Below are 57671 nucleotides of genomic sequence, written 5' to 3'. Positions count from 1 at the left end.
TCTAATTATATTGCTCACCCTCTTGAATATACAAAATGGTTGAAATGAGAGTTGGTGTCGTTAATGTTTTGGCCAGAGAGTGAGTATTGATGACGCTTTATTATTTGATTTTGCTCATTGAGTTAACTTGTTTTCGGTTTGATTTCAACATTTTTATTCCTATCAATTGACATTAACACTATGAATTACATCGTTATTCTTATTAATAAATATAGTCAAAAACTACAAATTGAAATTTCTGGCATAAGCTTTGCATAAGTTTTGCATAAGTTCGGTTATCCACCCTATTAATGAGGAGCAATTGATGAAATTAGTGACTGTTGTTATTAAACCTTTCAAATTAGAAGAAGTGAGAGAATCATTATCCAATATTGGCATTACGGGATTAACCGTAACTGAAGTTAAAGGATTCGGGCGTCAAAAAGGGCATGCCGAACTTTATCGTGGTGCTGAATATAATGTTAACTTCTTACCTAAAGTAAAAATTGATTTAGCAATCAGTGACGAACAGCTTGATGAAGTGATTAATACTATTACTAAAGCGGCTTATACCGGCAAAATAGGCGATGGCAAAATCTTTGTGACGCCACTTGAACATGTGGTTCGGATTCGTACCGGTGAAACGGATGAGTCAGCATTATAATTATAAAAGGATATCATTATGTTGAAAAAATTTATTTTACCTTTGGGCTTAGCGCTTTCAAGCTCAGCAATTGCTCAAGAAGCAACCGTCGCCGATAATGCTGATAACGGTTTTATGATGATTTGTACAGCCCTAGTTCTTTTTATGTCGGTGCCTGGAATTGCTTTGTTCTATGGTGGATTATTACGTGCTAAAAATGTCTTATCAATGTTATCGCAGATATTAGTCACCTTTTCACTTATTGCGGTATTATGGATAATTTATGGTTATACACTGGCATTTGGTGAAGGAAACTGGTTTTTTGGTAACTTTGAACACTTTTTATTAATTGGTATTAATATTACAGATGTATCAGGATCGATTTATGAATTGATTTGGGTTGCGTTTCAGGGATCTTTTGCCTGTATTACTTGTTGTTTAATTCCAGGTGCATTTGCCGAACGTACGCGTTTTTCAGCGGTATTAATTTTTATGGTGTTATGGTTTACCTTCTCTTATATTCCAATGGCCCATATGGTATGGGGTGGAGGCATCTTAGGTGATGAAGGTGCGTTAGATTTTGCCGGAGGAACTGTTGTTCACATCAATGCAGCCGTTGCAGGTTTAATGGGGGCGTATTTACTAAAAAATCGGATAGGCTTTAATCGTGAACCGTTAAAACCTTTCAATCTGCCTTATGTTTATATCGGTGCTGCTATTTTATATATTGGGTGGTTTGGCTTTAATGCTGGGTCTTCAACTCACGCTGACCAAATTGCTGGGCTTGCTTTTATTAATACCGTGGCAGCAACGGCAGCAGCAGTTTTAGCATGGTCTATTGCTGAGTGGGTTTTACGAGGTAAACCATCATGTTTAGGTGCCGCATCAGGCATCATCGCGGGATTAGTTGGAATAACACCGGCAGCGGGTTTTGTTGGTGTTGGTGGTGCTCTGTTGATTGGTTTGATTTGTGGCTTTGCAGGGGTTTGGGGCGTATCTTCGCTAAAAAGAATTCTTAAAATAGACGATACTTGTGATGTATTTGGTGTACATGGTGTTTGTGGTATTGTTGGTTGTCTATTGACTGGTATTTTTGCGTCAGAATCACTCGGTGGCATTGGTTATACAGAAGGTACCAGCATGGCAAGTCAAATTGGTATACAGTTAATGAGTGTAATAACCTGCATTATTTGGACGGCTGTTGTTGCTTTTATCTCGTATAAGATTGCAGATATTTGTGTTGGCTTACGTGTGTCAGAAGAACATGAACGTGAAGGTCTAGATATTAATAGCCACGGTGAAAGCGCATTTAACAATTAATTCTTAAACAAATATAACTAATTTAATTATAAAAAAAATCTACAGTGAAATTAACACTGTAGATTTTTTGCTTATATTAATTATGATAAATGTCTTTTAGTCATCCCAAAGCATAATTGCATTATCTTGCGTAAGGATTAACGGTGGTGAAAACAGATATTCTTTAATGGTATCTGGTAATGCATTTAAGTCATTCAAATCAAGCTTAAGATCAGGATTTGATTGGCTAAGTTCTGCTATTCTGCTTGATAATATTTGATTGATCCTCTCACATTCTAAATCTTGTTGATTTTTTAACGTTTCTAAATCAGGTTCATTGAATGCTTCACGATAAATAAACTGGAAAGCATCGATATCCTTAAAAACATCTTCTAAAACATACTTTTGATATTTTGAATGACGTTGTTTCAATGCTTCAAAACGTAACGCAATAATTTCATCTTTTTGATCCGGATAATCTAAAACTGAATCTTTATCTGTTAATTGCTTTTTTTCAGGAATTGACTCATTAAAAGATGCTAAAGTAAATAACGGTTTTTTATTCGATGTCATTTATTAATTCACAACCTATATTCTTGAATAATAAAAATTATTGTTTTTATTCTAAAAATAGTTTTACTCAATGTCATCAATTCTTTTGCAAAAATTGATGACATATTTCTATTATTGATTCATTTATCAATACTTTTAATCAGAGTAATTCCCATCTTCCCAAAGCATAATTGCATTATCTTGTGTTAAGATTAACGGTGGCGCGAATAGGTATTTTTTAATTTTATTAGGCATAACAGTAATATCATTTAAATCCAATTGCACGTGTGGATAAATTTTTGCCATTTGTTTTAACCGCATGCTTAATAATTCTTTAACTTTATTCGATTCTTTAGCAAAGGCTAATTCCTCTTTCAAAAGGCTTATTTGTCTTTTATGATGCTCTGATTCGAACATCTCAGGAAATATAAAACGCATTTCTCGATTATTTTCGATCTTAGCTTTACTATTGTATTCATTATCTTTATATTCGCCATGGTGTAACTTAAGCTCCTTAACATGTAATGCAATAATTTTATTTATGTTTTCAGGATAATTTAATTTAGAATCTAAATCACTTAAGGTATTTTTTTGAGGTAATAATTTATCACTTTGTACTAAGGTAAATAATGGTTTTTTATGTGTCTTCATTTCTATAACTTCCTTTTTTTAGGACAATAAGATAACGATCTGTAGAACATTAAAAAACGACTGTTACTCTATCGTAAAAAAACTTGAGGTAAACATAACGTTTTAGTATAAAAAACAACTAAAAGCGCTGATTATTACTTTTATCTCCTTTTAATGTTTCATGTTTTATGCTTTTTGATATTTCGATTTAGACTAAAATTTTGTTTTCTCTTTTTATTCTCACTAGTAAATTAATGTTGTATAGAATGTAAAATAGTATTCTTTTACAGAATGTTAATTTAATGTGGTTGTTCCATTTTTCTATATCAAGTAGAACTATGAATAAATACCAATTGAATTGAGATAGCATGATAAGATCAAAAAAATTCATTTTATAATCGTCATCAAGCAAGAGAAAATTACATTCTGTAAATTTAACAAGTTGTTTTTTAAATAAACTATTTATGATGTTAGATTGGTGTTGATTACTATATAAATCTTTGACTTTATGTTTTTCAACAAATTTGGGGTAAATATTAAGCTTAACTTTAATAGTAATTCTTAATACATTAATTAAGAGATGGTTAATTAATCCTTTATATTTAATAAGTCGATTCCTAATCGAAGTTTCACTATTATAACTTAAAATTTGTTTTATGCTAGTAATATTTTTCTGAAACCACTTTTTTACTTGGAATTTTACAATTTTAATCAGTAAAAAAATGTATTGCAATGTATTTGTGAGACTTTTAGCAATCATAAATCCAATCCATGTTGTTGTATATTAAACAATATACGATAATAAAAATGTACATCCTAAAGCGACTAATGAAGCAATAAAAGAGCTGGATGTATAATATTTGAACATTTCAGTTAATGTAGCGCCACAATATTGCTTTACAAGCCAAAAAAGTGAATCTGTTACAATTGTACAACCAATAGCGCCCGAACCGATCGCTAACGTTATGATTTCAGGACTAATATCAGGATAAAGTGGCAACATAGGTGATACAATGGCTGTTGCTCCCATCATGGCAACCGTTGCAGAGCCCACTGCAGCATGTAATATAATGGCAACTAACCACGCTAATAAAATAGGGTGCATATTTAGCTGTGATAAAATACCCGCTAATCCATCACTCAAACCACTACTTTTTAACACGCCATTAAATGCGCCACCCGCACCAATAATCAACAAGATATTAGCGATTGAAGAAAAGCCACATTCTGTTTTTATTAATAAATCTGACATTCGCATTTTTTGGCGAATACCTAAGACATAATAGGCGACAAAAATACCTATAAGCATAGCTGTAATTGGGGTGCCAATAAATTCGAACACGGCATAAAAAATTGAATTTTTATCGATTGTTAATTCTGTGGCTGTTTTTATTAACATTAAAATGATAGGTAACAAAATAATAGTCAAAGTGGGCAATAATGACGGTAATTCATTTTCATTCTTATTGTTTGGTTGGGAAAATGTTTCAGGTACAGGCTTAAATGGAATATTATTTTTAATGATTTTTAAAAAAAGAGGCCCACTAACTAGTGATGCTAATAGAGCAACTACTAAACCATAAAAAATTATACTGCCAATATCTGCACCAAGCGCATTGGTCACAAACAATGCTGCCGGATGAGGGGGAACAATACAATGAACGGCCATCAATGCAGAGCATAGTGGTATAACAATTGTTAAAAGTGATGAATTTGTTTTTTTAGCAATGGAAAAGGCAAATGGAATGAATAATACTACACCGACTTCAACAAATAAGGTAATGCCACAAATTAGTCCAATTAACACTATCATTATTTGTGGCGGAAGTAACCGGCATTTGTGTAACATCAACCCTATAGTTTCAGATGCACCAGAAATTTCCATCATTTTACCTAAAATGGATCCTAATCCAATTACTATAGCTAAAAAACCTAAGGTACTACCCATTCCAGCTTCAATTGCACTAAGTATTTCAAGTGGAGGCATAGCCATTAATACCCCTACATAAAAACTTGCAAGTAACAAGGCTAAAAATGGATGTAGTTTAACTTTTACAATTGATATCACAATGACAATTAAACTACTCATTAATACTGCCATAACCCAAAGCTGTGAGTTCATGTTTTGATTTTTAAGTTAGTTAAAATTTAACCTATTAAATGTTTTTATTAGGTATTTGACAAATGATAAAAAAACAACTTAACATGAATTAAATTCATTCAAAAATGTGATTTAAATCGAAGTTTAACATTAAAGTTAGTTTTGCTATAAAGCTGCAAAGTTTGATTTTATAAAATAGATATTTACGTTGTTTAAAACAAGGTGAAGGAGAATCGCTGATGTATGATAATTTTCTAACAAAAAATCGCTTGATTAATCGTTATCAGTTAGCGAAATTATATACTTTTGAATCGGCTGCTCGTCATCTTTCCTTTTCTTTATCTGCTGAAGAGCTGTGTATCAGTCCAAGCGCGGTGAGTCATCAAATTCAAAAATTAGAGCAAGAACTTGGTTTTAAGCTATTTAAACGGTTTCACCGAAGAATTGAACTTACTCATGATGGTAAACATTTATTTGATGTGGTTCGAAAATCACTAAGAAATTTGAATCAAGAAATTTTAGAAATTTCAAATCAAGAAATTTCTGGAATATTGACAATTTATGCTAGACCGTCATTTGCACAAGGTTGGCTAGTACCAAAATTACCTGACTTTGCACGTCACTATCCCTATATTACTTTAAATATTTTATCTGGAAATGAAGTTACAAATTTTAGTCGTCATCGAATCGATCTTGCTATTTATTATGATGCATTACTGTACGAAGAGCTCAATTACGATTTTTTAATGTCCGAAACAATCATTCCTGTTTGTAGTGACTTTTATGCAAAAAAACATAACTTATATAATAACGTTGAAAGACTATCTAACTGTACAATATTGCACGATAGTCAAGCATGGGAATATGATTCTAATTGTGATGAATGGATGGGGTGGGCTAATCATTATTCTTTACCCTTTGATTTTAATGATATACCCAAAATCGATTTTGATCGTTCTGATCTTGCAACTACTGCTGCTATTTATCATGGTGGTGTTGCTATGGGGCGAAGACGATTAATCGGCAAGTTACTTGAATCGGGTGAGCTTATTACACCTTTTCCTGAAATGGAAATGTTATGTAAACAGCGCTATTACATCTTACGAGCGCAAGCCAAATACAATCCCAAAGCAGATATTTTTATAAAATGGCTAAAAAGCCTAGTTTAATAAAGTAATGCTAAGCTAAAGGTCAGCGTTTAGGCTTCCCTTTAGTCTAAGCATATTATTTATTCCGTTTTAAATGTTTCAAATTGGATAATGCGATAGATAGTAGAATAATAATGACCCCAATCCATTGATTAAAATAGACCGATTCTTTTAAATAAAAATATGAACAGGTGACAGCAACAGGTAGTTCAGCTGCGGATAAGATTGCACTTAATGAAATACCAATTTTGGGAATGCCAACAGAAAACAAAAACGGAGGTAATACGGTGCCCAGTAGTGCTAATAAAAATCCTAATTGATAGAGTTGATCATTCAAATTTAATTTAAAGAAGAATAAAGGTGGAAATATAATAAAAGTTATTATGCACGCTCCGGTTATCATCAAGGCACTTTTTTCAAGTTTTGGTAATGCATTACCAACATTACTGCTTGTACTAATAAATAGTGAATACATTAAGGCCGCTAAAAAACCAAAAAAACAGCCCGTTAAATTCAAACGAATATCTTGATTAAATAGTCCAGCGGCTAGGCAGCTACCGGCTATGATGGTAATCACCGTTAAAATTTGAGTCGTAGTCGGTCTATTTTTGAAAATAACATAATCGATAATAATACTAATCCACAAATACTGCATTAATAGTATGATAGCAATTGATGCGGGAACGAGTTGAACACATTGATAATAGCAAATGCCAACTAACCCAGGGAAGATACCCACAGCACATACCTTCCATTTGTTCGTTTTGGGATTATGCGTTGTCGTTGCTGTACTTTTGGGTTTTATGAATGTTTTAACTATCAAGTGAATAATCCATAATATTAGCATACCCAAAAAACATTGTACGCCCGTAACTTCACCAAGTGAGTAGCCAGCTTTATAAGCGGTTTTCACAATAGAGGAGAGCACGCCAAAGCTGCACGCTCCTAAAAAAACTAATAAACCACCTAAAAATTTTTCTTTCATAGTTAAATCTCATAATTTATATAAATTAATTTTGTAGCTAACAATAAAGCAAACACAATAAGAGACCACAGGGTGAAGACCCTGTGTCACTCTTCATTTTTTAACATATTAGAATAACGAATACTAAGTGAATCAGAACAGAATGTAAGCTTGTGATTTTAGCCCATTAGTTTGATTGTGGTAAGTTATTGCTTAACTGTTTCGCTTCTATTATGGTCATAGTTAAAGGTAAAGTAAAAAATAATTCCCAACACCAGTGCATAAGATGCAAATATTAACCATATTGTTTGCCAATCTCGACCAGTTGTGTAAGTAAATTTATCAACCACCATACCACTTAAGATTGAACCCAAATATGCACCAATTCCATTTACCATTGTCATAAAGAGCCCTTGTGCACTTGCTCGAATATTGGCATTAACTTCTTTTTCTATAAAAATTGATCCCGAAATATTAAAGAAATCAAAAGCACAACCATAAACTATCATGGATAACAACAGTAAGACAAAACCAAATGGTGTTGGATCACCAAATGCAAATAGGCCAAATCGGAGCGTCCAAGCTATTAGGCTTATCATGATCACTTTTTTTATTCCAAACTTTTTAAGAAAAAACGGAATAGTTAAAATAAATGCCACTTCTGCCATTTGTGATACGGATAATAAAATTGCTGGATGCTGTACAATTAAACTGTCAGAAAATTCGGGAATTTTACCAAAGTCTTTTAAAAATGCCCCGCCGAAAGTATTGGTGATTTGTAATATTGCGCCAAGTAACATCGCAAATAAAAAGAATACTGCCATGACGGGTTTTTTAAATAACACAAATGCATCAAGCCCTAAACGAGAAGCCCAAGATTGTTGTTGGTTTTGTTTGATTTCAATATTTGGTAACGTTGCGCTGTAGATCACTAATACGACCGAAGCCGCACATGCCACATAAAGTTGTCCATTACTGGAATCTAACTTCAGTAAACTTATCATCCACATAGCAATAATAAAACCTACTGTACCAAACACCCGTATTTTAGGGAACACTTCGACAGTATTTAAGTTATTTTTATCTAAACACGCGTAACTAATTGAGTTAGATAAAGCAATAGTTGGCATGAAAGCCATTGCATTAGCAAACATCAACCAAAATAGTAAACTTGATGTTGTCACTGATGCAGCATAAAAAAGCGCAACAGCACAAATCGAGTGGCACAGCATGTACAAATATTTTGCTTGTATAAATTTGTCAGCAATAATCCCTATAATACAAGGCATAATTAATGCGGCTAAGCCTTTAGTACTAAAGATCATACCTATCTCGGCACCAGAAAATTTTAGTGTATTAAAAAGATAAATACCTAAAGTCGTTAGCCAGCTTCCCCAAATAAAATATTGGAAAAACATCATTATTTTTAATCTATTTTTTATGTTCATTATTTAAATCCTAAATAAATTGAACTGCTTATATAAAATTAAAAACTATGAACTAAAAACGTGCAATGGTTTTAGTAATAAGTTGTAAAAAAGTGGATTTTACACGTTCAGCGGTTTCAATCACTTCTTCATGACCGAGTGGTTGATCTAAAATGCCACAAGCCATATTAGTTAAACATGAAATGCCGATAGTTTTAATGCCAGAGTGATGAGCAATAATTGCTTCAGGAACGGTAGACATACCCACTGCATCAGCACCTAATGTACGGATCATTCTAATCTCTGCTGGAGTTTCGTAGGTTGGTCCTGTCCACCAAGCATAAACACCTTGTTGTAAAGTGATATTCAGCTCTTTAGCTACTTCGCTAACTGTTGCTCTTAATTGCTTGTTATACACTTCGCTTACATCCAAAAAGCGAACCCCTAATTCAGGATTATTTGGCCCCATTAATGGATTGTTAGCAGTTAAGTTAATGTGGTCAGTAATTATCATTAAATCACCAGGTTTAAAGCTAGTGTTGACTGCACCACAGGCATTGGTAATGATCAGTTTTTCAACGCCTAGCATTTTCATTACACGCACAGGGAAGGTAACTTGATCTAATGAAAAACCTTCATAATAATGAAAACGACCTTTCATCGCGACAACAGTCTTATCACCACATTTACCAATCACTAATTCATTCGCATGCCCCACAGCTGCTGATTTAGCAAAGTGAGGAATAGTGTCATAAGGAATATGAACGGCATCTTCAAGAGTATCGGCAAAAGGACCTAAACCCGATCCAAGTATAATTCCGATTGTTGGTTTTTTGTCGGTTTGCTGTTGAATATAATTAACTGCTTGTTGAATATCTGCTGTTTGATGCATGAGTGTATCCTTTCAAATTGAAGTAGTTTTTTGATAAATAAAACGCAGTGATATTAAATAATCACTTAAAACATGTTTATATTTTTATCATGAATAAAAATACGTATCGCAATTGTTCACATCGATCTAGTATGTCATAGAAAAGGATGTGAATAATTGACTTTTTCTCAAAACGAGAAAACGATCACATAAAAAGAATATATAATAAAAACAACGTAGTTGTCATTTTTCAGGGTATATTATGATGATGTTCTGACAATAATGAAAGGGACTTTTTAGGTTTGGTTTAGTTTTAAAAATTAAATTGCTATATTTAACTTTATTAATCAATTAATTATCTTAAAAATTAATTTAAAAAATTAAAATATAAACATTATTTATGATACATTAAGCTTCAATTTGACAACCGTGTTTATCTTATAAAATTATTATTACTCAATGATCCGATTGCTATCGGTATAAATTACCCCTTTATCACCTCTAAAAAATCCAATCAAAGTCAAGTTATTTGTTCTGGCTTGCTCAACTGCCATTGATGTAGCTGCTGAAACCGCACAGAGAATTTCGATGCCACAGATAGCTGCTTTTTGTACCATTTCATAACTAGCTCGACTTGAGACGAGTATTAGGCCTGGTATATTTTTTTTATTTTGTGCGAGGTATTTCGCGCGATAACCTAACAGTTTATCTAACGCTACATGTCTGCCGATATCCTCAAAACCTGCAATAAAATTACCATGTAAATCAAGCCAAACTGCTGCATGGGTGCAGCCTGTTTGCGCTCCAACTTGTTGTACTTGGTTTAGATAGGCCAGTGAATGCGCAAAATCTGGTAACTGAATTTTGTCATTGGATGGTAAAGTAGGAATAATTGAGCATACCTGATCAAGTTGCTCTGTTCCACAGATACCACAACCAGTGCGGCCGGTTAAATTGCGACGTTTTTCTTTTAATTGATTGAAGCGTCTGGAAGATAATTCAATATGAACTTCTACTCCTTTTAATGAGTCGATTATATCAATACCATAAATGTCATTAACCGATTCAATAATATTTTCAGTTAATGAAAAACCAATCGCAAAATACTCAAGATCTTTCGGCGTCGTCATCATAACCACATGAGAAATACCGTTATAAATTAATGCAATAGGTTTTTCTATGGCAATTGTATCAAATTGAGGATTATTTAGCGTGCTATTACTAAATTTTGTTACTAATACTGTGTTAATACCGCTAGTCATGGCTGGTCTCGGGCTGTTTATTTTTAAGCATTGAACGTTGTTTTAGTTTTACATTGCTAATGTGAATAATCAGTAAAGCAATTGAGTTACGTAATAAGATTCTGCCAATACTTGGTTAACACAATCTTAAACTTATATTATTATGGTAAAATGCTTGAGTCTAATCAATTAATAATTTACCTAATTCAACTATGTCAATACATGAATTTACCTTTGCAATAATGCAGTTTATTCAAGCTCATCAAATATGGGCATTGCCAATTATTTTTTTATTGGCATTTGGCGAATCTTTAGCCATTATTTCATTGATTGTGCCAGCAACAGCAATTTTATTGGGTGCAGGCGCTTTAATTGGTACTGGCGTTATCTCATTTATTCCGGTATTAATTGCTGCATCGCTAGGCGCTGTGATTGGTGATTGGCTCTCTTATTGGTTAGGTAAGCATTATCACAAACAAGTAATCGCTTCTTGGCCATTAAGTAAGTATCCAAAATTGGTTTATCGTTCTGAACAATTTTTTCAACGCTATGGCGCTTTAGGGGTTTTTGTTGGTCGATTTTTTGGACCATTTCGAGCTATAGTGCCGTTGATTGCTGGCACAATGCATATGCCAGCAACTAAGTTTAATTTAGCCAATATCTCTTCTGCGCCAATTTGGGCATTTGTGTTATTAGCGCCAGGTGCATTTGGTGTACCTTGGTTAGAAACGCTTTTCGGTTAAAGCGTGCCAACGGTATAACTACGGCGTCCACTTTTACGACCAAGCGCTTCCAAATTGGTTTGTAATGGTGGAAATGGTAATTTTAAATCATGCTGACGATAAGCTTCTAAGATTAATTTATGAATTGCTGTTCGTAAAAGCATTCGATGCCCCATTTCGGCTGCAAACACTCGCAGTTCAAATAATTGTATTCCTTCTTGAATATCGACTAAAAAGACTTGCGGTTCGGGATCGTTTAACACATATTCACATTCGATACAGGCTTGTTGTAATAGGTTTATTACCAAATCACTATCAGCATCAATAGTTGCAGGGATAGTTAACACAATACGGGTAATTGAGTCTGATAACGACCAGTTAACTAATTGTTCAGTGATAAAAGCTTTATTCGGCATGACGATTTCTTTGCGGTCCCAGTCAACAATAGTAATTGCACGCGTGTTAATTTTAGTGATATTACCGGTTAAATCACGAATAGTGACGGTATCCCCAATTCTGACCGGTTTTTCAAACAAAATGATTAAGCCAGAAATAAAGTTAGCAAAAATTTCTTGTAGACCAAAACCTAAACCAACACCTAATGCAGCAATAAGCCATTGTATTTTTGACCAATCAATCCCAATAAATGAAAATGCAATCATACAACCGATCATTAGAATAATATATTTAGAAATTGTTGAGATAGCATAACCGGTGCCCGGTGCTAAATCTAAATGTTGTAAAATGCCTAATTCGAGTAATGCTGGTAGGTTTTTAACGGCTTGCACGGTAATTGTCATGACTAAAATGGCAATACATACCGCGCCAAGGGTAATATATTGTTCGATTTCAACGCCATTGACAATGGTGCTTGTACCCCAAAGTTTAATATTATTCATGAAGGCAAATGCCGAATGTAGTTCAGACCAGAGCAGTATCATACTAATTAAAGCAATCAGCATAATAATCGATCTAACTAATTGTAACGATTGTGCACTAATGACATCTAAGTTGATAACTGGCTCATCGACACCTTCATTCACCGATGTTAACTCTTCTTCGTGTCCTTTCGCGCGTTGCATGCGTTCCAATCGGCGTTGTTTGTCTCGTTCAAATTCAATACGACGTTTTTGGATCCACATCCAACGTCGAATCATAAAATAGATAACTAATAAACCAAACCAGATAATAACCGATGCTTCAAGTCGACCTAATAAAACTTGCGCTGTAGATAAATAACCTAAGCAAGCCGCAATAATAGCTAACCAAGGCGCACTTAATAAAATAAACCAAAGAATGTGACTTAATAAGTTATCGCCCGATCCCTTTTTATCAATATAAAGAGGCACGCCCGCTCGATGAATTGAGTTAGTCATAAATACTAAAGCAAAGCAGAGAATAATGAAAGCTGTTCGTCCTATAGTGGCGGCAAATTGGCGGTTGTTAAACTGATCAAAACTCATGACAATCATAACAAGTGGAATCACTACCCAAACCGAAAGTTGATAGTATTTCATTGCTTCTCGAACACTTGATTTGGACCAGCCAAAGTGGGTAATAAATAGACCATTTTGTTCTGCAAAATGTGCAGTAATAATAAAGACCCATAAAATAGGCGCAGCAGCATTTACCCCATAACCCAGCGCTACTGCGACAGGGTAATCCCAGTTAATTTGCAGTGCATAACCAAAAACAGCCCATAAAATAGGTACAGGCAGCGCCATAATTAGCGAATAAATAATCACTTTTAATGTTAAAGAATAACTATCTTGCGTTACTTTACCCACGCGTGAGGCGGATTTGTTTAAAAATGCATAATATTTTGTGCGCATTTTAAAATGAGTAACCACAAATAGCATTGCTAAAATCAATAAAAATAATGGTTTAGGTGTTGTTAATACTTCACAACTGGCATTATATAGCTGAGTTAAGGTATCGATTGAAAAAATGACATAAACAACATCTTTGGCCAAATTAACTGGGAATTTAAGTGAAATAGGATTAACATCAGCCACCCAGAAGAAATAGCGGTGTGCCGCGTCATTGACTTCGTCAATTGCATTGGTTAACTGTTTATTTGAAATTTTTAATTTCGTTAACTCTAAAATAGTGGTATCAGTACCCGAAATTAATGTTTTAAGTAATTCGCTTTGTTCGCGTAACAAGCGTCGGTACTGTGTAGCGAGTTTTACACTATTAAGTGGGCTACTTAAAGTTGGATAGTTGTCTAATGCGGTTAACGTATTGGAGTAATTAAGCTGTTGGACTTTTGCTTCGGCGATTTCAGCATCAAGCGGTTGAGACTTGGGTTTTTCGGGTAAACGCAGTAGCTGTTGGCGAAGGGTTTCGCCAAGCGCGGTTGAAAAACTTAACCATTCACCTTGTTCAGCCAGTGTCGCTAACGTATTTTGTACATGTGAAATTTGCGTGGTAATGTTATTTTGTTCATTAATGATGCTGGTTAAATGCGATTTTTGAAACTCCATATTTTGACGAAGTTCATCGTTTTTATCACTTAATTGATTCACAACTTGTGATAGCTCTTCTTCATTATCAATAGTTAAAATTGCTTGTTCAGCAGACGTTAAAGAAGATAACAACAATAATACAAAACAGCAAAAACCACGCATCCACATAATGTTAGATCCTTTCCGCTAGCTTTTGACCAACACGCGTTATGTCACCAACTTTAAGATGACTGTCAAATGCAATAGCATTAGATGCAAACAAGGTGATGACAGTCGAGCCTAATTTAAAACAGCCCATATCTTGTCCTTTAGTTAATTTCACTTCGCCAGCATAGGTCCAACGTTTCATAATGCCTTCGCGAGGAGGCGTGATACAGCCTTCCCATTCCACTTCAATACTACCAACAATCGTTGCACCAATTAAAATTTGCGCCATCGGTCCAAATTCGGTTTCAAATAGACAAATAACGCGCTCATTACGTGCAAAAATATTCGGTATACTTTCGGTTGTTGCTTTGCTGACTGAAAACAACGAACCTGGTACATAAATCATTTCACGTAAAATGCCATCACAAGGCATGTGAAAGCGATGGTAATTTTGAGGTGATAAGTAAGTTGTAGCATAAGCGCCATCTTTAAAAAACTTGATCATATCTGGATGACAAGCCAATAATGATTCTAAAGAATAAAAATGCCCTTTAGCTTGTAATAATAAATTATCTTGAATGACACCAAATTGGCTTATCACACCATCGGCAGGCATGACAATAGAATTCGCCGCTGAATCGATAGGGCGGGCCTCGTCTTTTAGCTCACGAGCAAAAAAATCATTAAAAGTTTTATATTCTTTTACATCACTAATTTTGGCTTCACTTAAATCAACTTTATACAGTTTACTAAAGCCTAAAATCATCCATGTTGTCACTTTTCCTAAATGCTTATTAGCAAGCCAACCAAATATCAGGGTTAATAGCTGTTTAGGTAGTAAATATTGAATAATTGCTTTTAACTGATTAAACATAGGTTACTCTCAAATTATGTTATAAATGCGCCATTATACCAATAATTATTAAGAATGTATAAAACCAGCATAAATCGATAATTTGTGCGGAAGATCACACTGAGTTTAAGAATTTTGCCAACACTAATAAAACAGTGGCAATCAATTGAAAGAATTTATGTTATACGTTATTTACACTGTGCCCATTAGCAATAATGGGGATAGTGATAATGGCTGATAGATATATTGCCGCAATAGATTTAGGTGCTTCAAGTGGACGGGTCATGTTGTCTTGTTATCAAGCGAACAATCAACATTTAACCCTTCAAGAAGTGCATCGATTCAAGAATGATTTTAAATCACTGGATGCCAATTTTTGTTGGGATCTTAATTATATAGAGCATGAAATCATTACCGGTTTGAACAAAATTATTCAACAAGGTATTAAGCTTGATAGTATCGGCATTGATACTTGGGGCGTGGATTATGTATTGCTTGATAAACATGGACAAGTTGTTGGCCCGACTTATGCTTACCGCGATCATCGTACCGATAATATTATGTCACAAGTTCAATCAGAGCTTGGAATTGAGAACATCTACCAAAAAACCGGTATTCAATTTTTAACTTTCAATACCCTTTATCAGCTTAAAGCGATGATGAAGGATAATCCGACTTGGTTATCACAAGTCACGGATTGGGTGATGATACCCGATTATTTAATTTTTCGTTTAACTGGCAAGTTAAACCGAGAATATACCAATGCAACGACGACGCAACTGGTTAATGTGACAACGCGTGATTGGGATCAGCAATTACTTGATTACTTAGGCGTGCCGCGTAAATGGTTTGGTGATATTACCATGCCCGGTAATAAAGTCGGTTATTGGCAAAGTCCAAATGGCGATAAAATTCCGGTTATTGCTATAGCCAGTCATGATACGGCAAGTGCCGTGATTGCCGCTCCCATAACGGATAAACAAAGCGCTTATTTGTGTTCGGGGACTTGGTCTTTAATGGGCATCGAGTCAAATCATTCATACACTGATGCCCAAGCTTTAAACGCTAACATCACCAATGAAGGTGGCGTTGATGGGTATTATCGCGTCTTAAAAAACATTATGGGTTTGTGGCTATTTCAGCGTGTTTGCCTAGAACATAACATTAATAACATTAGTCACATTATTGAATCAGCAAAGCAAGAACAACCCTTTACCTATGTAATTAATCCTAATGATGATAGATTTTTAAATCCCGCGTCCATGACCGAAACGCTAAAACAGGTCTGCCTCGAAAAATATGCGCACGCGCCTGAACGTTTATCACAATTAGTACGCTGCATATTTGATAGTTTAGCTACGTTATATTGTGATGTGATTGCTGAATTATCCACCCTTATTCAGCAACCAATTAATACCTTACATATTGTTGGTGGTGGTTGCCAAAATACTTTTCTCAATCAGTTATGTGCCGATCTTTGTCATATCAATGTGACCGCAGGTCCTATTGAATCGTCAGCCTTAGGTAATGTTGGATACCAATTAATTTCGTTAGGGGCTATCGATGATGTTAAGACGTTAAGACAGATTATCTCGCACAATTTTGATACCCAATATTATTATCCACAAAATAGTTAATTTAAAATTTACGTAATTTATTAAGGAGTTACTAATGAGTACAGTTGAAAATGCCTATCAAAGTGCTAAAGCAAGATTTGCCGAAATAGGGGTAGATACCGATGCCGCTTTAGCTAAAATGGCTAAATTACCAATTTCAGTACATTGCTGGCAAGGTGATGATGTTACCGGGTTTGAAAAACAAGAAGGTGAGTTAACGGGCGGTATCCAAGCGACAGGTAATTATCCGGGCAAAGCACGTAATGCAAGTGAACTTAGAGCCGATTTAGATAAAGCCTTTAGCTTAATTCCGGGACCAAAACGATTAAATCTACATGCGTCATATTTAGAAGCCGATCACAAAGTCGATCGCAATGAAGTAAAACCGGAACACTTTGCAAATTGGGTGAGCTGGGCTAAAAAGCAGCACATTGGTTTAGATTTCAACCCAACTTATTTTTCTCATCCATTAAGCAATGAAGGCACGTTAACACATGTTGATGCAAAAATTCGCCAATTTTGGATTGAACATGGTAAAGCGTGTCGTAAAGTTTCTGAATATTTTGGTAAAGAGCTTGGTACGCCATCGGTCATGAACATTTGGTTACCGGATGGCATGAAAGATATTACCGTCGATAAATTTGCGCCAAGACAACGTTTATTAGAATCGTTAGATGAAATTATCAGTGAAAAAATCGATCCCAAATATCATATTGATGCAGTAGAAAGCAAATTATTTGGTATTGGACTTGAATCTTATACTGCTGGTTCAAATGAATTTTATCTCGCTTATGCTACATCACGTAAAACTGCACTCTGTTTAGATGCGGGGCATTTTCATCCAACAGAAGTCATTTCAGACAAAATTTCTGCCGTTATGCCATTTGTTGAACACCTATTACTGCACGTTAGCCGCCCTGTACGTTGGGATAGTGATCACGTCGTACTTTTCGATGATGAAACCCAAAATATTGCCAGTGAAATCATTCGTAATAATTTATTTGATCGAGTTCATATCGGCTTGGACTTTTTTGATGCATCAATCAACCGTATCGCCGCTTGGGTAATTGGTACTCGCAATATGAAAAAATGCCTATTAAAAGCGTTATTAGAACCTACAGCGCAACTCAAACAATTTGAACGTGAACGAGACTTTACTTCCCGACTAGCATTACTCGAAGAACAAAAATCCTTACCTTGGCAAGCAGTTTGGGACAAATATTGCCAACAAAACGGCGTACCAGTTGGACGTGCTTGGCTTGATGAAGTTCGTCAATATGAGCAACAAGTATTAACTCAACGATAAAAGGTGAAAACAATGCAACAGATTCTATCTTCTTGGTTTGTGCAAGGCATGATCAAAGCAACGTACGACATGTGGTTAAAAGGTTGGGATGAACGTAATGGTGGTAACGTAAGCTTACGATTGTTAGACACCGATGTCGTTTCATTTCAAGGTGACTTTTATGCTAATCCAAGGCACGTATCATTAACACAAGATGTGGCTAAGTTAGCCAATCAATACTTTATTGTGACAGGTTCTGGAAAATTTTTCCGAAATGTCATTTTAGATCCCGCTGATACTTTAGCTATTGTCAAAATCGATGAACAGGGCAAGGGTTACTATATTATGTGGGGGTTGATTAATGGTGGTTTGCCCACTTCTGAGCTAGCCGCTCACTTACAGTCTCACATCGTCCGCATGGAAAAAAGTCAAGGTAAAGATCGCGTGATCATGCATTGTCATGCAACCAATTTAATTGCATTAACTTATGTTTTAGAACTCGATACCGCAGTTATTACCCGTTTACTATGGGAAATGAGCACTGAATGCTTGGTTGTCTTTCCTGATGGTGTCGGTGTTGTGCCTTGGATGGTGCCAGGAAAAGATGAAATTGGTTATGCAACAGCACAACAAATGGCAAAACACACATTGGTTTTATGGGCTTTTCATGGTGTTTTCGGTACCGGCCCTACATTGGATGAAGCCTTTGGCCTTATTGATACAGCAGAAAAATCAGCTGAAGTATTAGTAAAAGTGTTATCGATGGGCGGTAAACGACAAACTATATCAACCGAGCAATTTAGACTGTTGGCACAGCGCTTTGATGTCAATCCAATTGAGGAAGCATTAAAACCTTAGTTAGGTTTAGCTCAGAATATATTAAATTATATTCTAAACATATAAGGACACATATATGGGTAGTTCAATTATTTTAGGTATATTTTGGCACTTTGTCGGTGCTACATCGGCAGCTTGCTTTTATGCACCATTGAAAAAAGTTAAAAATTGGTCATGGGAAACAATGTGGTCAATCGCGGGTATTTTTTCATGGATTATTTTACCTTGGTCTATAAGTTACTGTTTATTGCCTAATTTTTGGGAATATTACGGTAGTTTCAGTTCAGATGTATTAATTCCAGTTTTTCTATTTGGTGCAATGTGGGGAATTGGTAATGTCGGCTATGGACTGACTATGCGCTATTTGGGTATGTCCATGGGGATAGGTATTGCAATTGGCATTACCTTAATTGTTGGTACGTTAATGACGCCGATATTACAAGGTAAATTTGGTGAACTTATCGCTTCAACCGGCGGCAAAATGACACTGCTAGGCGTAGTTGTTGCTGTTATTGGGGTAGCCATTGTTACTTATGCCGGGCTCTTAAAAGAAAAAACATTAGGTGTACAGGTAGCGGATTTTAATCTACGCAAAGGCTTATTATTAGCGGTAATGTGTGGGATTTTTTCTGCCGGTATGTCTTTTGCTATGAGCGCCGCGGTACCTATGCATACTAAGGCCGCTCAATTAGGTGTTTCCCATCTGTATGTTGCGTTACCTAGTTATGTAGTCATCATGGGTGGTGGCGCGATAGTTAATCTCGGTTTTTGTATTTCCCGCCTCTGTTTTAAAAAAGAGTTGTCATTCAAACAAGATATCTCGGTTGCTAAATCGTTACTCATTAGCAATGCATTGTTCGCCATTTTGGGTGGTGCAATGTGGTATTTTCAATTCTTCTTTTATGCATGGGGCCATGCCAATATTCCAGCAGAATATGGCTTTATGAGTTGGATGTTACATATGAGCTTTTATGTGCTTTGTGGTGGTATTGTTGGTTTAGTTTTAAAAGAGTGGTTTGGCACAGGAAAGAAACCAGTAAAAGTATTATGTATAGGTTGCTTAGTTATTATTTTTGCTGCCAATATCGTTGGTTTAGGCATGGCAAATTAATTGAAAGGAAAACAGATTATGGCTTATAGAATGATTTTAAATGAAACCTCTTATTTTGGTGCAGGTTCAATCCAACATATCGTTGATGAGATTAAAAAACGGGGTTTTAAAAAAGCATTGGTGGTTACTGACAAAGATCTAATCAAATTCAAAGTAGCAACAAAAGTAACAAAATTATTAGATGACAATGGTTTTGCTTATCAAATCTTTGATCAAGTTATGCCTAACCCAACAATTGGAATCGTTAAAAAAGGGGTAGACATTTTTAAACAGTCAGGTGCTGATTATTTAATAGCGATCGGTGGTGGATCTCCGCAAGATACGGCCAAAGCCATTGGTATCATTATTAATAATCCTGAATTTGCTGATGTGCGAAGCTTAGAAGGCGTTGCACCAACTAAAAAACCTGCGGTTCCAACGATAGCCATACCAACAACAGCCGGTACCGCTGCTGAAGTGACCATTAACTACGTCATTACCGATGAAGAGAAAAAACGTAAATTTGTTTGCGTTGACCCTCATGATATTCCGGCTGTTGCAATCATAGATTCAGATATGATGACAAGCATGCCAGCAAGTTTAAAAGCAGCGACTGGGGTAGATGCACTCACCCATGCCATTGAAGGTTATATTACTAAAGGGGCTTGGGAACTTTCTGATATGTTTCATTTAAAAGCCATTGAGGTAATAGCACGCTCATTACGTGACTCAGTAAAAGGGATTGCAAAAGGTTCAGAAGATATGGCATTAGGTCAATATATTGCTGGTATGGGTTTTTCAAATGTGGGATTAGGTTTAGTCCATGGAATGGCACACCCGCTTGGTGCTTTTTATAGTACCCCGCATGGCGTTGCTAATGCCGTATTGCTACCGCATATCATGGCTTACAATGCCGAATTTACTGGCGATAAATATCGTGATATTGCTAAAGCCATGGGGGTGGCAGACACTGAAAAAATGACAATAGCGCAGGCCAGGCAGGCTGCTGTTGATGCAGTAAAACAGCTTAACAAAGATGTCGGTATTCCAGCAACATTGAAAGATATTGGCGTTAAACTCGAAGACATTCCAGCACTAGCACAAGCTGCCTTTGATGATGTGTGTACCGGTGGTAATCCACGTGAAACTAATGTTCACGAAATTGAACAACTCTATCAGGCTATTTATTAATGATAAGTTGCCGATTTGAAATTATGAAATAGGTTAGTCAATATTATATCGACCTATTTCATATGTAATGCTTAATAAGAAGGAATGGCTATGTTAAGAAAAGCTTCAATCATGCAGGTTAATCCTGATAAACATGCGGAATATAAAAAACGGCACGATGAAATTTTTCCGGAATTAGTGAAAGAGTTAAAAGCACATGGCGCACATAATTATTCGATTTTTCTCGATGCAAAGCGCAATCTTTTATTTGCTTACGTTGAAATTGAATCAGAAGAGCGTTGGGATGCTATTGCCAATACGGCTGCTTGCAAAAAGTGGTGGGCATTTATGCAAGATATTATGCCAAGTAATGCTGATAATAGCCCAATAAGTGAAGCACTTTTACCTGTGTTTTATCTTGAATAAAAATAGACTCTCTTTTATAAAATTAAAAGAGAGTATTTACCTTCATTAACGTTTATTGGTTTTATTTCTAAATTTTGCTCGATATTGTGACGGTGTCTGCTTGGTTTCTTTTTTAAATACGACTGAAAAATAGTTACTATCATCATAACCACATTCAGCCGAAATCATACTAATTGAGTATGGCGTGTTACGCAGTAATGACATCGCTGTACACAAGCGCCGCTTTTGTAGATATTCATAAATTGTCATGCCTGTTTGACTTTTAAATAAACGGCTAAGTGATCTTGCGGCAATATGATTTTGCTTACAAAATATGTCTAAATTAAATGGCGTAGCTATGCTATTGTGCAGTACGGTAAATAATAAATCCAATTGATGAGTTGCGGTTGGTGATTGAGTATTAGGCATTTGTTTAATACGATCTAATAAAATGACTAACTGTAAAAATAGCGCTTCGGCCAGATGCACGGAAGCTAAATTATTTTTTTTTGATTCAATCGCGAGCTGTTCAATTAAAGGGGAGACCATTTTAATTAAAGAAGGTTTAATACGCCAGCCTCGCTCGGTATGCTTGGCATTTTGTTTTGGCAAATATTGTTCAATGATTGATGATAAAAATAAGGCATCTCGTAAATATAAAATATTGTCGAGTTTTAGATTATTTACCGACTCATAACCATGAACATCTTTAGGGTTTATATATAAAATATCACCACTAGTGATTGGGTAAATATAATCATTCCAGTGATGTAATCCATTACCCGAACAGACAATGACAATTTCGTGAAAGTCATGGTCATGCAACGGAAAGGGGTGTTGATGATCTCTTTTTTCGACAGTCACAGTATTGATATCTGCAATAAAATAATCTTGTCTAAATAAATGCAAATAGTGATTCATAAGCTGTTCCTGCCGTATAGATTTACCAATCAATGATAACGTTTCTCTGGATAATTACGTAATATTTGTGGTCCAAAAGTAAACTCCTGTTTAAAACAAGTCGAAAAATAAGCACTATCATTAAATCCACATTCTTGCGCAATGTCTGTGATGGTTTTGTCGGTCTGAATTAATTGTGTATAGGCATCAGCCAAACGTAATTTTATAAGGTATTTTTGCGGAGTTATGCCTAATTGATTTTTCACATGGCGGTGGAAAGAGCGTAATGATAATGAAAATTGCTCGGTTACCTTATGCCAATCAATCGGTTCTTTGAAATGGATTTGTAAATAGCGTAATAGCTGTTTGACTCGGTTATCACTGCTGCCCGTGCCTTGATTTACATATTGATTTTGTTTGAATAATAGTAATAATTGTAAAAAAAGGCTTTCTTGCAAAGCATCGCTTTGCACTGATACTTGATTCAATTGCGCTAAAATGGTTTGTATATTTTTGTCACAATTTTTATCAAAAAAAAAGTGAGATTGGCACAAATCTTGATTCGGAATCAATTCATTAATGCCATTGATGAAATGAAAATTGTCCGGATCTCTAAATAAAATATTCGTTAAATGTAAATTATTTACGTTTTCGTATAAATGGCAATCACTAGCGTGAATATAAAACATCATACCCGGATAAAGATCGAATAATCGACCGTTTAAAATATGCTTGCCATTACCTTTTGTGACAATGACTATTTCATTAAAATTATGTGTATGTTCAGGGTACACAGGTTGGGGCTCTCGAGGCTCTATAGTGATATTTTGCTGACTAGAAGCAAAAAAATCTTTATCGAGTAACTTCTGTATCATGCGCGATCCTCACTTTATTGCAAATCACTCAAGCCTCATTCTAAAAAGGAAAAGTGTATCTGACCTTCAAAATTCGGACATGGTAAATCTTTTTTTGGCTGTAATTTATAGTAACTTAAGACTTTTTATTAAAATTGTGCGAAGACTCACATTTTTACTCGGCGAATGTGACAAATTCAATGGGCAAAGTTTACTAACTGTATAACCGTTTTTTGTTACTGAGTATTAGGTAAAGCTAGCTTGTTATTTTTCATTTTTACGTTCACCTGATGGCTTAATACTAAAACTTTTTTATAAAACTTTTGAAATGTATATTGTTGGCAAATCTACATAACAATAAAATTTCGTTAATAGCCATCTCACTGACTTGTATTTTTAGCTTTGTAGATAATAATTTTAAACGCTTAATATACTGTTTGGATGTTAAGGTTGAGGCCTGTTTGATATGGCGACAACTTATGTGAAGTGGCAGCTCTGTTTAGTCAAAATCAAACTTGATTAAGTAAACATTGATTACAATAGCAATAAAAAGCATTTGGAATAATATTGGCATTGGTTATATTTACGCCGATAACGATATCCCCAAACTTTTTACAGCAAATTATAACGAAGAAAGTAAAAGTTATGCTAAAGGCAAATAAAAATGACATCCCATTAATGCATCTTATTTGATTCCTAATATGGGTGTTATGTACAATTTTACCTTTATTTAGACGGTTATTGCTTGCCGTTAAAACGCGATGAAAAACACGGTAACAGTAACAATAACCGTTATAGATCAAGATGATACTTTGACTAGTTTTCTAAACTTGAGTGATGAATTACACCAGATAATTTTTATTATCTGGTGTTGACTCTGTCAATGACAACCTAATGCTATTACGCTAGTTATTGTTATAACCCAGTATACATAATCTATCATTCCTTCATTTTATAATTTGCTATGTTTAGCAAAATAGCAACATTAGCGATATTTTGTGTCATGTTAGAGAAAAAATATCAAATTATTGATGATAAACACCGGAATCAATATGCTAATTGACCATTTCATATAACCAAAAAAGCTTGGCATATTAATTTGCTGTTGTGTTGCTATACTTTTGACCATAAAGTTAGGTGCGTTACCTATGTAGCTAAGCGCTCCCATAAACACCGATCCCATTGATATGGCTAATAGTGTTTTTGCCATGGTGGTCATTAACGTCATGGCATCGCCTGATGCTAGATTGAAAAACACCAAATAAGTTGGTGCATTGTCTAAAAAGCCCGAGAGTAATCCCGCAAACCAAAAATACAAACTATTAATTGGCTGTAGATGGTCGTTGTTAACGAGCGTTACAATTGCCGCCAATGCGCCATTACTGCCCGCGCGTAAAATAGTTAACACCGGTACAATCGTAATAAAGATACCAATAAACAATTTACCCACTTCAATAATGGGATCCCAATTAAATTCATTACCCGCACGAACTTGCTTGGGTGTGATCATGACAGAAGTAACTGTAATGATTAACAGTAACAGATCCCGCGCCAAATCAGGTAGGGCAATTGAGGTCGCTAAAATAGTAAAAGTGATTGAAGACTGCCAAATCCCCGACATCAATACACAAATAATTATGGCTACCAATAAAAAAATGTTTGTTATACCGTAGAGTTTAAACGGTTGAGTAGGTTTAGTCTTTATGTTTGACGATTGACCATATTGCTGGCGAAAGTAATAACTGTCGATAATATAGAAAATTATCAATAATAAAATCGTCGTCAATAATACCGGACAAAACATATGCTTAACAGTCCAAAAAAAATCAACCCCTTTTAAAAAACCAATAAATAACGGTGGATCACCTAATGGCGTTAATCCTCCGCCAATGTTAGCAACAAGAAAGATGAAAAAGATAATAATATGAACAGATTGATTACGATAACGATTAGCTCTAATTAAAGGACGAATCATTAACATTGCCGCACCTGTAGTGCCCATAATTGAGGCTAATATCGTGCCGATTGCTAACAATACAACATTCAATTTAGGCGTACTAATCATATCACTTTTAATCAACACCCCACCCGATACAGTAAACAGGGCAAGTAGTAAAACGATAAAAGGAATATACTCTTCTAATATTGCATGAGCAGTTAGATTGAGGGTAGTTTGCATACCGAATGAATAAATGGCAGCAACTATAAACAGTGTCGTCCAAAAAATAATAATTTTGCCATAGTGATAGTGCCATAATCGCGCTAAAAATAGTGGACATAAAGCAATCGAAAGCAAAATACCAATAAAAGGTACAGCCCAAACCAAGCTTAACTGTTCACCGTTAAATTCGGAAGCATAGAGATCAAAAGAGCTAACTAACAATAAGCTAAAAGGTACACAGAATAATTTGAATGGGATTCTCATGGCATGTCCGTTTGGATTAAAAGTTGAAAATTATAACAAATATCAATGCGTTTTCGAATGGAATGTGTAAAGTCATTATTGAATCTCATAATAACAAGATTTCATTAAATCTATAGCAGTTAATCACGATTGAATGCAATCATAATGTGGGGTTCTTTAGTATATTGATGATTAATTTTGCACAAATGTTAAGTACAGTAGCAGCAAAACAGACAAAGGTATGCGTTAGAAGTTACTAATAGACAAAACGGTGAATCTACTAAAGGTTACATTAGATAGTATTGTTTATAGTGAAACAAGCAACATTATCAATACTGATAGAGTTAAACCATCGAATGACGAGTTAGACCAGCCAGTTTTACAATTAAGAATTTTTAATATAATTTGTTGGATAACAAAATAACTAGCGTTAATAAAATGGCAATTAGATACCACTCAATCATTTTAGACTAGTTGTATTTGTTTGAAATACCATGATGAAGGGGCAACGTTTTTGCTAATAACACAAAAATATAGGCTGTGGTGGTAATTGTTTTATGCTGATATTTGTAGCAATGACCACGTAAGTGAAGATGAATATTCAAAGTAAACTAGGTTAAGTGTTTTTACTTTTCCTTATTAGGTGCAAAACCTTTATAATAGACAGCCTTTTTATTGTTGGATAGAACATGCAAAAACAGTCGAACTTAGCAAACAAAACTGCTTTACATCAACGAAATAAACATCGCCATGGCTATGACTTTTTAGCGCTATGCCAAACGTTACCTGATTTCACACCGTACGTTAAACCCAATCAATACAATAATTTATCGATCGATTTTGCTGATCCAATGGCAGTCAAATTGCTAAATAAAGCACTGTTATTACATTATTATCAACTGAGCAATTGGGATATTCCCAATGATTATCTTTGCCCACCCATTCCAGGGCGAGCAGATTATATTCATTATCTAGCCGACTTACTTGCTCATGATAACGACGATAAAATCCCTTTAGGTAAACAGATCCGTGTTCTTGATATTGGTGTAGGGGCAAATGTAATTTACCCCATTATTGGTCGGGCTGAATATAATTGGTCATTTGTGGGGAGTGATATCAACCCAATGTCAATCAAGGTTGCAAAGCTTATCATTCAATCTAACCCATTATTAAATGGTTTAATTGATTGTCGATTACAACGTGATACCTCAGCAATTTTTAGGCAAATTATAAAGCCGAAAGAATTTTTTATGTTAACTATGTGTAATCCACCTTTTCATGATTCGGCACAAGCCGCACTGGCGAGTAACCAAACTAAGCTCAAAAAGTTAGGTAAATGGCAATATTCAAAATCTAATCCTGCGCTTAATTTTGGTGGTCAGCAGACTGAATTATGGTGCAAAGGGGGTGAAAGTGCTTTTATTACCAATATGATCAAAGAAAGTACACAATATAAACAGCAATGTTTATGGTTTACGTCGTTGGTTTCTAAAAAAGAGTCACTCAAGGTGCTTAATAAGCAATTAATGACAGTTAAACCTGCTGAAGTCAAAATTATTCCAATGGCGCAAGGACAAAAGAGTAGTCGTTTTATTGCATGGAGTTTTTTCCAGCAAGATAAAAGGCAAGCGATTATCCAAAACCATCATGAAAATAGTGAAGGTATAAAATAAAAAGCTTTTTCTTAACTACCTATTTTTAATGATGATTTTTATTATTTATTTGTTGTTATTTGCCATTTTCAATGTTCCCTTTAAAAGGCAACAACTTTTTTCAATAAAATAGAGGTTTTTATTCATTTAGCGTGTAACAAAATGCCAGACACGTTTACTGTAATTTTTATGTAAAAAATTTCATCCAATTGATTAATAATACTATTTTTACGTTTGATTATTCTGTAATCTATTTTTTTTTGATGAATAGTCATTTATACTTGTTACGCTTTTATATTTTGTATCGAAATTGAGTTTTTTGTTGTTTAGATAGTCACTATCACGAATAAATTAAGCGGTTTCAAAGGAGATACAATATGTCTGAAGTAGTCTTCTGTAAAAATTATCTGTCTTTTGCTAACACCAAACATTATTTAATTTTTTTTTTAATTCGCATTAATCAATTTTATTGTTCTTCTATTATTATTAAATCAGTTTCAGCAATTGTTGTTTATTGGTTATTTGTGCATAGTAATCCTGTCAATGCATTATCGGCTTCGACTGAAAATGCTATTCATGGTCATGCGCCTTATTTAACGTTTGACAATGGAAAAACTAAAGTGGTAAGTGTTGAAGGGTTACTGGGTTTACAGCTATCAGACGGTCGTAGTTTTATTGCTGCTGGTGGGCAAAGTGATTTGTATCCCAATGCTATTATCGATGATTCAAGCCAAGAATCACCCATTGATTTGTTGAGTGATGATGATACATTTTTGAGCATTAAAACCTTGGTACCGTTAGTCAATAATAGTAGCTATCCAAGTATTTCATTGAGTAATCTTCTTGCATCTTCTGATAATTATTGGGGAGATGAAGATGGTGATGCATCACCAAATGCAACCGGTAATTTGATGGTTAAATGGTTAGATGCCAATAACAACGATATTACTACGCAAGTCAAAAATAACCCCAATGCTCAATTAACCGGATGCGATTCACCTTATAAGTTAACGATTACATCTAATGGTGGTCAATTATTCACGCAATATGGTATACCTAATGTGACAGATTTTAGTGGTGCTAAGCATACCTATTATTTTAATCGTAAAATTGATACGCCGTATGTATGTTATGTTCAACCCAATGTTTGGTATGATGGACGTCATTATCCTGATGCAGATGGTCCTGATTGGATCAGAAGCCGAGGATTTAAAGTGCAAGATATCAGTAATCCGGATTTAAATTTTCCCACGACAGGTTTAAATGGTCTAAATTTTTATTTGATATTAGGTGGTGTTACACCTGAACAAGTCATCACTGCAAATACTCAAGATGGTCAAACTGTTTATCCTGTCAACGGTGGGAATAAAGTCACCATTTCATTAAAATCCGAACAAACACCAGGTTGGGATAATTCACCCAAAGTGTTAGCATTAAAAGTGGTTTTAAATGGTCCGAATGAAAATTCCACTGATACTTCATTTAGCCCTGTTCTGTTTAAGATTTATGCAGACAGTGAACGAAAGCAATTATTATACAGTTTTAATATTGATAGATGGTATATTGCCAGTTCAAATGATGCAACATCTAATGATGATGTTCAGCGCTTTTGTGACAATTTGGGTAATGGTTATCGATTCCCGAAAGTCAATGATTTAACTAATGCTAATGGCAAAGGTTGGCATGGCGGAATTAATGGTCGCAATATTAATAATTATCGTCGGCAAATAAGCTATAAAGATGCAAGTGGTAAATGGATTGGTGGCATTTTTAATGAATGGGGATCTTCTTATCAACTTTATTATCCAACAAGTGATTGGCATACTTCAACGCAATCCTACTATTGGGCATTATCCGATGATGCCAGCATACAATATGCGGTTGGTTCTGATGTGGGTGATATCGATTCAGATTCTACAGCAGGTAAAATGGTTTGTGTTAATCCTTAATTTAAAAGATAATTATAAAAATAATTTTAATATTCATAGCGCTAAACATATAGCTTAAAGGCGCTGATTAAATAGCACATTATGTATCTTTTCTACACGATTTAGTAATTATAAAATAATCGCGATTAATTTAAAGTTAAATTAAATATAGGTAGGGAAGATAAAATGAACGGAAATGAAAAAACAGCATTGATTGAACAACTGCAAACTATTGTTGGCAAAAAATATACGTTAACAAACCCTAATCGGACGTTGCCTTATCGTCAAGGTATTCGTTTTGGTGAAGGTGATGCATTAGCAGTTGTATTACCTGGCACATTAGTTGAGCAATGGCAAATATTAAAAGCATGTGTTGCCGCTGATGTGATTGTTATTACGCAATCGGCCAATACTGGCTTAACAGGGGGGTCAACCCCAGATGGCAATGATTATGATAGACCGGTTGTAATTGTGAGTACTCGCCGTTTAGAAGGTATTCAAGTTATTGAAAATGGTGAACAGGTTGTTTGTTTACCGGGAAGTACATTATTCCGTTTGGAAAAAGAGTTAAAAAAATATAATCGAGGACCGCATTCAGTTATTGGTTCATCATGTATTGGTGCATCTGTCATGGGTGGGGTATGTAATAACTCTGGTGGTTCCCTGATTCAACGTGGTCCTGCTTATACCCAAATGGCTGTGTTTGCACAATTGGATGCACAAGGACAATTACATCTTGTTAACCACTTGGGCATTGAACTGGGTGATGAGCCAGAAACCATTTTACGGAATCTAGAAAATCATACCTATACCGAAAAAGATATTAATCGTGATGCGGGCTTAGGTCATGATCATCATTATTGCGATCATGTTCGTGAAGTTGATGCCGATACACCTGCACGTTTTAATGCCGATCCAGCGCGCCATTATGAAGCTTCGGGCAGTGCAGGTCGCTTAATGGTTTTTGCCGTGCGTCTTGATACATTTCCATTAGAGAAGAAATCAGAAGTATTTTATATTGGTACTAATGACATTAATGAGTTAAATGATATCCGTCGTCATATTTTAAGTCAGTTTAAAACATTACCGGTATCAGGCGAATATATGCATCGAGTCGCATTTGATATTGCTGCGGTTTATGGCAAACCGACTTTTTTAGCTATTCAAAAATTAGGTACTGATACTATACCTCGCCTTTTTGCTTTTAAAAACTTTGTTGATCGCGTTACAGGTAAAATTCCATTCTTTCCGAAAAACTTTTCAGATCGTTTTTCAATTTTTGTTGCTAAATTTTTACCTAATCACTTACCGAAAACCATTCGAGACTACCGTGATCGCTATGAACATCATTTGATTTTAAAAATGGCAGATGACGGGATAGCCGAAGCTGAAGCATTTTTGAAATCGTATTTCCAAAATAAAAACGGAAGTTATTTTTTGTGTAATGCTAAAGAGGCTCAAGCAGCAATGTTACATCGTTTTGCAGCGGCAGGTGCAGCGACATCTTATCGAAATGTCCATAGTAAAACAGTGGAAAACATTGTAGCGTTAGATATTGCTTTGCGTCGTAATGATACAGATTGGTTTGAAACTTTGCCAAAAGACATTGATCAAAACTTTATCTATAAAATGTATTATGGGCATTTTTTCTGTTATGTCTTTCATCAAGACTATATTGCTAAAAAAGGCACAGATTGTGATAAAGTGAAGGAACAAATTTTAGCTTTACTTGATCAGCGAGGGGCACAATACCCAGCAGAGCACAATGTTGGTCACCTGTATCATGCTAATGCCGATTTGAAAAAATTCTATCAAGAGCTTGATCCGACTAATAGCCTCAATCCTGGTATTGGTAAAACTTCTAAGAAAAAATATTGGAAGTAACCCAATCTAAGCAATTGCCAGCTGATATAAGCTGGCAAAGCTCAGATGAAGATAATTTAATGCAAAATGATCAACTTTAGTCGCTTTAACTTAATCGGTTGGCAAGGTGAGATTACCAATATTAGGGGTGATCAAACAGATAATAATTATTTTATATTCTGTGATGAGTGAAGCTATATAAACAACTAGATAGATAATAAAAAGGGCAAGTTAGCCCTTTTTAATTTAAGAGCGCCAGTGTTAAAGCATTTTCTTTAATTGATACAACATCTCTAATGCTTGTTTTGGTGATAAGGCATCAGGATCGATGTGTTTCAGCGCTTGTTCAATTTCAGAAGGTTCACTTTCCGTCACAAAGCTAAGCTGCGATTGGTCAACATGGCTCTTTGCCGCTTGCTTCGAAATGACTTCGAGCTCTTTTAGCTTTTGTTTGGCGCGTTTTAATACTTGTTTCGGTACGCCAGCTAATCCGGCCACCGCAATACCAAAACTTTTACTGGCCGCACCTTCAGATACTTCGTGGATAAAGGCAACCGTGTTGTCATGTTCAATGGCATCAAAATGAATGTTATAAACGCCTTGCATATGTTCAGGCAACTGCGTTAACTCAAAGTAATGGGTAGCAAAGAGTGTCATCGCTTTGATTTGGTTTGCTAAGTTTTCAGCACATGCCCAAGCTAAGGACAATCCGTCATAAGTTGAGGTGCCACGTCCAATCTCGTCCATTAGCACAAGGCTTTGTTCAGTGGCATTGTGCATTATGTTAGCGGTTTCAGTCATTTCGACCATAAATGTTGAACGCCCCGACGCTAGATCATCCGATGCACCAATTCGGGTAAAGATGCGATCAACCGGTCCAATAATGGTTTTTGATGCTGGCACAAAACTACCTATGTAGCTCAGTAAAACAATTAATGCAGCTTGGCGCATATACGTGCTTTTACCACCCATATTTGGACCGGTGATAATGAGCAATCTTCTATCAGGGGAAAGCCGTAATGAATTAGCAATAAACGGCGTTTGCAATACTTGTTCTATAACGATATGGCGACCATTGATAATTTCAATACCTGCTTTTTCAGAAAATGTAGGGCATTGATAATTAAGCGTTAAAGCTCGTTCAGCTAAATTCGTTAAGACATCAAGTTCAGCGATAGCATCGGCACTAAGTTGCATTTCGGCAAGCTGTGGCATAAGTAAATCAAACAATTGATCATATAACTGTTTTTCAAGGGCTAGTGCACGACCTTTTGAGGTGAGGACTTTATCCTCATACTCTTTAAGCTCAGGAATAATGTACCGTTCAACATTTTTGAGCGTTTGGCGTCGGGTATAGTGAATTGGTGCTAAATGGCTTTGTCCTCGACTAATTTGAATATAGTAGCCATGTACAGCATTAAATCCGACTTTCAGTGTGTCGATACCTAAAGTTTCACGCTCACGAATTTCCAGTTGTTCCAGATAATTTGTTGCACCATCTGCAAGATTGCGTAGTTCGTCAAGTTCGGCATTGTAACCGCTGGCAATGACCCCTCCATCACGAATAATGACAGGTGGCGTTTGGACAATTGCTCGCGTTAAAATAGATGCAATGTGATCAAATTGATTGATTTTAGCTCGCAAAGCAATTAAAGCTGGCGTATTCATTTGGCTTAATAACTGTTGCATTTGCGGCAGTAAGTTATAAGCATCACGCAAACGGGCAAAATCACGTGGGCGAGCTGTTCGTAGTGCAAGCCGCGCTAAAATACGCTCAAGGTCGCCAATGAGTTTTAATAATGGCTGAATATCATCAATATGATTTTGTAATTCACTGATTGCTTGTTGACGGTGTTGTAATACGTTTACGTCACGAATTGGGGCATGCAACCAGCGTTTTAACATGCGGCTACCCATTGGGGTTTGGGTTTTATCTAAAATTTCAGCCACTGTATTTTGTGTGCCACCCGATAAATTTTCAGTGATTTCTAGGTTGCGCCGCGTTGCCGCGTCGAGTACCACAAAGTCGAAAGCTGATTGTTTGATGATTGAACGAATATGTGGTAGCGCGGTGCGCTGCGTATCTTTCACATATTGCAGTAAACAGCCAGCTGCGCTAAGTGCATAAAGGCAATCTTCCACGCCAAATCCAACTAAATCATTGGTACCAAATTGCAAGTTAAGCTGCTGTTTAGCGGTTTCAAGATCAAAATCCCACAAGGGGCGACGTCTTAACCCATGACGATGTTCAATTAATGACATGGATTGAAACTCTTCCGGATAAAGAAGTTCAACTGGATTGGTGCGTTGTAATTCAGCTTGTATTGATTCGTAACTATCAGTTTCAAAGATAAAAAACCGCCCAGAACTTATATCGAGCGTGGCATAACCATAGTGGTTTTTTGATTGCCATATTGATGCTAATAAATTATCTTTACGATCTTCTAATAATAATTCATCACTGACCGTACCCGGCGTTACAATACGAACAATTTTGCGCTCGACAGGACCTTTACTCGTTGCAGGATCCCCGATTTGTTCACAAATCGCAACCGATTCACCAAGCGAAATTAACTTTGCTAAATAACTCTCAACTGCATGATACGGTACGCCGGCCATCGGAATCGGTTCGCCATTAGACGAACCACGTTTAGTTAATGATATATCAAGTAATTGCGAAGCTCGTTTAGCATCATCATAAAACATCTCATAAAAATCACCCATACGATAAAATAGCAAAATATCCGGATTTTCCGCTTTTAGTCTGAGGTACTGCCGCATCATTGGGGTGTGTTCAGTAAAGTTTTCTTGTTCGGTCATTGTATTAATTCTTACTAAATTAGCTCATTATTTATTCAACATTAATTTATTATAGCGAAATATTAGGATTTGTCGGAGTATTTATTTTAAGAGGTTGAAATAAATGTAAGTTTTATTTTTTATCTATCTACTTTGATAATCAAGTTGGGTATGACTGTTTGTTACACGCTTTTGATTTTATTTATGATTAGTTATAGCTATTAATTGCGTAATAAACAATTTAATTAAATCGTGCCTTATTGTGTTTAATGATCTTGAATAACCTATTAAAATTTGATAGTTTACTTGCAGTTATTTTTATCGTTTAACACAAAAGAAGGTAATTGTTATGACAATCAAAGTAGGTATTAATGGTTTTGGCCGTATTGGTCGTATTGTTTTCCGTGCTGCTCAAAAACGTTCTGACATCGAAATCGTTGCAATCAATGATTTATTAGATGTTGAATATATGGCTTATATGCTTAAATATGATTCAACTCATGGACGTTTTGATGGTAAAGTTGAAGTTAAAGACGGAAAACTAATCGTTAATGGTAAAACAATCCGTGTTACTGCTGAAAAAGATCCAGCAAACTTAAAATGGAATGAAGTGGGTGTTGATGTTGTTGCTGAAGCAACTGGTTTATTCTTAACTGACGAAACTGCGCGTAAACATATCCAAGCAGGAGCAAAAAAAGTCGTATTAACTGGTCCATCTAAAGATAGTACGCCTATGTTTGTAATGGGTGTTAACGATAAAGATTATGCAGGTCAAGATATCGTATCTAATGCTTCATGTACAACTAACTGTTTAGCACCTTTAGCGAAAGTTGTTAATGATAACTTCGGTATTGTTGAAGCATTAATGACAACTGTTCACGCAACAACAGCAACTCAAAAAACTGTTGATGGTCCATCTCACAAAGATTGGCGTGGTGGTCGTGGTGCTGCACAAAACATCATCCCATCTTCAACTGGTGCTGCTAAAGCTGTAGGTAAAGTTATTCCTGAATTAAATGGTAAATTAACAGGTATGGCTTTCCGTGTTCCAACTCCAGATGTTTCTGTTGTTGATTTAACTGCTCGTTTAGCAAAACCTGCTAAATACGAAGATATCTGTAAAGCAATCAAAGCTGCTGCTGAAGGCCCAATGAAGGGTGTGCTTGGCTATACAGAAGATGATGTAGTTTCAACTGACTTCTTAGGTGAAGTTTGTACTTCAGTATTCGATGCTAAAGCAGGTATTCAATTAAGTGATACTTTTGTTAAACTTGTTTCTTGGTATGATAATGAAGTTGGTTATTCAAACAAAGTATTAGACTTAATTGCTGTTGTTTCTAAAAAATAAGTCATTTTTGTGTCATATTAGAAAGGCAACCATATGGTTGCCTTTTTTTGTAATTAAAATAGTCAATGATGATTACGCGATAAATAAAAAAGCCCATTTTCGCAAATGGGCTTTTTACTTAGACTAATTAACGAATTAATTAGCTATTAAATAACGACAACATCAGCTGCAGCTGGTCCGCGAGGGCTATCTTGGATTGCAAATTCAACTTGTTGTCCTTCAGCTAAAGTTTTGAATCCGTCACCGGAAATAGCTGAGAAATGGACAAAGACGTCTTTGCTTCCATCGGTAGGGGTAATAAAACCAAAACCTTTACTCTCGTTAAACCATTTGACTTGGCCTGTTTTCTTATTCATTTACTAGACATCCTAACAATAATTAATAATTTGCCTTTACGGCTCGCATAGACTTAAACTTAGTATAGATTATGTAATTCATAACTAAAAAATATAAATAAATTTACATTAAAAAGTTAATCGTTTTCATAATAAATAACTTTGTTATAAGTCTGTTACTATTACCGCACAAATTATAATCGAAAGCAAGATGTTAATGACAATTTTTTCATGTTAGAGTGCAGTTTTTTATAAATTTTTAGTTAAATAAATGTAATTTGATCTAAAACAAATTATTAAATCTTAAAAATTTTATAATTATTTCGAAAGTGTAATTTACAAAAAAAACCAGAGTATCAGAAAAAGATTTCATCACTCTGGTTTAACGGTTACTTTTTTACATCAAATTGTGAAATTAACAGTAATTTTATTTCTTTTTTGCTCTTTCAAAAGATTCTAAAATCTCTTTACGCGCAGAATCGACATTTTCCCAACCGTCAACTTTAACCCATTTACCTTTTTCTAACGCTTTGTATTGTTCAAAAAAGTGTTTAATTTGTGACTTGAGTAGTTCCGGTAAATCGTCAACATCTTTTATATGATCATACTCTTTTGTCAGTTTGGTATGAGGCACCGCAACTAATTTTGCATCAACACCTGACTCATCTGTCATTTTTAGAACGCCAACTGGGCGACAACGAATAACGGCACCGGGTTGTAAAGGGTAAGGCGTTGGGACTAACACATCAACAGGATCACCATCTAAAGATAGTGTATGGTTGATATAACCATAATTACATGGGTAAAACATTGCTGTCGCCATAAAGCGATCGACAAATACAGCACCCGTATCTTTATCAACTTCGTATTTTATTGGTGAAGCATTCGCTGGAATTTCAATTACTACATAAATATCATCTGGTAATTCTTTACCTGCTGGTACATTCAAAAGTCCCATTTTTGTATCCTCTATTATTTATTTGTTAATAATATTGTTTAGTGATAAGTCATAAGCACACATTATAAAAGTTATTCCGTGTCGCTCAATTCTTTTAGATATTGAAAAATCTGTCTGGCTGTTTTCGGAGGCTTGTTCGACGCTAACTCTTTTTTAGCTATACGAGCGAAAGTACGTAGCTGCTGCCTGTCAGCATTTGGATATAAATCCATAATCATTTCAGCATCACCGGTTTCAATCAGTTCATCGCGTAACATTTCAAGTTTATGAAACATCGCGACTTGTTGATTATGGCGGTTTTTGAGTTTATCCAAGGCAAGTGTAATTGGTTCGATATCCCGATTTCTGAGTAATTTACCAATATATTGAATTTGCCTTCTGTAACCCTCTTTTTTGATTTTTTGAGCTAATTCGATGGCATAGAGTAAATCTTCATCAAGGGGGATTTTAGCAAGTTCATTTTTACTTAAATTAACGAGTTCAATACCGAGTTTTTTAAGTTCTTCAGCATCTCTTTTTATTTCACTTTTACTAACGTAGATAATTTCATCTTCGATATCATCGACATTAAAGTTTGCTTCTTCGGTTGTCTTTTGATTTTGATTCATATAATTTCTTTTGTTAACTAAAATGCATTTCTGGCTTATTATAACGTATCACTAGCAGAATTGTAGAAAATAATAAAATGAGTATTGAACAAATTAAAAAAGAGGCAAAAGATCAACAAGCAAACTTGTCGGCTATAGTGGCTGATACTATTGCTAAAGCAAAATCGCGTGTTGATTCAGTTGCAGTGTCAATTAATCAGTCAACCGGTATTAATGTTAGTACCCGTTTAGGTGAACCTGAAACGGTCGAATTTAATAGTGATGGTGCGTTAGCTATTACTGTCTATCAAAATCAGCAAAAGGGGAGCGCTTCTACTAATGATTTATCCCCTAAGGCTATTGCTCAAACTATTGATATGGCGGTTAATATTATGCAATACACTTCACCCGATCCCTACTCAGGATTAGGTGATCGTTCTTTAATGGCATTTAATGCGCCTGATTTGGATCTTTTTTACCCAAGTGATTTGAATGTGGATCGAGCTATTGAACAAGCAAAGCAAGCGGAACAAGTGGCACTTGCTAATCCAAAAATAAAAAGTAGTGATGGTGGCTATTTTAGTAGTCGTTATGGCATTTACATGTATGGCAATAGTTTAGGAATGTTACAAGGCTATTGTGCGAGTTCGCATTCTCTATCTTGTTCGGTTATTGCAGAACAAAATGGTCAAATGGAGCGTAATTACGCTTATACTTCGTCACGTGATATTAGTGAGCTGAGATCCCCTTCATGGGTAGGCGAACAATCAGCACAACGAACTATTTCACATTTAGGCGCCCAGCAGATAGCCACAATGCAAGCGCCTGTCCTATTTTGTCCAGAGGTGGCGGTTGGCTTAATTGGTCATTTAGTTGGTGCAATTAGTGGGGGAGCAATTTATCGTAAGTCCTCATTTTTGTTAGATAGTATTGGCAAATCTGTGTTTCCTTCATGGTTAACTATTTTTGAAGATCCTCACATTCTAAAAGGTGTCGGATCTTCTCCTTTTGACAGTGAGGGAACCCAAACGGTCAAACGTAATATTATTGAGCAAGGCGTATTGCAAACGTATTTACTCGGGAATTATTCAGCCCGAAAATTAGGTTTAAAATCAACGGGGCACGCAGGGGGAATTCATAACTGGTTAATCTCTTCTAGCCAGCCTCGCAGTGATTTCAATGCTATGTTGGCTAAATTAGATAAAGGTGTTGTTGTAACATCATTGATGGGGCAAGGTGTCAACAATATTACCGGCGATTATTCTCGAGGCGCAACTGGATTTTGGGTTGAAAATGGTCAAATACAGTATCCAATTAATGAATTTACCATTGCCGGAAATCTTAAAGATATGTATCAAAATATTGTAGCCATTGGTGATGATATTGAAACAAGAACCAATATCCAATGTGGATCGATATTGATTGATAATATGAGTATAGCAGGGAAATAAAAGACATATATGGGAAGAGTCACAAACAGCGCACTAATGCAAAAAATTGCTTTATGGATGCCAGGTTTAAAAAATTTATTACACTATAGGCGTGATTACTTTAGTTTTGATCTTAAAGCGGGTTTGTCAGTTGCAGCTGTTTCTTTACCCGTCTCTATTGCTTATGCTGAACTCACTGGTGTTGGTGCAATTGCTGGATTATATTCAACAATATTACCGTTGATTGTTTATGCACTTTTTGGTTCTTCCAGACAACTTATTGTTGGTCCTGATACTGCAACATGTGCAGTAGTTGCAGCAGTAGTTTTACCACTAGCATCAAATGATCCTATTTTGCGTTGGCAGTTGGTAGTTATATTAACAATTATGATTGGAATATGGTGTATCATTGCCGGCAAATTGCACTTAGGTGCACTGGCTGATTTACTGAGTCAACCGATATTGATTGGTTTACTTAATGGCATTTCAATCACCATAATGGTAGATCAACTCGCCAAGACATTAGGGTTTTCTTATGATTACTCTTACTTAATTGAACGTGTTGTCTATTTACCGTTTAAAATTCCACAAATTCATCTCTTCACAGCATTAATCTCACTGTTTACTTTGGTGATATTGATCGGTTTAAAAAAAATAAAACCGCGTTATCCCGCACCGCTTTTTGCCGTGGTTGTGATGACTTTTCTCTCTTGGTTATTTAATTTTGAATCTCACAATATTCGAATTATTGGCGCAGTGACTGGTGATTTTATCCCCGTTGAATCATGGCTTGATTTTGATAAAGGCTTGATGCGTGATTTAGTTGTGCCATCACTGAATATCGCGATTATTTGTTTTGTCAGTATGATGATAACAGTACGAAGTTTTGCTTCAAAAAATAACTATGAAACTAACGCTGATGTTGAATTTAAAGCCTTAGGTATGGCAAATATTGTGGCAGGATTATCGCAAGGATTTGTGGTTAGTGGTACGTCATCGCGTACGGCGGTTAATGATGCTAATGGTGGCAAAACTCAGTTAGTTTCGATTATTGCAGCTATCATTATTGGTTTTGTTGTCTTGTTTTTATTATCCCCATTAAAATATATTCCAACCTGTGTGTTAGGGGTAATTTTAATTTATTCTTCTATTTCGCTAATTAACTTTCAGACTATTATTCGCTTTTTTAAATTTGATCGTGATGCGTTTTATTTAAGTTTAACCACGCTAGTTTCGGTGTTAGTCATTGGTATTATTCCCGGTATGGCGCTAGCGGTGTTATTAGGTTTATTCTTATTTTTAAGGCGAGTATTTAGGCCTAAAGATCAATTACTTGGGGTTGATGAAAGTGGTCGTATTCATTCTTTAGGAAAAGACGTTAAACCTCTAGATAATACCATTATTTATCGATTTAACTCTCCACTTACTTACTTTAACATCGCTTATTTTAAGCGCAGAATTATCAGTTATATTGACGAAGCACCGCAACCGATAAGTTATGTCATTGTCGATGCTATTCCTTGTTTTACGTATAAAGATGTTAGTGTTTTGTCGGGTATTGAAGAGCTGGTGAAATCGTTGAAAGTCAGAAATGTGATTTTGATACTATCAGGTCGACGAAAAACATTAAAAAACTGGTTTAAACAGATGAATATTAAGTTAGATGAACAGTATATTGAATTTGCTTATGATCTCTATTTTTCAGTTCGGTTAGTACAAAGTAAAGAGCACATGGAAAATAATGAAGATGCTTTAAATCAGTAATAATAAAACCATCTTATAATCATTAATTAGCATGTTAAGGAATATTATGAATCAAATTAGCAAAATGCCTAAAATTGAGATGATTAGCACCGGTGACGAAGTGTTATATGGTCAAATAATTGATACTAATGCTACATGGTTGTCGCAGTTGCTATTTGAAGAAGGTATTACGATCACATCAAGGTATACCGTTGGTGATAATTTAGAACAATTGATTCATACATTCAAGCAGCGTAGCTTAGTTAATGACATTATTATTATTAATGGTGGTTTAGGACCAACAAGCGATGATTTAACCGCCGAAGCTGCTGCTAAAGCTAACAATGAATCACTGACATTAAACCATGATTGGCTACTTAAAATTGAACATTATTTTACTAGTCGTGGCAAAACCATGCCTTCAAGTAATATTAAGCAAGCAATGTTGCCTGAAAGTGCCTCTTTAATTGATAACCCAATCGGCACGGCTTGTGGATTTAAAATGGAAATCAACAACTGTTTGCTATTTTTTACACCCGGTGTACCATCAGAATTTAAAGAAATGGTACAAAACTCAATATTACTCGAGATTACGCAGCGCTTGCCACCCTTTGATAAAAAATTGTGTTATCGATTAACAACAATGGGACGAACTGAAAGTGATCTCGCCACAGAAATTGAAGCTAAAATTGATATTCCAGACGATATTATAATTGGCTATCGTGCCGCAATGCCAATTATTGAATTAAAACTAACAGGACCAGAGTCTCAAAAAGATAAAATGGATGAATTATGGTCTAAAATCAAAGTTATTGTTTCTAGCAATTTTTTATTTGAAGGTGTGTTAAGCCAACAAGATACGTTTGGTTTAGCTCAACTGGTTTCTAGATTATTGCTTGATAAAAATTTGACTATCGCTGTTATTGAACAGCAATCGGCTGGGATTGTTGGCTCACAATTGTTTGAATCAGCTGCACCTTTAGTCAAATCAGAAATTCTACCCTTGTTACTTGAAGATCCAAAATCGTATTGTTTACAGATCTTAAAACATAATCATGCAGATATTGTGCTTGGACTGGTTAATTTTCGTGAAAAAAATAGCGAATTTACGTTATTAATCGCAACGTCAAAACAGGTTTGGCAATGTAATTTAAAATATACTGGTCGTTTGCAAAATCGACAAACTGAGCGCAAAATTTTTTGTGCGATTGCTTTAGATGCTTTACGGCGTTACTTACTAAACATGCCAATAATTGGGCCAAATGTCTGGTTAGAAGTTATCGCCTAATATTATTAGGCATTGACTATAAGAGTGTTTATTTTACATTGTGAAATAATATAAATATGGACAATTCCCCTTAAAATTAAGTACAATAAGCGATCTTTCACATTAGGTAATTTAGTAAAACAAATTAGAGGTAAAAATGGCTCGTGTAACTGTTCAAGATGCAGTAGAAAAAATTGGTAATCGCTTTGATCTAGTTTTAGTTGCAGCAAGACGTGCTCGCCAATTACAAGTTGAAAATAAGTCGCCATTAGTTCCGGAAGAAAACGACAAGGAAACCGTTGTAGCATTACGTGAAATAGAAGATGGTCTTGTCAATAAACAAATTCTTGATAGTGCTGATTTCCAAGCTTTACAAGATGAAGAAGCGGAAGTTCGTTCTGCACTTCATGAATCGATTCTGCTCGAAAATACTCCCTCGTACGAATAAGTTTTTTTGAGAATTGCCTATGCAATATTTTGATAGCTTAAAAGAGATTGTTGCATCTTATCTTCCAGCTAAACAAGTTGAAGTGATTCAAAAAGCTTATTTTTTTGCTCAAAAAGCGCATGAAGGGCAATTCCGATGTAGTGGTGAACCGTACATTACTCACCCAGTTGCTGTCGCAACGATTTTAGCGGATATGCGGCTTGATTATGAAACTATCATTGCCGCACTTTTACATGATACCATCGAAGATACCCCCGTCACTTTTCAAGATATAACAAAAGAATTTGGCAAGCATGTCGCTATTTTAGTTGAAGGTGTTTCCAAACTTGATAAGCTAAAATTTCGTAACAGGCAAGAAGCGCAAGCCGAAAATTTTCGCAAAATGGTGTTAGCCATGACCGAAGATGTGCGAGTTATATTGATCAAACTTGCCGATCGTACTCATAACATGCGCACATTAGGTGCATTAAGACCTGACAAACGCAGACGAATTGCGAAAGAAACATTAGAAATTTATGCACCCTTAGCGCATCGATTGGGAATCCATCATATTAAGACCGAGTTGGAAATCCTAGGCTTTACTGCTATGCACCCCAATAGAGCGAAAGTGTTAGAAAAAGTTGTGAAAGCAGCGCGAGGTACTCGAAAAGAATTAATCCAACAAATCTTATCAGAGATTAGAGGTCGTTTGGCTGAAGCCAATATTGAAGCTGAAGTTGAAGGACTTGAAAAAAATATCTATGTCATTTATCAAAAAATGCAAATGCGTGAACAACACTTTCACTCTATCATGGATATTTATATCTTTCGGATTGTGGTTAAAGATGTCGATGCTTGCTACCGTGCACTCGGTTTGGTACACAATTTATATAAACCAAGACTTAACCGCTTCAAAGACTATATCGCTATTCCAAAAGCAAATGGCTATCAATCTTTACACTCATCATTAATTGGTCCACATGGTACTCCCGTTGAAGTGCAAATACGCACAGAGGATATGGATCAAATGGCCGAAATGGGGGTCGCTGCGCACTGGGTATATAACGAAAATGATGAGCTCAATCACACCACTACTCAAATTAAAGCTCAACGTTGGATGCAAAGTTTATTAGAATTACAACAAAGCGTGGGTAACTCTTTTGAATTTATAGAAAACGTTAAATCCGATCTTTTTCCTAAAGAAATCTATGTCTTTACGCCTAAAGGGCGTATTGTTCAATTACCAGAGGGTTCAACAGCAGTTGATTTAGCCTATGCTGTTCATTCCGATATTGGTTATCAATGCATTGGTGCGATTGTTGACCGTAAGCCATTCCCGCTTTCTCAGCCATTAAGTAATGGACAAACAGTTGAAATTATTACTTCTCCTGAAGGTCGTCCTAATGCGAATTGGTTAAATTTTGTTGTCAGTGCGAAAGCACGATCTCGTATTCGCCAAGCTTTAAAAACATTAAAGCGTGAAGATGCTATCGAATTAGGTCGGCGTTTGCTTAATCTCTCTTTGATTAAAACCGGTGGCATTGATGAGCTTTCGCAAAAACAGATTGCAAGAATTGTTGAATTAACAAAATTACCGACTTTTGATGATGTACTGGCTGAAATTGGTTTAGGTAATGTGATGAGTCACTTTATTGTTAAAGGCTTAGAACATAAGGCATTACTGAATAATCACTCAGAGGCGAATAAGACATTAGTCATCACAGGTAGTGAAGGTGTACTTGTAACATTTTCGAAATGTTGCCATCCCATTCCAAATGATCCTATTATTGGGCATGTTAGTGCCGAAAAAGGATTAACTGTACATCATGAATCTTGTCGTAATATTACTGGCTATCAAAATAATCCTGAAAAATATATTCCCTTAAGGTGGGCGCCAAATATTGAACAGCTCTTTGTTGCTGAAATTTGGGTTGATATTCTCAATAATCAAGGCTCATTAGGTCATGTCTTGTCTATCATTAATGATGAACAAGCTCATCTTCAATGGTTGAATACTGAAGAAAAAGATCGACAAATTTATACGATTATTCTACAAATTGAAGTAAAAAATGTTCAACAACTTAATGAACTGATGCGTAAGTTATCGCTACAGCAAGATGTGGTGAGTGTGACTCGCAATGTCAATTAGTTATTATGGCTAACCGTTTTTTAAACCATATTCCGTTAATTAAATTAGCCGGTATTGGTGAAAGTTTAGAAAAAAAATTTCATACACTCGGCATTCAAACCATTCAGGATTTATTATTACACTTTCCGATGCGATACGAAGATCGCACCTCTTGTTGTGCAATTGGCAGCAGTAGCATTGGTGAATACACCACTATCGAAGGTTGTATCATTAAAACGGAAGTGATTTTTCGGCGTAAACAAATGCTAGTTTGTCATATTCAAGATGAGTCAGGAATCGCTATATTGCGATTTATGCATTTTAATGCAGGTATGAAAGCCAGTTTAGCTATCGGCAAATGGGTGAGTGCTTATGGCGAAATCAAAAATGGAAAAACTTATCGTGAAATTATCCACCCACAATATAAAGTCAGAGCGAATCGAGAAGATAATGCATTAATTACCGATCCAACCCAAGAAAGATATACGCCGATTTATCCCACAACTTATGGCTTAACGCAAAATGTGATTCGTAAGTTGATTCAAGCGGCACTGTTATTACTAAAGCGCAACCCACCTGAAGAAATTTTACCTGCGCCACTAGCAAATCAATTTTTGTCAGCTTTTGATTCATTGAATATTATTCATAATCCGCCTATTGATACTGATATTGCTCAGTTATCTAATGGTAATCACCCTGCTATTAAACGATTTATTTTTGAAGAGTTACTTGCTTATCATTTAAGTATGCTCACCTTAAAAACGGATAATCAAAAGCAACAAGCTTATGCTATGCAGGTAAATCAGCACTATATTGAGCCGTTTTTGGCCTCATTACCTTTCAAACCGACCAATGCTCAGCAACGTGTTGTACAAGATATATATCAAGACATGGCAAAATCTATTCCAATGATGCGTTTAATTCAAGGTGATGTCGGTTCAGGAAAAACTTTAGTTGCAGCTTTAGCGGCATTAAATGCGATAGAAAATAATCAACAAGTCGTTTTAATGGCGCCAACCGAAATATTAGCTGAACAACATTATAACAATTTTAAGCAGTGGTTTGAGCCGCTTGGTATTAGCGTTGATTGGTTATCTGGTCGTTTAACGGCAAAGAATAAAAAAGATCGGTATGAACGTATCAAAGCCGGCGATATCACCATGCTAATAGGTACACATGCCGTATTTGTTGATAAAGTGGAGTTTGCTAAGTTAGGTCTCGTGATTATTGATGAACAACATCGTTTTGGCGTAAACCAACGGCTAACACTTTGGCAAAAAGGTATTAAAGATCAAATTTACCCACATCAACTGATCATGACCGCTACGCCAATTCCAAGAACGTTAGCCATGACTGTTTATGCCGACTTGGATGTATCAGTGATTGATGAATTACCGCCTGGGCGTACGCCGATTACAACCGTTGTTATTCCTAATTCTCGACGAGAAGAAATTATTGAAAAAGTGAATCAAGCCTGTTTGGATAATCGTCAAGTTTATTGGGTGTGTACGTTAGTGGAAGAATCTGAAACGCTTGATGCACAAGCTGCCGAAATGTTAGTTGAAGAATTACGTGAAAAACTACCACATTTATCAATAGCACTGGTTCATGGCAAAATGAAATCTGATGAAAAGCAATCGGTTATGCAAAACTTTAAAGCCGGTAAAACTCAGCTTTTAGTTGCGACAACCGTTATTGAAGTTGGTGTAGATGTACCCAATGCCAGTTTAATGATTATTGAAAATGCTGAACGGCTTGGGCTTGCACAATTGCATCAATTACGTGGCCGAGTTGGACGTGGGAGTGCAGTGTCTCATTGCGTATTAATGTATCAAGCGCCGTTGAGCAAGGTTGCACAAGCTCGTATGAAGGTGATGCGTGAAAGCAATGATGGTTTTGTGATTGCCCAAAAAGATCTAGAAATTCGAGGAAGTGGCGAGATTTTAGGGACTCGCCAAATGGGTATGGCAAATTTTAAAGTGGTTGATTTAATTCGTGATCAACATTTAATTAGTGAAATACAGAGGGTTTCCTTGCCTTTATTACAAAACTCTCCACAGATGGCTGAGCAACTTATAGCGTGTTGGCTACCTGATCGTCAAAAATATATCAATGCTTAATATTATTACTTTTGTAACTTGTGAAATTAATTGGTTAAAAAGCATTAATCTTGTCATGTTTTTTACTAAGTTAATAAAATTGAGATAAAACTTTTATCAACAAGATCAAGTTGCACATTTTTATTTCAAAAGAGTCATCTCATAAATCGCTTGGTTATATTGATTGATTCTTTTCCTTCTTAATTATAATTTTTGACTACACTTTGTCGTTTGTGCCTTGTTAAGTCGAGATTAATCCCTTAAATAATGTTATGTTTATTTATGCTTTGCACGAATTTGGCTATCGTGTAATATAGTGCTCATTACAAAAATGAAAAAATTGTGAACTTGGTATGAAATCATCGATAAAATTACTCTCCTTAGTGCTCGTCATATTAACGTTATTGGGTTGTGGGTTGAAAGGGCCACTTTATATGCCCGCACAAAAATCAAATGCTTCAATTAACACTCATCTGCTTAATCAAACAGTTTAATGGAATTAATAATGGATTTTTTACATTACGAAAAGGGTCAATTACTAGCCGGTAAGGTCGCAATTTCAGAACTCGCAAAGCAATACGGTACGCCACTTTATGTCTATTCTGCCGAATATATTACACAGCAGTTTTTGGATTACCAAAAGGAGTTGACAGATAGGAAACATTTAATCTGTTATGCGGTAAAAGCCAATAGTTCTCTTGCTGTTTTGAACTTGCTTGTTAAATTAGGCGCAGGATTTGATATTGTGTCGCAAGGTGAGTTAGAACGCACACTGATAGCGGGAGCGGATCCTAAAAAAATTGTTTTTTCTGGGGTAGCAAAATCTATTAGTGAAATCGAACGTGCGCTTGAAGTTGGCATCAAATGTTTTAATGTTGAATCCGAAGCCGAGCTTTATCGCATTAATGATGTGGCTAAAAAATTAAATAAAATTGCAAACATCTCTTTTAGAATTAATCCCGATGTTGATGCTAAAACCCACCCCTATATCTCAACAGGTTTGCGTGAAAATAAATTTGGTATCAGCCATCAATCCGCATTAGATATTTATCGTAAAGCAACATCGTTAGATCATATTCATATTGTTGGCATTGATTGCCACATTGGTTCACAATTGACTGAAACCTCACCATTTCTTGATGCTGCCGATCGCATATTAGCGATAGTTGATAAACTTAAATCTGAAAATATTCATATTAAACATATTGATTTAGGTGGTGGATTAGGGGTGCGTTATGATCAAGAACAACCGCCTTCAGCATCGTTGATTGTTAGCGAATTGAAGAAAAAATCAGCTAATTATCGTGATCTTGAGCTTTTATTAGAGCCTGGGCGATCAATTGTTGCTAATAGTGGATTATTGATTACGAAAGTTGAATATACCAAACATCAAGATGATAATCATTTTGCTATTGTTGATGCAGGGATGAATGATTTGATTCGCCCCGCGCTTTATCAAGCTTGGATGCGAGTTTTACCTGAAAAAGAACCGAAACCATCCGATCAACGTTTTATCTATAATGTTGTTGGACCGATTTGCGAATCGAGTGATGTATTGGCATATCAGCGAGAGCTTTCAGTGCAACAAGACGATCTGTTAATTATTTGTAGTGCTGGTGCTTATGGATTTAGTATGGCTTCAAATTATAATAGCCATCCAAGGCCAGCTGAAGTTATGCTGACCGATGAACAACATCACAAACTTATTCGTCAACGTGAATCGTTTGATGATTTATGGCGAGGAGAGACCCTATAATCTTATTTATGGTTAATCAACATCTTAACCAGCGCCTTGTTAATTATCCTAGACTACTTTTTAATGGATAGTGAAAATAAGTAAATAGATAACAATGTTTTTAATAGAAGGTAAGTGACGATGAACTTTTCAAAAATGCATGGACTTGGAAATGATTTTATGGTCATTGATGCGGTAACGCAAAATGTTCATCTTTCAACAGAAATGATAAAACGCCTTGCTGATAGATACACAGGTGTTGGTTTCGATCAGCTTTTACTTGTAGAGCCTCCTTATGCGCCAGATACTGATTTTCATTACCGAATTTTTAATGCAGATGGAAGTGAAGTTCAGCAGTGTGGAAATGGCGCTCGCTGTTTTGCTAGATTTGTTCGTTTAAAAGGTTTAACCAAAAAACGTGTTTTAAAAGTGAGCACGGTAAAAGGGAATATTGTACTAACAGTTAATGATGATGAAACAGTCAGAGTTAATATGGGGCAACCTATTTTTGAACCAAGTAAAGTACCGTTTAAAGCAATAAAAGAAGAAAAAACTTATATTATTCGAGCACAAGAGAACACCGTATTATGTGGCGTGGCTTCAATGGGAAATCCCCATTGTGTGCTACAAGTCGATAATATTCTCACCGCTGAAGTGGCCACACTTGGACCGCTATTAGAACAACATGAACGTTTTCCTGAACGAGCAAATGTCGGATTTATGCATATCATTAATCGCAACAACATTGATTTACGGGTGTTTGAGCGTGGTGTTGGCGAAACACAAGCTTGTGGAACTGGTGCTTGCGCTGCTGTTGCAGTCGGCATTAATCAAGGATTATTGAATAATAAAGTCAATGTAAACTTGCCTGGTGGTAAGCTTTTAATTGAATGGCAGGGAATGAATCAACCACTTTATATGACAGGGCCAGCAACCCATGTCTATGATGGATTTATTGCGATATAACTATAAGATTATTCGTTTTGTAATCATAAATTCGTCATTAAATAAGTTAATAGTTTAAATGGATGCAGTGATTCTCTTTGAGTTTTATTTACACAAATATTATAAATAAGTGATAACAGAGATTAAGCATGGTTGCTAAAATAACACGCGCTCATAAAGCAAAATATACAAGGCGAGTTGCCGACAAGCCTACTTTGAATGATGAAATAGTCAGTCAATATTTGATGGATAATCCCGATTTTTTTATTCGTAATGCTAATCATCTCCAAAGCATGCAGATCCCTCATCCCATTCGTGGTGGTGTTTCATTACCTGAATGGCAAATGGCAAGGCAACGTAATAAAATTGGTCAGTTAGAGTCCGAAATTACCTTATTGATGGAATATGCCAGTAATAATGAATTGCTTTTCAATCAATTTATGGATTTGCAGGGACAATTAATTAAAGCAAACGATCTTAATGATTTAGATAATATATTAAAAAGTTGGGCCAAATCTTTAGGTCTTAGCGGCGCTTATTTATATCTTTTTGATGATAAATGGTTACTCAATGCACCTTCTATTCATCATCACTATGCATTAAATTGCCTACGTTTTGATTTTATAAGAGTTAGGCATTTACAATATAGTCATCAGTATTTGGGCACTTTAAATACTACTGAGCTAGATTTTCTATTGCCAGAACATGGTTATGTCGGTTCAGTTGCTTTATCGTTATTAGGTCAATTTGGCGATTTAGGATTGCTCATGTTTACCAGTGCCGATCCTCATCATTATCAAGCTGAGCAAGGAACATTGTTATTAGAAAGAATTAGTCTAATATTACCAATATTAATTGAAAAATGGGTCATGCGAAAAAAATAAGGCAGATTATGAATCTTTCATCTCAAAAAAATGTCGATTTATTAACTCAGCCAGTCGAACAGTTTTTAAATTATATCAAATCAGAAAAGCAACTTAGTTTAAATACTCAAATTAATTATAAACGTCAACTCTATGCACTGATTTCATTAGCGCAAGAAATCGAACTGAATAAATGGCAAGATTTAGATTCATCGGCAGTAAGATTATTAATTAGCCGGAGTAAACGCACTGGTTTACAGGCTAGAAGCTTATCTTTAAGATTATCTGCCTTACGAAGTTTTTGTGATTGGATGGTAAAAAATGAACTTATTGTCGCCAATCCTGCACGCGGTGTGTTAAATCCTAAAGTAGGGCAACATTTGCCTAAAAATATTGATATTGATGAGATTAATCAACTCTTGGATATAGAATACAACGATCCGTTGTCAGTACGAGACCGAGCCATGCTTGAGCTTATGTATGGTTCGGGTTTACGACTTTCTGAACTCGTTAATCTTAATTGCCGGCAGTTAAATTTAAATGATGCTGAAATAAAAGTGATGGGAAAGGGCAGCAAAGAGCGTAAATTGCCATTAGGTCGAGAGTCGATAAAATGGATCAAGCATTGGTTATCGATGCGTGATTTTTTAGAGCCGCAAGATGATGCTCTGTTCATTTCTAAATTAGGTAAACGCATATCCCCACGCAACGTAGAAAAACGATTTGCACAATGGGGAGTTAAACAAGGTTTAAGCGTTCATGTGCACCCGCATAAATTACGTCACTCATTCGCCACTCATATGTTAGAATCAAGTGGTGATTTAAGAGCTGTACAAGAATTGCTTGGTCACGCTGATTTGTCAACAACACAAGTTTATACGCATTTGGATTTTTCACATTTGGCAGAAGTTTATGATTCTGCACACCCCAGAGCGAAAAGAGGAAGTAAATAATGCATTTTTACCGTTCAATTAATTCTATTAAAGCCATTACTTTCGATCTTGACGATACACTGTATGACAATAGTACAATTGTTGAAAAATCTGAACAAGAAATGATAAAAACGCTGCATATTTGTCCTCAATTACAGAATGTGACTTTAACTGATTTTCATGTCGAAAAAAATGGTGTGTTATCAGCCAATCCAGAAATTTATCACGATGTGATTATTTGGCGAATTGAGACAATTAAATCGCTTTGTATTAAAGCCAAAATTTCAACCGCTAAGATTGCACAGATAGTTGATGATGCAATGACAACGTTTAATTTTTGGCGCCATACAATGAATGTTCCTCAATCTACGCACACTTTATTAGCTTTGTTAGCAACAAAATTTCCTTTAGCTGTCATTACTAATGGAAACGTTGACATTAACAAAATCGGTTTAGGTGACTATTTTCAATTTTTCCTTCGTGGTGGTGCTAATGGTCGTTCTAAGCCTTTTCCTGAAATTTTCAATTTAGCCGCCGATAGGCTAGCGCTACCGGCTGGTAATATTTTACATGTTGGTGATAATTTAATAACTGATGTTAATGGCGCGGTTAATAATGGATTTTTAGGGTGCTGGCTAAATATTTTTGATCAAGATATTTTGCAGCTTACCGATGCAAGATGTTTACCTCATATTGAGATAACACAATTGCCTGAATTAGAGAATCTGATATAATTCTTGCAAAGTCTGTATAAATAGACAGTAAAGCTGACAGTAATTATAAATTACTGTGATTTAAAACCTATCTTTTATCCTATTTGCTTATCGTCTACATACGACATCTAAAAAATAATGAAAGAATGAATAATGTATATAAAATTGATACCGGTTACCGGTTTGTATTATCAAAATGGGTTAATTTATAATGGAAATTAGACAATCATTATTAGACGACCTAAATACCGAACAAAAAAATGCAGTGACTACTGATAACCAATATACCGTTGTGTTAGCAGGTGCGGGAAGTGGGAAAACTCGCGTTTTGGTTCATCGTATTGCTTGGCTCTGCATGGAAAAACAATACCCTTCTAATTCAATTTTTGCCGTTACCTTTACCAATAAAGCTGCCGCAGAAATGCAAGAGCGTATCGAAGCATTAGTTGGAGAAGGGTACTTTAGTGGTATGTGGATTGGTACCTTTCATGGATTAACACACCGATTATTACGTATGTTTGCCCAGCAAGCTAAGTTGCCATCGAATTTTCAATTGATTGACTCTGAAGATCAAATTCGGCTTATCAAACGCATTTTTCGAGAATTGAAAATTGATGAAAAACAGTGGTCGGCAAAAGAGTGCGCTGCGTTTATATCAAACCAAAAAGAAAAAGGTTTTCGTGCTAATGATATCACGCCTGAAGATCCTAAACAAATCATGTGGCAAACCATCTATCGCGATTATCAAGCTATTTGTGATAGAGTAGGATATGTTGATTTTTCAGAATTAATTTTAAGAGTTTACGAATTACTTTGCCAAAATGATGATGTGTTAAATTATTGTCATCACCGTTTTTCCAATATTTTGATTGATGAATTTCAAGACACTAATTTGATTCAATACCGATTAGTGCGAAAACTGGCTGGTCATACTGCCAATGTTATGATTGTTGGTGATGACGATCAATCTATCTATAGCTGGCGAGGCGCGAATGCTGACAATTTACAATTATTTATTCATGATTATCCAGATTCTGACATTATCCGTTTAGAGCAAAATTACCGTTCAACAAGTAATATATTAGATGCAGCCAATATATTAATCGCTAAAAACCAAAATAGACTCGGTAAAAATTTATGGACAGATAGTGGTGATGGCGAAAAAATCTCACTTTATGTTGGTTTTAATGACATTGATGAAGCCCGATTTGTAGTTGGTCAAATAAAAAAACACCATGAAAATGGTGAAAACTACGCGAGTTGTGCCATATTATATCGAAACAACGTGCAATCACGAATTTTTGAAGATACGTTATTGCAATCAGGCGTGCCTTACCAAATTTATGGTTCTATTCGCTTTTATGAGCGGCAAGAAGTCAAATTGGCTTTAGCTTATTTACGATTATTACATGATCATAATAATGACATGGCTTTTGAAACTACGATAAATACCCCTACAAGAGGTATTGGCAATGTCACGCTTGATAAAGTCAGGCTAACAGCTAAGCAACATAGTCTTTCATTATGGGATGCTTGCTTAATGTTAATCCAAAGTAATTCGCTAACTGAACGTCAGCGTTCAGGACTCAGTCGCTTTTTACAATTGATGGATTCAATCTATGATGAAGTCGGTTTGTTACCTTTTTATAAACAGCTTGATGTCATGATTCGTTTATCTGGTTTACAGCAAATGTATGAGCAAGAGCCAGGAATAAAAGGTCAATCAAGATTAGAAAACCTTGAAGAACTGGTTTCGGCAGCAGAACAGTTTTTTAAAATCAATGAAAATACTGTAATTGAAGATAGCCAAACCGGTAAAACATTAACAGTATTAGAGTCATTTTTAGCTTTTACCTCACTTGAAAGCCGTGATGTGATTAAAGAGCAAGATTCTGTTCAACTAATGACACTCCACGCTGCTAAAGGACTGGAGTTTGATAATGTGTTTATCGTTGGCTTAGAAGAAGGCATATTCCCAGCACAACGCTCTATTAAAGATAATGATAAAATGGAAGAAGAGCGCCGTTTGGCATACGTTGGTATTACTCGAGCTCGAAAACATTTAACGTTAACGTTATGTGAATTAAGACGACTTTATGGGCGTGAAGAACGTAACTTACCATCACGTTTTTTGAGTGAATTACCGGTTGAAAACCTTAATGAGGTCAGTTATCGAGGTATGATAACTTCATCAGAATTTAAATCTGATGATTTAAGTCATGATGCACAATTTTATCAAGAACGTAAAAAGTCTTACCTTGAAAAGCAACGTGAAAGTGATGGTTATGTATTAGGTCGCAAGGTTAAACATCAACGATTTGGTGAAGGTACAATCATTAATTTAGATGGTGAAGGCGATCATAGACGAGTGCAGATTGCTTTTATTAATGAAGGAATAAAATGGTTAGTGGTTAAACTGGCAAATCTTACATTACTATAAAAAGTTTAAAAATTCTGATTCAACAAGGACAAAGTGCAATATTTAGCCTTGTTGAATTACACTTTACAACCTTGCTTGTTCTTGTACTGATTCGGTAAAAATTTTATCAAAAGATTGATCTGTACGATTACAAATCCATTGCTTATTGACATAATCAAAATGGTATCCTTGTTTAGCTGTAGCTAACCAAATTTGGAAAAGCGGCTCTTGAGTATTGACAATAATTTTACTGTGATTAGGAAAACTGATCGTAATAACATTGCCATTAGTTTCGTAGTCAATATCTATGTCTTGTTCGTCAGCAAATTTATCTAAAAAAAGCTCGATCTGATTATAAAGTTGATCGGTAATAGTATGAAATTCGGTTATATTCATAGAAAAATAATCTAAATGGACAATGAAAAGATTTTAACATAAACCCTATTAACCTGCCACAATCAAGTGGCAGTCAAATAGTTATCTGTATTTATTCAGTAATAGGTAAAGAGCAGGCAACAATGAGTAATCGGCGTAGTTCATCGTCATTATTTGTCATTGCGACCCAGCGGTTTGGAGTATCATTAGTACCGATTAAATCACCTTCGCCGAAGTAATTTGCAAATAACTGTATATTTCCTTTAGCCATCTCCATTTTGTCACAATTTGCAAATTGTTCAATGACTAATGAGCGATATGAAATTTTATTACCATCACTATTATCTTGTTCGATTGCTGGCGTATAGTTGACAATTTGCGAAAATACTCGAATTCGTTTGTTGTAAGGGTGGAGGGCAATAGATGTTCTATCAATGAATGAATAACCAGTGGATTTGTCGTCTTTAGATTTACTTATCGAAATAAATTGCTGACCAACGTGTTCATTATGTAAAATTTCATTTACGTCTGATGTTGTTTTTTCGTCAACAGTATCATTGATTGGTGCTATTTTAGTATCGACACTATTACCAAACGCAGAAAAAGAAGACAGAATCAATAATAAATATAATTTTTTCATTTAAATCTTATCCCCGCCTTTTGATTTATTTTCTGTTGATGTTTTACTCATGTCTTTCTTTTGTTGAGATTTTAGATTTTCTTCATTCTCTTTTTGTTTTTTTAGCTTATAAGCTTTAATTTTTTCTTGACGTTTAGCTTCAATTTTAGCATCTAAGGGTTTCATGTCTGGGCGAGTTAAATAAAGAATATCTTTTTCTATATCGCCTTGAATTGAACAAGCTATTCGGCTCTGATTATCGGCAATATTTTCTAAATAGAGTGATTTTTCAACCGTCCAAAGTCGTGGAATAACCATATCAATTGAGTATGGGTTATCCTGCCAAAGAAGGGCTTTATTTTTTTGATCATAAATTTTAGGATTAGCGATATAGACTTGATTATTGTAAGGTAACCAGTTGAGGTTTTTTAAATTATTTTTAACTTCATCTAAATTATTATTAAAGATAAATCCCCAATAATAAAATTTGCCAGATAATGTAGTGGGAATATAGATGTTTTGATAACCAACTATTGTTAATCCTTTATATTTAATTGGTTTTTTCAACATTGTTGTATTGCTATTATCATATTCCATTGATTGAACGGGAATATAGGCAATATTTTCAAACGAATCTAAGTCGGCATATTGGCTAAAATATTTCTTATTTTTAGCTAACTGTTCAAAAAATTGACTATCGCATTGAAGAAATGAATCAATTATCTCATCTGTGTTATTCTCTTTTGCTGCATTTTGTGCAATAACCATGCAAGAAAGTAATGAAGAGCAAATAAAAACCGAAAGTTTCTTTATAAGCATGGAGAGGATCCTTTTATAATAATTCTTCTGCCAATGTGTGTAAAGTATTGTAAAGTAATGTAAATAATGTTGTCAATCATCTGTATGTAAATCTTCAATGAAGATAAGTAAACTACCATTTTTAAATGATATTTTTACTAAATCACTGATTGCCTTATTTCGTAAACTCGTTAATTCGCCTAACTTCAACGTTGCATTAGTCAGCGGATATTGAACACCATCAATAGATAATTTGATTACTTTTGGAAAAGGCATCAATGAGATAATTCGATTTTTTATACCGGTGAGAACTTGCTGGTGTTTAGCAAAAAAGAAATGGCAATAATTATCATAAAAAGTGATATCAAATTGTTGATGATATTGTTTTGCAACTGATAAGTTACCTAAAAAATGATCACTAGCATGACCGCAGGCACCATACACAATAAAGCGTTTTATTCCTTTATCGGCTAAAAATAACATCGCTTTTTCAAAGTCAGTTTTATTTTGATCAGGCGTGTGAATCACTTGAGTCGTGTTTGGTGTGTTGCGATCACGGTGAAAACTATCTAAATCACCAATAATATAATTGGGAATGATTGATGTTGATGATAAATAATTATGATATGCTCCGTCAGTTGCCGCTATACAGCAATAATTATCGCTAGTGTTAGGGTAGTGCTTTGGCGGCTCCCCATTAACAAATAGTAATGCGGTATGGTTTTGCATTCTTATATTCCTCTGTTTTATAAGGCTAATGTCAAAGCCATAATGATTGCATCTTCTTGTTTACCATCTGTAGTTGGATAATAATTTTTTCTAATCGTAATTTGATTAAAACCAAGTGAATGATACAACAAAATAGCGGCCTTATTTGATTGTCGAACTTCTAACCAAAGCGTGGTGATAGGGTTAGATGGGTTGATTGTCGTTAACTTGTCAATAAGGCAGTTGAGCAACGCTTTTGCTAATCCTTGTTTTCTAAACTTAGGATGTATCGCGATATTAAATAAGTTTGCTTCATCGGCCACTAATTGGCATATGCAAAATCCAATTATTTTGTTATTAATCGTGAGCTTCAAATTTAAATAATGATCGCCTTGGTTAGAGAAGAACGTCTGTTTAGACCATGCAATAGGATGGCAAAGTTGTTCTAATGCATAAGCTTCTGATAAATCATGCTTGTTTAGGATGGAAATAGTTTTCATATTGACATAATTGTTGCCAAAGCTGGCGTTTTTGTTGTGGTGCATTGGCTAAGGCATCTAAATTCGTTGTTTGAATCACTAACTGATTTTGCCACGATTCATCTGGTTGAATATCAATAAACCATACCACTTTATTTATTTCATTAGCAGGAATAATGAGTTGCGATGGCGTAAGCACCAATACATGTTCAGTGCTAAGACTAATGGCATTTAAAATATCCTGATATATTTTTTGTGTTGGCTTTTGTTCTGCAACAACAATTAAGCGGATTTCATCACTAATATGTGTTGCAAGTTCACCTTTGAACGCCGCTGCATCACGCAAAACATATTGTGTGATATTACATTGCTTTAAATACCAATCTTGTTCAGTCATGATTAAGAAAGTGTTTTTTTGTTAGAGATTAAGGGACGTTAATTGTATAATCAACGGCTAAATTTATAAAGGTTTTTTCATTGAGGTAATATGGCAACATCTGCTTTTACACCAGCAAGTCAAGTAATAGAGCGACACGAGAGTATCTTTAACAATAAAAATGTTATCTTTGCTGGCGATATTCAAGACAGTTATCCGGCAAGTTTTTCGGCGCATAACATCAAAATTCATTGTTCTCAGTTTCATACCTATTTACGACTAAAAAATTACACCCATAAGGTCGAAACGCTTTTTGCTTTGCTACCTGATTCTACCTTTTACACAAACATGGATACGGTCATCTACTATTGGCCAAAAACAAAAAGTGAAGCGCAGTTTCAGTTGTCTTACTTATTACATAACATGGCTAAAGGGAGTGATATTTTTATTGTTGGTGAAAACCGCTCAGGGATTAAAAGTGTTGAAGCTTTGTTAAATGAGTTTGGTTCCATCCAAAAAATAGATAGTGCCAGACGTTG

At 35.4% G+C, this 57671-nt stretch carries 50 protein-coding genes (1 of these 50 cut by a window edge); 28 read left to right on the top strand and 22 right to left on the bottom strand.

Features of this window, described 5'->3' with window-relative positions; genetic code table 11:
- Window positions 1-304 precede the first annotated feature (304 nt).
- Both glnK and amtB read left to right on the top strand, forming a co-directional pair.
- On the top strand, window positions 305-643 hold the full coding sequence (glnK, locus tag J3U57_RS03380) for a P-II family nitrogen regulator (protein WP_065634965.1): 339 nt from the start codon (window positions 305-307) through the stop codon (window positions 641-643).
- A gap of 18 nt (window positions 644-661) precedes the next feature.
- Complete coding sequence (gene amtB / locus J3U57_RS03375) at window positions 662-1942, top strand: ammonium transporter AmtB (protein WP_065798592.1); 1281 nt, start codon at window positions 662-664, stop codon at window positions 1940-1942.
- 96 nt (window positions 1943-2038) lie between these two features.
- Here the strand turns inward: amtB and J3U57_RS03370 are convergent, their stop codons facing one another.
- The 3 genes from J3U57_RS03370 to dsdX all read right to left on the bottom strand — a co-directional run bounded on the left by J3U57_RS03370 (window position 2039) and on the right by dsdX (window position 5225).
- Entirely contained in the window at window positions 2039-2494 is a 456-nt protein-coding gene (locus tag J3U57_RS03370) for a hypothetical protein (protein WP_267343804.1), read from the bottom strand.
- Between the two features lie 135 nt (window positions 2495-2629).
- Window positions 2630-3124: a hypothetical protein gene (locus J3U57_RS03365; protein ID WP_267333144.1), complete on the bottom strand. Its 495-nt coding sequence runs from the start codon at window positions 3122-3124 to the stop codon at window positions 2630-2632.
- A gap of 763 nt (window positions 3125-3887) precedes the next feature.
- Complete coding sequence (gene dsdX, locus J3U57_RS03360) at window positions 3888-5225, bottom strand: D-serine transporter DsdX (protein ID WP_267343805.1); 1338 nt, start codon at window positions 5223-5225, stop codon at window positions 3888-3890.
- Window positions 5226-5443: 218 nt separating this feature from the next.
- Between dsdX and dsdC the strand changes: the two genes are divergently transcribed.
- Complete coding sequence (gene dsdC / locus J3U57_RS03355; RefSeq protein ID WP_267343806.1) at window positions 5444-6373, top strand: DNA-binding transcriptional regulator DsdC; 930 nt, start codon at window positions 5444-5446, stop codon at window positions 6371-6373.
- A 55-nt stretch (window positions 6374-6428) separates the two neighbouring features.
- Here the strand turns inward: dsdC and J3U57_RS03350 are convergent, their stop codons facing one another.
- From J3U57_RS03350 to fdhD, 4 genes are all read right to left on the bottom strand, one after another.
- Window positions 6429-7337: an EamA family transporter gene (locus J3U57_RS03350; protein WP_267333141.1), complete on the bottom strand. Its 909-nt coding sequence runs from the start codon at window positions 7335-7337 to the stop codon at window positions 6429-6431.
- A gap of 185 nt (window positions 7338-7522) precedes the next feature.
- Window positions 7523-8764 (bottom strand): nucleoside permease, encoded by a 1242-nt coding sequence (locus tag J3U57_RS03345; protein ID WP_267343807.1) that lies wholly within the window; start codon window positions 8762-8764, stop codon window positions 7523-7525.
- Window positions 8765-8816: 52 nt separating this feature from the next.
- Window positions 8817-9635: a purine-nucleoside phosphorylase gene (locus tag J3U57_RS03340; RefSeq protein ID WP_065632918.1), complete on the bottom strand. Its 819-nt coding sequence runs from the start codon at window positions 9633-9635 to the stop codon at window positions 8817-8819.
- Window positions 9636-10066: 431 nt separating this feature from the next.
- Window positions 10067-10876, bottom strand: a complete 810-nt coding sequence (gene fdhD / locus J3U57_RS03335) for a formate dehydrogenase accessory sulfurtransferase FdhD (protein WP_267343808.1) — start codon at window positions 10874-10876, stop codon at window positions 10067-10069.
- A gap of 191 nt (window positions 10877-11067) precedes the next feature.
- On the opposite strand from fdhD, the gene J3U57_RS03330 reads away from it, so the two are divergent.
- Window positions 11068-11598 carry a DedA family protein gene (locus J3U57_RS03330; RefSeq protein WP_267343809.1) on the top strand — a complete coding sequence of 177 codons (531 nt, stop codon included), beginning with the start codon at window positions 11068-11070 and terminating at the stop codon, window positions 11596-11598.
- On the opposite strand, the gene mscM is transcribed toward J3U57_RS03330, so the two are convergent.
- Both mscM and asd read right to left on the bottom strand, forming a co-directional pair.
- Window positions 11595-14213, bottom strand: coding sequence for a miniconductance mechanosensitive channel MscM (mscM, locus tag J3U57_RS03325; protein ID WP_267343810.1), 2619 nt, complete (start codon window positions 14211-14213; stop codon window positions 11595-11597). The genes J3U57_RS03330 and mscM overlap by 4 nt on opposite strands.
- Window positions 14214-14217: 4 nt before the next feature.
- Entirely contained in the window at window positions 14218-15066 is an 849-nt protein-coding gene (asd, locus tag J3U57_RS03320) for an archaetidylserine decarboxylase (protein ID WP_267333136.1), read from the bottom strand.
- Window positions 15067-15275: 209 nt separating this feature from the next.
- On the opposite strand from asd, the gene rhaB reads away from it, so the two are divergent.
- The 6 genes from rhaB (at window position 15276) to rhaM (ending at window position 21469) form a co-directional block, all read left to right on the top strand.
- Window positions 15276-16682 (top strand): rhamnulokinase, encoded by a 1407-nt coding sequence (gene rhaB / locus J3U57_RS03315; protein WP_267343811.1) that lies wholly within the window; start codon window positions 15276-15278, stop codon window positions 16680-16682.
- Between the two features lie 34 nt (window positions 16683-16716).
- Window positions 16717-17967, top strand: a complete 1251-nt coding sequence (locus J3U57_RS03310; protein ID WP_267333134.1) for an L-rhamnose isomerase — start codon at window positions 16717-16719, stop codon at window positions 17965-17967.
- Window positions 17968-17979: 12 nt separating this feature from the next.
- Window positions 17980-18804, top strand: a complete 825-nt coding sequence (gene rhaD / locus J3U57_RS03305; RefSeq protein WP_267333133.1) for a rhamnulose-1-phosphate aldolase — start codon at window positions 17980-17982, stop codon at window positions 18802-18804.
- 55 nt (window positions 18805-18859) lie between these two features.
- The gene (rhaT, locus tag J3U57_RS03300) at window positions 18860-19894 is read left to right on the top strand and encodes an L-rhamnose/proton symporter RhaT (RefSeq protein ID WP_267343812.1); all 1035 of its coding nucleotides are present in this window, start codon (window positions 18860-18862) and stop codon (window positions 19892-19894) included.
- A gap of 18 nt (window positions 19895-19912) precedes the next feature.
- The gene (gene fucO, locus J3U57_RS03295; RefSeq protein WP_267343813.1) at window positions 19913-21064 is read left to right on the top strand and encodes a lactaldehyde reductase; all 1152 of its coding nucleotides are present in this window, start codon (window positions 19913-19915) and stop codon (window positions 21062-21064) included.
- A 90-nt stretch (window positions 21065-21154) separates the two neighbouring features.
- Window positions 21155-21469: an L-rhamnose mutarotase gene (rhaM, locus tag J3U57_RS03290; RefSeq protein WP_267333130.1), complete on the top strand. Its 315-nt coding sequence runs from the start codon at window positions 21155-21157 to the stop codon at window positions 21467-21469.
- Window positions 21470-21514: 45 nt separating this feature from the next.
- On the opposite strand, the gene J3U57_RS03285 is transcribed toward rhaM, so the two are convergent.
- From J3U57_RS03285 to J3U57_RS03275, 3 genes are all read right to left on the bottom strand, one after another.
- Window positions 21515-22369: a helix-turn-helix domain-containing protein gene (locus tag J3U57_RS03285; RefSeq protein ID WP_267333129.1), complete on the bottom strand. Its 855-nt coding sequence runs from the start codon at window positions 22367-22369 to the stop codon at window positions 21515-21517.
- Window positions 22370-22398: 29 nt separating this feature from the next.
- Window positions 22399-23223 (bottom strand): HTH-type transcriptional activator RhaS, encoded by an 825-nt coding sequence (rhaS, locus tag J3U57_RS03280; protein WP_267333128.1) that lies wholly within the window; start codon window positions 23221-23223, stop codon window positions 22399-22401.
- Window positions 23224-24208: 985 nt separating this feature from the next.
- A complete protein-coding gene (locus J3U57_RS03275) occupies window positions 24209-25627 on the bottom strand; it encodes a sodium:proton antiporter (protein ID WP_267343814.1) in 1419 nt (472 codons plus the stop codon).
- Window positions 25628-26295: 668 nt separating this feature from the next.
- Here J3U57_RS03275 and rlmF point away from each other — a divergent pair.
- The 3 genes from rlmF to dld all read left to right on the top strand — a co-directional run bounded on the left by rlmF (window position 26296) and on the right by dld (window position 31070).
- Entirely contained in the window at window positions 26296-27279 is a 984-nt protein-coding gene (gene rlmF, locus J3U57_RS03270; protein ID WP_267343815.1) for a 23S rRNA (adenine(1618)-N(6))-methyltransferase RlmF, read from the top strand.
- Window positions 27280-27635: 356 nt separating this feature from the next.
- Entirely contained in the window at window positions 27636-29207 is a 1572-nt protein-coding gene (locus J3U57_RS03265) for a hypothetical protein (protein WP_267343816.1), read from the top strand.
- A gap of 165 nt (window positions 29208-29372) precedes the next feature.
- Complete coding sequence (gene dld / locus J3U57_RS03260; protein WP_267333124.1) at window positions 29373-31070, top strand: D-lactate dehydrogenase; 1698 nt, start codon at window positions 29373-29375, stop codon at window positions 31068-31070.
- A gap of 240 nt (window positions 31071-31310) precedes the next feature.
- On the opposite strand, the gene mutS is transcribed toward dld, so the two are convergent.
- Window positions 31311-33869: a DNA mismatch repair protein MutS gene (mutS, locus tag J3U57_RS03255; RefSeq protein WP_267333123.1), complete on the bottom strand. Its 2559-nt coding sequence runs from the start codon at window positions 33867-33869 to the stop codon at window positions 31311-31313.
- Between the two features lie 328 nt (window positions 33870-34197).
- Between mutS and gapA the strand changes: the two genes are divergently transcribed.
- Entirely contained in the window at window positions 34198-35196 is a 999-nt protein-coding gene (gene gapA, locus J3U57_RS03250; RefSeq protein ID WP_065633524.1) for a glyceraldehyde-3-phosphate dehydrogenase, read from the top strand.
- A 146-nt stretch (window positions 35197-35342) separates the two neighbouring features.
- Here the strand turns inward: gapA and J3U57_RS03245 are convergent, their stop codons facing one another.
- From J3U57_RS03245 to yjgA, 3 genes are all read right to left on the bottom strand, one after another.
- Window positions 35343-35552, bottom strand: a complete 210-nt coding sequence (locus J3U57_RS03245) for a cold shock domain-containing protein (protein ID WP_065633525.1) — start codon at window positions 35550-35552, stop codon at window positions 35343-35345.
- A 406-nt stretch (window positions 35553-35958) separates the two neighbouring features.
- Window positions 35959-36489 (bottom strand): inorganic diphosphatase, encoded by a 531-nt coding sequence (gene ppa, locus J3U57_RS03240; protein WP_065633526.1) that lies wholly within the window; start codon window positions 36487-36489, stop codon window positions 35959-35961.
- A 71-nt stretch (window positions 36490-36560) separates the two neighbouring features.
- Window positions 36561-37097: a ribosome biogenesis factor YjgA gene (gene yjgA / locus J3U57_RS03235; protein WP_267333122.1), complete on the bottom strand. Its 537-nt coding sequence runs from the start codon at window positions 37095-37097 to the stop codon at window positions 36561-36563.
- Window positions 37098-37174: 77 nt separating this feature from the next.
- Between yjgA and pmbA the strand changes: the two genes are divergently transcribed.
- From pmbA to uvrD, 13 genes are all read left to right on the top strand, one after another.
- Window positions 37175-38527 carry a metalloprotease PmbA gene (gene pmbA, locus J3U57_RS03230; RefSeq protein ID WP_267333121.1) on the top strand — a complete coding sequence of 451 codons (1353 nt, stop codon included), beginning with the start codon at window positions 37175-37177 and terminating at the stop codon, window positions 38525-38527.
- Between the two features lie 9 nt (window positions 38528-38536).
- Window positions 38537-40270 (top strand): SulP family inorganic anion transporter, encoded by a 1734-nt coding sequence (locus tag J3U57_RS03225; RefSeq protein ID WP_267333120.1) that lies wholly within the window; start codon window positions 38537-38539, stop codon window positions 40268-40270.
- Window positions 40271-40316: 46 nt separating this feature from the next.
- Entirely contained in the window at window positions 40317-41537 is a 1221-nt protein-coding gene (locus tag J3U57_RS03220; protein ID WP_267343817.1) for a CinA family nicotinamide mononucleotide deamidase-related protein, read from the top strand.
- Window positions 41538-41673: 136 nt separating this feature from the next.
- Complete coding sequence (gene rpoZ / locus J3U57_RS03215) at window positions 41674-41964, top strand: DNA-directed RNA polymerase subunit omega (RefSeq protein WP_065633529.1); 291 nt, start codon at window positions 41674-41676, stop codon at window positions 41962-41964.
- Between the two features lie 19 nt (window positions 41965-41983).
- On the top strand, window positions 41984-44092 hold the full coding sequence (gene spoT / locus J3U57_RS03210; RefSeq protein WP_267333118.1) for a bifunctional GTP diphosphokinase/guanosine-3',5'-bis pyrophosphate 3'-pyrophosphohydrolase: 2109 nt from the start codon (window positions 41984-41986) through the stop codon (window positions 44090-44092).
- A gap of 5 nt (window positions 44093-44097) precedes the next feature.
- Window positions 44098-46191 (top strand): ATP-dependent DNA helicase RecG, encoded by a 2094-nt coding sequence (gene recG / locus J3U57_RS03205; protein ID WP_267343818.1) that lies wholly within the window; start codon window positions 44098-44100, stop codon window positions 46189-46191.
- Between the two features lie 332 nt (window positions 46192-46523).
- A complete protein-coding gene (lptM, locus tag J3U57_RS03200) occupies window positions 46524-46664 on the top strand; it encodes an LPS translocon maturation chaperone LptM (protein ID WP_267343819.1) in 141 nt (46 codons plus the stop codon).
- Window positions 46665-46675: 11 nt separating this feature from the next.
- Entirely contained in the window at window positions 46676-47926 is a 1251-nt protein-coding gene (gene lysA / locus J3U57_RS03195; RefSeq protein WP_267343820.1) for a diaminopimelate decarboxylase, read from the top strand.
- 120 nt (window positions 47927-48046) lie between these two features.
- Window positions 48047-48871 (top strand): diaminopimelate epimerase, encoded by an 825-nt coding sequence (gene dapF, locus J3U57_RS03190; RefSeq protein WP_267333115.1) that lies wholly within the window; start codon window positions 48047-48049, stop codon window positions 48869-48871.
- Window positions 48872-48999: 128 nt separating this feature from the next.
- Entirely contained in the window at window positions 49000-49734 is a 735-nt protein-coding gene (locus J3U57_RS03185; RefSeq protein ID WP_267343821.1) for a DUF484 family protein, read from the top strand.
- Window positions 49735-49742: 8 nt separating this feature from the next.
- Window positions 49743-50666 carry a tyrosine recombinase XerC gene (xerC, locus tag J3U57_RS03180; protein WP_267343822.1) on the top strand — a complete coding sequence of 308 codons (924 nt, stop codon included), beginning with the start codon at window positions 49743-49745 and terminating at the stop codon, window positions 50664-50666.
- Window positions 50666-51379, top strand: coding sequence for a 5-amino-6-(5-phospho-D-ribitylamino)uracil phosphatase YigB (yigB, locus tag J3U57_RS03175; protein WP_267343823.1), 714 nt, complete (start codon window positions 50666-50668; stop codon window positions 51377-51379). The genes xerC and yigB overlap by 1 nt, the downstream gene beginning before the upstream one ends.
- A gap of 190 nt (window positions 51380-51569) precedes the next feature.
- A complete protein-coding gene (uvrD, locus tag J3U57_RS03170; RefSeq protein WP_267333112.1) occupies window positions 51570-53798 on the top strand; it encodes a DNA helicase II in 2229 nt (742 codons plus the stop codon).
- A 63-nt stretch (window positions 53799-53861) separates the two neighbouring features.
- On the opposite strand, the gene cyaY is transcribed toward uvrD, so the two are convergent.
- The 6 genes from cyaY to J3U57_RS03140 all read right to left on the bottom strand — a co-directional run bounded on the left by cyaY (window position 53862) and on the right by J3U57_RS03140 (window position 57153).
- Window positions 53862-54173 carry an iron donor protein CyaY gene (cyaY, locus tag J3U57_RS03165; protein WP_267333111.1) on the bottom strand — a complete coding sequence of 104 codons (312 nt, stop codon included), beginning with the start codon at window positions 54171-54173 and terminating at the stop codon, window positions 53862-53864.
- Window positions 54174-54264: 91 nt separating this feature from the next.
- The gene (locus J3U57_RS03160) at window positions 54265-54792 is read right to left on the bottom strand and encodes a surface-adhesin E family protein (RefSeq protein ID WP_267343824.1); all 528 of its coding nucleotides are present in this window, start codon (window positions 54790-54792) and stop codon (window positions 54265-54267) included.
- Window positions 54793-55590, bottom strand: coding sequence for a hypothetical protein (locus J3U57_RS03155; protein WP_267343825.1), 798 nt, complete (start codon window positions 55588-55590; stop codon window positions 54793-54795).
- A gap of 72 nt (window positions 55591-55662) precedes the next feature.
- Window positions 55663-56298 (bottom strand): thiamine diphosphokinase, encoded by a 636-nt coding sequence (locus J3U57_RS03150; protein ID WP_267343826.1) that lies wholly within the window; start codon window positions 56296-56298, stop codon window positions 55663-55665.
- Between the two features lie 17 nt (window positions 56299-56315).
- Complete coding sequence (gene rimI, locus J3U57_RS03145; protein WP_267333107.1) at window positions 56316-56777, bottom strand: ribosomal protein S18-alanine N-acetyltransferase; 462 nt, start codon at window positions 56775-56777, stop codon at window positions 56316-56318.
- Window positions 56746-57153: a DNA polymerase III subunit psi gene (locus J3U57_RS03140; RefSeq protein ID WP_267333106.1), complete on the bottom strand. Its 408-nt coding sequence runs from the start codon at window positions 57151-57153 to the stop codon at window positions 56746-56748. The genes rimI and J3U57_RS03140 overlap by 32 nt, the downstream gene beginning before the upstream one ends.
- A 90-nt stretch (window positions 57154-57243) precedes the next feature.
- Between J3U57_RS03140 and rsmC the strand changes: the two genes are divergently transcribed.
- Window positions 57244-57671, top strand: the 5' end (the start) of a protein-coding gene (rsmC, locus tag J3U57_RS03135; protein ID WP_267333105.1) for a 16S rRNA (guanine(1207)-N(2))-methyltransferase RsmC. 613 nt of this gene lie beyond the right edge of the window; only the first 428 of its 1041 coding nucleotides appear in the window; its start codon is at window positions 57244-57246; the stop codon falls past the right edge of the window.

Origin of the sequence: Gilliamella sp. B3464, from assembly GCF_026536145.1 — a bacterium.
Lineage (GTDB): Bacteria > Pseudomonadota > Gammaproteobacteria > Enterobacterales > Orbaceae > Gilliamella.
This window is presented reverse-complemented; position numbering and strand designations above follow the sequence as displayed.

Coding starts and splice junctions, on each gene's coding strand:
- rhaD (WP_267333133.1), top strand. CDS start 17,980: ATGCAACAGATTCTATCTTCTTGGTTTGTGCAAGGCATGATCAAAGCA.
- gapA (WP_065633524.1), top strand. CDS start 34,198: ATGACAATCAAAGTAGGTATTAATGGTTTTGGCCGTATTGGTCGTATT.
- cyaY (WP_267333111.1), bottom strand. CDS start 54,173: ATGAATATAACCGAATTTCATACTATTACCGATCAACTTTATAATCAG.
- J3U57_RS03140 (WP_267333106.1), bottom strand. CDS start 57,153: ATGACTGAACAAGATTGGTATTTAAAGCAATGTAATATCACACAATAT.
- mscM (WP_267343810.1), bottom strand. CDS start 14,213: ATGTGGATGCGTGGTTTTTGCTGTTTTGTATTATTGTTGTTATCTTCT.
- yigB (WP_267343823.1), top strand. CDS start 50,666: ATGCATTTTTACCGTTCAATTAATTCTATTAAAGCCATTACTTTCGAT.
- asd (WP_267333136.1), bottom strand. CDS start 15,066: ATGTTTAATCAGTTAAAAGCAATTATTCAATATTTACTACCTAAACAG.
- rhaM (WP_267333130.1), top strand. CDS start 21,155: ATGTTAAGAAAAGCTTCAATCATGCAGGTTAATCCTGATAAACATGCG.
- rlmF (WP_267343815.1), top strand. CDS start 26,296: ATGCAAAAACAGTCGAACTTAGCAAACAAAACTGCTTTACATCAACGA.
- rimI (WP_267333107.1), bottom strand. CDS start 56,777: ATGAAAACTATTTCCATCCTAAACAAGCATGATTTATCAGAAGCTTAT.
- glnK (WP_065634965.1), top strand. CDS start 305: ATGAAATTAGTGACTGTTGTTATTAAACCTTTCAAATTAGAAGAAGTG.
- J3U57_RS03160 (WP_267343824.1), bottom strand. CDS start 54,792: ATGAAAAAATTATATTTATTATTGATTCTGTCTTCTTTTTCTGCGTTT.
- J3U57_RS03365 (WP_267333144.1), bottom strand. CDS start 3,124: ATGAAGACACATAAAAAACCATTATTTACCTTAGTACAAAGTGATAAA.
- J3U57_RS03220 (WP_267343817.1), top strand. CDS start 40,317: ATGAATCAAATTAGCAAAATGCCTAAAATTGAGATGATTAGCACCGGT.
- rpoZ (WP_065633529.1), top strand. CDS start 41,674: ATGGCTCGTGTAACTGTTCAAGATGCAGTAGAAAAAATTGGTAATCGC.
- rhaB (WP_267343811.1), top strand. CDS start 15,276: ATGGCTGATAGATATATTGCCGCAATAGATTTAGGTGCTTCAAGTGGA.
- J3U57_RS03245 (WP_065633525.1), bottom strand. CDS start 35,552: ATGAATAAGAAAACAGGCCAAGTCAAATGGTTTAACGAGAGTAAAGGT.
- xerC (WP_267343822.1), top strand. CDS start 49,743: ATGAATCTTTCATCTCAAAAAAATGTCGATTTATTAACTCAGCCAGTC.
- J3U57_RS03370 (WP_267343804.1), bottom strand. CDS start 2,494: ATGACATCGAATAAAAAACCGTTATTTACTTTAGCATCTTTTAATGAG.
- amtB (WP_065798592.1), top strand. CDS start 662: ATGTTGAAAAAATTTATTTTACCTTTGGGCTTAGCGCTTTCAAGCTCA.
- J3U57_RS03340 (WP_065632918.1), bottom strand. CDS start 9,635: ATGCATCAAACAGCAGATATTCAACAAGCAGTTAATTATATTCAACAG.
- fucO (WP_267343813.1), top strand. CDS start 19,913: ATGGCTTATAGAATGATTTTAAATGAAACCTCTTATTTTGGTGCAGGT.
- J3U57_RS03150 (WP_267343826.1), bottom strand. CDS start 56,298: ATGCAAAACCATACCGCATTACTATTTGTTAATGGGGAGCCGCCAAAG.
- pmbA (WP_267333121.1), top strand. CDS start 37,175: ATGAGTATTGAACAAATTAAAAAAGAGGCAAAAGATCAACAAGCAAAC.
- J3U57_RS03345 (WP_267343807.1), bottom strand. CDS start 8,764: ATGAACATAAAAAATAGATTAAAAATAATGATGTTTTTCCAATATTTT.
- J3U57_RS03265 (WP_267343816.1), top strand. CDS start 27,636: ATGTCTGAAGTAGTCTTCTGTAAAAATTATCTGTCTTTTGCTAACACC.
- lysA (WP_267343820.1), top strand. CDS start 46,676: ATGGATTTTTTACATTACGAAAAGGGTCAATTACTAGCCGGTAAGGTC.
- J3U57_RS03285 (WP_267333129.1), bottom strand. CDS start 22,369: ATGAATCACTATTTGCATTTATTTAGACAAGATTATTTTATTGCAGAT.
- ppa (WP_065633526.1), bottom strand. CDS start 36,489: ATGGGACTTTTGAATGTACCAGCAGGTAAAGAATTACCAGATGATATT.
- J3U57_RS03155 (WP_267343825.1), bottom strand. CDS start 55,590: ATGCTTATAAAGAAACTTTCGGTTTTTATTTGCTCTTCATTACTTTCT.
- J3U57_RS03225 (WP_267333120.1), top strand. CDS start 38,537: ATGGGAAGAGTCACAAACAGCGCACTAATGCAAAAAATTGCTTTATGG.
- rhaT (WP_267343812.1), top strand. CDS start 18,860: ATGGGTAGTTCAATTATTTTAGGTATATTTTGGCACTTTGTCGGTGCT.
- lptM (WP_267343819.1), top strand. CDS start 46,524: ATGAAATCATCGATAAAATTACTCTCCTTAGTGCTCGTCATATTAACG.
- J3U57_RS03330 (WP_267343809.1), top strand. CDS start 11,068: ATGTCAATACATGAATTTACCTTTGCAATAATGCAGTTTATTCAAGCT.
- dld (WP_267333124.1), top strand. CDS start 29,373: ATGAACGGAAATGAAAAAACAGCATTGATTGAACAACTGCAAACTATT.
- J3U57_RS03185 (WP_267343821.1), top strand. CDS start 49,000: ATGGTTGCTAAAATAACACGCGCTCATAAAGCAAAATATACAAGGCGA.
- fdhD (WP_267343808.1), bottom strand. CDS start 10,876: ATGACTAGCGGTATTAACACAGTATTAGTAACAAAATTTAGTAATAGC.
- dsdC (WP_267343806.1), top strand. CDS start 5,444: ATGTATGATAATTTTCTAACAAAAAATCGCTTGATTAATCGTTATCAG.
- uvrD (WP_267333112.1), top strand. CDS start 51,570: ATGGAAATTAGACAATCATTATTAGACGACCTAAATACCGAACAAAAA.
- J3U57_RS03350 (WP_267333141.1), bottom strand. CDS start 7,337: ATGAAAGAAAAATTTTTAGGTGGTTTATTAGTTTTTTTAGGAGCGTGC.
- J3U57_RS03310 (WP_267333134.1), top strand. CDS start 16,717: ATGAGTACAGTTGAAAATGCCTATCAAAGTGCTAAAGCAAGATTTGCC.
- recG (WP_267343818.1), top strand. CDS start 44,098: ATGGCTAACCGTTTTTTAAACCATATTCCGTTAATTAAATTAGCCGGT.
- mutS (WP_267333123.1), bottom strand. CDS start 33,869: ATGACCGAACAAGAAAACTTTACTGAACACACCCCAATGATGCGGCAG.
- dsdX (WP_267343805.1), bottom strand. CDS start 5,225: ATGAACTCACAGCTTTGGGTTATGGCAGTATTAATGAGTAGTTTAATT.
- spoT (WP_267333118.1), top strand. CDS start 41,984: ATGCAATATTTTGATAGCTTAAAAGAGATTGTTGCATCTTATCTTCCA.
- rhaS (WP_267333128.1), bottom strand. CDS start 23,223: ATGATACAGAAGTTACTCGATAAAGATTTTTTTGCTTCTAGTCAGCAA.
- J3U57_RS03275 (WP_267343814.1), bottom strand. CDS start 25,627: ATGAGAATCCCATTCAAATTATTCTGTGTACCTTTTAGCTTATTGTTA.
- yjgA (WP_267333122.1), bottom strand. CDS start 37,097: ATGAATCAAAATCAAAAGACAACCGAAGAAGCAAACTTTAATGTCGAT.
- dapF (WP_267333115.1), top strand. CDS start 48,047: ATGAACTTTTCAAAAATGCATGGACTTGGAAATGATTTTATGGTCATT.